Origin of the sequence: Microtetraspora glauca (genome assembly GCF_040656155.1) — a bacterium.
Lineage (GTDB): Bacteria > Actinomycetota > Actinomycetes > Streptosporangiales > Streptosporangiaceae > Microtetraspora > Microtetraspora glauca.
Window position 1 is genome coordinate 171,562 of the sequence record NZ_JBFALK010000003.1, and the last position, 56,758, is coordinate 228,319.

Sequence of the window (56,758 nt, forward strand, 5' to 3'; positions counted from 1 at the left end):
ACTAGTGATTCACAAGGGTCATCCCGGAGCCTCCGTATACGGCGGCGTCAGAATGCCGTCACAAGAATTCACCTGCGGTAAGAGGAAACTTCATAGAAGTCGACGTCAAAGCTCTCGACATGCTCACCCCCACGGATCAAGCCCAGTTGATGCCCTGCTTCGCCACCTGCTACGACTGGACCCGGTGGCGGTCGCCGTGTCACAGCACGAGGTACACGTTCCCCGCCTGGACGTCGGGGGTCACCAATACCCGGAGCCGCTCGTCGAGGACATGCTCGGGAAGGTCGTACAGCGCCAGACGCGAGCCGGGGTCGCGCGGGTCCTCGATCTCGGCGACGAGGGGCAACCCCGATTCCCTGATGTAGCGCTCCCAGCCGAAGGACTCGATCGCGCACCTGCGGATCTCCGGGTCGTCCTCATCCCTGATCGCCTCCCGTGTCGGGCCCTTGACCACCCACTCGGGCACCGGGGTTCCATGCCACGCGTGGAGCGCGTATCCGTCGCGCCAGGACAGGGCGGGCCCGGTCGCGCAGTGAAGGCGCTCCAGCTCGTCCCGGCGCAGGACGGTGGGCCGCTCGGACAGGATGACGCCGTCCCCCGACGGGATCCACCAGCCGAGCCGGCGAGTGGCGTCGACGAGTGTCTCAAGCCGCCCGTCTCGCATTTTCGCGATCTGGAGGGCGCAGGTGTACAGCGCCATCCAGTGCGCGTCCCGCCAGATGTCCTGGACCCCGCCCAGGTGACCGCACAGCACGGACGGCTGGGCGCTGAGCCGGCTCAGGACATGACCGCGCAGGCGCACTCTGAGCCGGTTCCACAGCGGTTCCCGAATCCGGGAGCCGATCTGGGTTCTGAGCTCGTCCCACAGTTCGGCGCCGAGCTCGTCATGGAGCCGGCGTGCCAGCTGGTCCTCCAGCTCTCTCCAGGGGTTGCTCCGGTACCTACGCCGCAGTTCGCGACGGAGTCCGGACACGAGCTCGGGTGACGGCGTCTCCGCGAGCCGGGGTCGGCCGAGGGTGTCGTCGTCGAGGCAGGCCCGCAGGCAACCGGCCGGAGAACCGGCCCACACGATTCTGCCCGGCGGCTCGAGCCGCGACGCCGTATACGCCTCCCGTACGGCCTGCTCCGCCGCGCGCCGGTCGACCGGCTCCGTCGACAGGCCGCTCTCCGTCCACTCGTCGCAGACCCCGGCGACGAGTGTTTCGTGTTCCTCGGTGAAGACTCCTGTGAACGTTCGAGCATCCATCCGGTCTCCAGTGGGAGCGAGATTGGGGCTGCACGGCACGTGCCTCGCGTCTGCGGAACCCGGCCGGCCCCCGGGCTCAGGCTCACTCAGAGTCCTAGTGAGACGCTTGGTCGCTCTCACCGCATCGCTTAACGGACCTAAATCCGCGACAGAGGACGGGACGACGGCAGGCAGGCGACGCGGGGGTGGTGGCCCCGGTATCAGCCGGGGCCACCCTCCTTCATCAGGAAGAGGTCTTGACGTAGACGTAGGTCCACATCCCGGCCGGGTTGGCGGCGCAGCTCAGGGTTCCCTGGAACTTTCCGACGTTGTAGCAGGAGTCGACATAGTCGTCGTTGTCCGTCGTCCAGTCGGACGGCAGCGCACCGATGATCTTGTCGGCGACGGGGGTGTACTGGCCGTAACCGGTGACGGTAAGCGCTCCATCCACGACAGCCTTGACCAGGGGGCCCAGGTCGACGCTGTCATCGTGCTCCATCCAGACCACGTCCACGTTGGTCCACAGGAAGCTGCCCCACTCGATCAGTGTCTGGTTCGGGAAGTAGTTCTTACCCTGCTGCTGGATGTAGGGCATCCAGATCTGGTCGACCCGTGCCTTTCCGTCCGTGCCGGCGCCGGCGACGAAGGCGTAGATTTCGGGGCCGCCCTTGTACCAGGGCTCATGGGAGTTCAGGTTCTCGATGGCGACGATGTCGGTGGTCTGCCGGACCGCCGCCGCGCCCTGCTGGAGCGCCTCAGTGCCCGTCTGGACCCCCGCGTTCTGCTGAATCTGCTCAGCGCGCGCACGGTCCCCCTCGTTCTGCTGGAGCTGCTCAGGTCCCGACCGGTCGGTCCCCCCGATACCGGCCGCGGTCAAGCCCTGCCGGACCGCCCGCTGCGCCAGTTCGGCGTCCTTGTGCTCGTCGAGGCCGACGATCAGCACCGGGCGGTTGGGCGCCTTGAACGCGTCGAGCTGCTGGCTGCGGCCCTTGGAGTCGAAGGCGACGACGGTGCGGACCGCCTTCTCGTCACCCGACGGGGTGGCCATCACCAGGGTCTCGCCCGCGGAGATGCGCTTGACCTGCTTCGGGTCGATCCGGATCTGCAGCAGCGACTCCTCGGCCTGAAGGCCCTTCAGCTTGAGGATCTCGCTGTTGGCGTTGCGGGCATAGTCGGCCAGGTCCCGGGCGCCCGGCGCCGAGCCGAGCAGCGCGGCCAGGTCGGCCTCGCCGTCGTCGGCCAGCTCGCGGGTGAGGGCGTCCCGGAACTGCCGCTCGCCCAGCCGGCGGGCCACCTCCTCGGCGAGGTGGCGCTTGAAGCCGTCCATGGTGCCAGCCCGGACGTCGGCGGCCGAGGCGTTCAACGTCTGCGGGGCCGGGCTCGGTGCGGCGGTCGCGGCGGGTGCGGAGGAGAGGCCGCCGATGGTGACGGCCAGGGCGAGTGCGGCGAATGTTGCGACTTTCTTCACGTGAACCTTCCTCACGTACGAGGGAACGGTCTCCCGAGCAACGGCGGCGGGTTCGCGGGACGGCCTCCTCGCGGTGAACGCCTGATCGTCGCTGAATGGGGGCCCGCACCCGGGGTGGTTGGACAACGTCGGCACCGCGGCGGACCGCGGGCGTCCTCGTTGCCGAACCAGCGTCACGCGAGGCCCTTGTGAGCTACTTATGCCTGCATGCCGGATTCGCTCTCTGCTACCGGAAATGACGAAGCGCCTCGCCACCGGCCTTCCGCCCGGCTCCCGGCATGGGCACTCGCATGTCGCCACACGGCACGTGCTCAAGAGAACCAGCGAGCTCTTTTGAGATCAAAAGAAACCTTCATCTGGAATACCGGCCACAGCGTTAGCACTTCGTTAGAACCGGCTCCGGACCCTCCCTTGCGCACAACGGAATGGAGACGCCACCGAAGCCAAAAGGCGAATCGGATGGACACGGCCCCTGGTTCACCGCCTGTGCGGTGGGGTCACGTCAAAGAGGGTGTGACGCGCGCCGGTGACAACTTCCGTAATATGAGGGGGATGAGCGCCCCAGCCGGCAAGCAGCCCTACCATCACGGCGATCTGCGGCGCGCTCTGATCGACGTCACCCTCGAAGCGATCGCCGAGGACGGGCTGGGCGAGCTCAGCCTCCGTGAGCTGGCTCGGCGGGCGAACGTCTCCCACGCCGCTCCCGCCCACCACTTCCGGAGCCGGGCCGGGCTGCTGACCGCGATCGCGGCGGAGGGTTACCACCTGCTGGCGGACGAACTGGAGCGGGTGCGCGGCGATGACGTCACCGAGCAGGCCGTCGCCTACCTGCGGTTCGCCACCGCCCATCCCGCGCACTTCGCGGTGATGCGGGCACCCGAGCTGTGCATCACCCGGGATCCCGAACTTCTCACCGCCCGCGAGCGAGCCGGTGAGCAACTGCTGCGCCCGGACGACCGGACGGTCGCGCTGGCCGCCTGGGCGCTGGCGCACGGACTCGCCAACCTGCTGCTCGAAGGCAACGTGCACCCGGATCCCGGAAGCGACGTCGAATCCCTCGCTCGCGCCCTGCTGCGCCATCTCGCCTGATCCCGTGCGCTCACCCGGGGAGATCTGCCCGGCCGGCCGGCCCTCCTGAACGCCGCTCGCCCGGGTCCCAGCGGCACCGACAAGGAATCACTATCGATTCGCAAGGACCGTGTCGGATTATTTGGTCGGGCTGAACTCGCATGAGAGTGCGGGAATGACAAGCAGGCGAGCCTCATTCTCGGCAGGCAGTCCATAAAAGAATCCGGCGACACATGCTCGCTCTCCCCGTCAGGCAGGGTCAGGCGACCTCGCCTGGCACCGTCCGTCATCGCCGGGCGCGCCGCGAGAGAGACAGCGCTCCCCAGCGACGCCGGAAAGAGCAGACGCATCCTTCTCATGGCATCGCGCCGCGACGCACGAGCGGATGAGACGTCTCGCATGCCCCGTCGGCCCGGCTGTCAGGCCGGCGGTATCGGGCGCCACCCCGGAACCGAGTGGAGGCGCAGACCAAGGAAAGGTGAACCGATGGAACTCGACGTCACTGCCCTCGACATGCTCCCCGCCTCTCAGGAGGTCGGCCTGTATCCCTGCGCCGTAACCTGCTCGGAGAACACGCGCTGCGGCGACCACGGCACCGTCCTTTGATCGCACCGCTACTCCGGCTCGGCGGTCCGGCCTGAGTGAGAGCCGGGCCCCTTCACCGGCCCCTCGCTGACTCCCGGCCCCCGCGGTGAGGCCAGGATCCCGGCGGCCTCCGCCTCACCGCGGGACTCCCCTTCTAAGCCCACCTGATAAGGCACTGGCGACGCCGCCGGATACCGACGAGAGGACGGAACATGGATCGTCCAGGACCCAGCGACGTCATCTGGGACATCACTTATGCGTGCCCGCTGCGATGCGTACATTGCTACTCCGAGTCCGGAAGACGACCGGGCCGGCAACTGAGCCTTGACGACATGCTCAAGGTGGCCGATGCGATCATCTCCCTCGCCCCGCAAGCGGTCGAGTTGGCGGGGGGTGAGCCACTGCTCGTGAAGGGTGTCTACGAGGTCGCCGAGCGTATCTCCCGGGCCGGAATCGCCGTGAATCTCTACACCAGCGGGTGGACGATGACGGCCTCCGTGGCGGAAGAGGCGGCGCGAGTGTTCTCAAGGATCACCGTGAGCGTCGACGGGGCCGACGCCGCGACCCACGATCGGATCCGGGGGCGGTCCGGCTCCTTCGATCGGGCCATGGAAGCGTTGGCCCTCCTCGAGGACGTCTCCCTGCAGCGGACGATGCGCGGCGGCGACCCCGTCCTGTTCGGGCTCGACTGCGTGGTCATGCGCGGCAACTTCCACCAGATGAGCGAGCTGTGCAGGGTGGTCGCGTCTCGCTTCTCGGAAATGCGATTCCTCACCTTCGGCGCCGTGGCCCCGTCGGGTCTCGCCAGCAGGCCCGGGTTCAGTGACCGGGAACTCCTCACGGACGAGCAACTCAAGACGCTCACGAGCACCGAGCACAGGCAGGGCCTGCAGAACCTGGTACCCGCCACAGTCCGGGTGGCGACCACGGACAACTTCATCCTGCAGATGAATCCGGCTGTCGTCGAACGATTCGGATTTCCTTTCATGGAGATCGAGCCCGACGGCCAGGTGCGCGCCATGCCCGTCTACGAGGGCACCGTCGGCAGCCTGCTGGATGAGGATCCGCAGGCGTTGTGGGCACGGGCGGTCGCGCGATGGAGCGACCCTTTCGTCGTCGACGCACTCCGATCCGTACGCACCTGGGCCGACTGGGCGGAGGCGACCCGGCTCATCGATTACCGCTTCGGATCGGACGAGGTCAGGAAGCGGATCGGCCGACGGCCCGAATATCGCGTCCAGGCATCTGACGACGCTCCGGGGGAAGGCCAGAAGGCCGATCGGCGCCCGCGCCCACCGTCGCCGCTGTGAACGCCGACTCGGGACGCCGGCTACCACGCCGACTCGGCATCCCGTTCGGCGCCGTCCTCGTCTGCAGCCGCAGAGAGAATCCGCGCCTGCGTACCGGGCGCCTGAACCGTCGACAGGTTCAGGCGCCCGGTCGGTTCAGCGGACGGCCCGGAAGGCGTCCACGATGCCGTAGCCGTAGAAGCCGTTGCGAAGCCTGTTCCCCTCACAGACGTGCGTGTCGGTGACCGTTTCGCCGCTCGGCAGGTGCCGGACGTAGGTGTACGCGGCGGGAGTGGGGCAGTCCTTCTTGATGGCGGTCGCCTTCAGCATCGCCTCCACCACGGCGGGGTCGAGCGTCTTGCCGCCGCGCTTCGGGTCCCGGTGACCGTACTTGCTCACGATCAGCGCGGCCACTCCGGCGGCGTGCGGCGACGCCATCGACGTGCCCTGGAGGTATTGGTAATAGGCGCAGACGGTGCCCTTGCAGTCGCGGACGACGCGAGCGACGTTGGGCGTGCCGTCGGGGTTCAGCTCGCCGTTCTTCTCGGCGAGCGCCTTGGGGTAGGCCGCCAACACCGCTTTGGTGGTGTCGCGGGTGTTGTCCGGCGTGTCGTAGGTGTCCCCGCCGGGGGCGGCGAGATCGACGGATCCGTTGCCGTAGTTGGATCCGTAGGCCTTGCGCTCGCTGATGCCGGTCCCGGACACCCTGATCACGTGATTGCCCTCGACCGGCATGATTGAGCAGTCCGGCGTGATCGTCCGCGAGTAGGGCGCCTCGCCGGGCACCCTGACGAAGTTGGGGCTGAAGGTGTCGACATAGTCCTTGCTGAGATCGGCGAACTGGTTGCCGATGGCGGTGATCAGGGTCACACCCCTGGAGTGGGCGTAGTCGAGCGCCCGCTGCATGGCCTTGACGATCGTGGCCTGCTCCAGCCGGGCGGCCGGAGAGTCGGCCGGGTTGTCAGCGCAGTTGGACAGCCACGGGTCGATGAAGTAGCTCATGTTGGCCACGTCGATGCCGATGTCGGCGGCGTAGGTCAGCGCGTCGACGCTCGGCTGGAGGAAGAAGTAGCCGACGTCGGAGCCGACCCTCAGGTTCACGATCGAGACCTTTGGCGCCACGCCTGCGACGCCCAGCTGGTTGATCGGCGAGGCCAGCGCGGACGCGACGTGGGTTCCATGACCGTCCTCGTCCACATCCGCCGGGTCGTCGCACGAATGGTCCGGATCCTCCTCGCAGGGGCCGTCCACCTCGTTGCCGTCGGCGTCGTACGGGATGTCCACCGTGAAGTTGCGGCTCAGCGCCCGGTTGAAGTTCGGTGCGATGTCGGGATGGGAGCCGTCCACGCCGGTGTCGAGGATGCCGACCAGCACGTCGGGGTCGCCCTGCTCGTACTTGTACGAACCCTCGACGGTGGCGTGGATCTGCTTCATGTCCCACTGCAGTTCCGAGAGCGGCTCGGCGTCAGGGGCGGGCTTTCCCGGCCTGACGCCGGAGGGCGTGTCGCGCTCCCCTCTCTCCGGTTTCTCGTACGCCTCGGCCTCAAGGGCTTTGCGCACCGCCGCGTCCCTCATGGGGGCGGATTCGGGCACGCTGCCGATGGACCGGTTGCGGGCGATGCCCTCGATCAGGGGGCTGCTCCGTAACACGTCCGTGAAGCCGGTTTCGGTCGTGCTGACGGTGGCGAGACCGACGGCGCCGTTCTCCTTGAGAACCCTTCCTCCCGCGGCATGGATGGCGCCCCTGGCATCGGCGGCGTTGACTCCCTCCTTATAGAGGACCACGTATTCGGTCTCCCGGCCGGGTTCCGCGCCCGGCGGCCCGGCCTTCGCGGGAGCGGCCTGCGTCGTCGCGATCAGAGCGGTGAGCGCGATGATGACAGCGCGTTTCACATATACCTCCGCGTGCGGGAAGCATCGGCCGATCTCGGCCGGAGTCTCCCCGAGTGGAAGGTCCCGCTTCTGGCGGGACCGGTCGATGAGTCTCCGTCGAGGCTGACCGTTCGCGCTTGTGATCCACTAGCGGTCGTCCATGAGGATCGACGGCTCGCGCAGGGGCGGGAGAGCCGCACGCCCGCGGCCGTGTGCCGCCTCGCCCTCCGGCACAGGACCGCTCCGGCCAGCGGGATCTCGTACTGGCCGGAGCGCGCTGACAGAGTCTCGGACTTACTCGGTGCGCCGATCGTCAGTGCAGGATGAAGCCAGGCCAGCGGGACGCACCGGTGATGCCCAGGTCGCCTGGGTAGATGAGCTGGGCGTTGGTGGCGGAGATGCCGGTGGCCGAGCCGCGCAGGACGGCCAGCATGCCGGCGTTGCTGTTCTTGCCGGAGGCGCCGACGATGACTTCGCCCTTGCCGTCACCGGTGACGTCGATGATCGAGACGGCGTCGCCGAAGCTGTCGTTGGTCTGAGATTGCGTGCTGAGGGGATCGGTGACCGGAGCGGTCGGCGTCGGGGTGGAGCCGAGGTGGTCCTGGGTGACGAACTGCGCTCCGGTCAGCACCGGACCACCGGCGGAACCGGGGATCACTGCCACCATGCCGGCGCACACCTTGCCGGAGACCGTCTTCTGCCAGTCGCCGATGGCGATCTCGGCGGCGCCGTCACCGTTGACGTCACCAACGGCCACACGGATATCCACATCGTCTTTCAGCCAGGTCAGGTCACGGGTGGAGAAGCTCGGCGTGGCGGGCAGGCCGGTGGGCGAGCCGTACCAGACCTGCAGGGTCCCGTCGGAACCAGCGGTGACCGTGATCAGGTCGTCGTAGCCGTCGCCGTTGACGTCGCCCATGGCAGGGCGAGTGGTGGCTCGAGCACACCCCGCGGCGGCGCTGCCGCACGACGCCAGGGTGCCGAGGATGGTGCGCCGAAGCGGAGAGGTGTGCGGGGGATATACGACGCTCAGCTCGTAGGTATATCCGTTGTTGTCACCGCTGATGTACGCCAGTTCGGTCTTCCCGTCGCCGTTGACGTCACCGGCAGCGGTGTCATGGGCGTGCACCATCGTGCTCGACCCGTCCTGGTTGTACAGGTATTGGTAGGTGCCCTGCTGGGCCCCGTTGTACCACCCGGCCAGGGTCTCGCTGCCGAACCACTGGTCTTTCCACATGGTTTTGACGATGTCGATGCCGGGCTGGTCGTCGAACTCCCCGGCCTGCATCTTGTCTGTCGTATACACGCCATATCCCCTGTAGCCCGTGTAAGGGAGGCGGCGAGTGTTCTGGGCGATGCCGGTGGATGTCCACGAGTTGACGACCGCGTACCACTGGTGGCGGCGATGAGGTCGGTTCTGCCGTCCTTGTCGACATCGGCTGCGGCCAGATGCAGGCCTAGATCGTTGCACTTGTAGTCGGAGGTCGCACAGTCGGCGGGGGGCTTGAGGAGGACGGTGTTGGTCTTGCTGAGCCCGTTCGGCCCGCCGTACAGGACGCGCGCGCCCTCGAGAGCGACATCGTTGTAGCCGTCGCCGTTGAAGTCGTAGTTCTTCTGTGCCGGCGCGGCCGCCTGCGCGGGGGCGGGGATGACGGCGAGGCCCGCCGCGAGGGCGAGCGACGCCGCCGAACACGAGATCTTTTTAGCGTTCATGAGGAGCAGCGTGCCGAGGAGTGCTTAGCGCTTTCTTATGGGCGCCCGCTGAGACTACAACGGCATTTCGTTGTGTTCGGAGGCGGCGCCGGCGTCGGCCGGCGTGGGGGGACGGGGCTCGACGCGCTGCCACTCATCGCGCACCGGCCGGACGGCGGGGGCGGGTCAGGTATGCCAGGAGACGACGGCCCCCGGCTCCCGTGAAGCCGACCGGACCGCTGCTGACCGCGCGGGCGCGGTGACCGCGAGGTAGGCGTGGGCGAGCATGGCCAGGGTGATGTGGCGGTGCCAGGCGTCGTAGTGCCGCACCTGGTAGTGGTCGAGGCCGGTCTCGTTCTTGGCGCTCCGGAAGCACTCCCCGATCGCCCGGTGGGCCTCGGCCACGCGGGCCAGGTCGTCGATGACGGTTCCGGCGGGGCTGTGGCAGGTCGGCCAGCCAGGACTGCGGCAGGTAGAGTTCGGCGTCGATCAACGCCTCGCCCAGCGGGGACGCGTACGCCAGGAAGATCCCAGCGGGCGTTGCTCAGCAGTCGCTGCATCCGCCCGGGCGTGACGTGCCCTGCCGCCTCGGCCAGTTGCCAGCCGTTCTTGCGCTCCAGCGGAGCCAGTAAGCCGGTCAGGTACGCCCGCGCCTGCCGCCGGGACTCCACTCGCCCGAACCGGCCCGCCACCCGCGCGAACAACACATCCAGCCCGAACTCCTGCGGGCCCTCAGCACTCATACACTCGACATGCTGAAACGCATAAGGTCACGAAACCCGACTGCAGCATTAAGGCCTGTTTAGAGGGACGGGCGCCATGCCCTGTTCCCGAAGACACCGGCGAGTCTTCCGGGGCCCTCCTAAGAATCCACTAGTGAGGCCTTGGGATGCCTTGTCCGGTCGATGCCTTTCACGCCTCAACGGCAACGACGCGGCCGCCACCCTGATCGTACCGACCGGCACGATCAGGGTGGCGAGCTGACGCTAGTTCTCGTCATCCCGGAGGTCCGACCGGCGGATGAACAGCGAGGCGATGACGGAGATGACGGCGCCCGCGGCGGCGTACCAGCCGACCCAGTCCTGGTGCCCGGAACCGGTCATGGACTCGGCGACGAGCGGGAAGGTGCCGCCGAATGACGCGACCGCCAGGGAGGTGGAGACGCCGATGGCCATGGCCCGGATGTGGATGGGGAACAGCCGCCCGCCGAGCACGTTCAGGACCGCCAGCGCCGGAGCCGCGCCGATCACGTAGAGGCAGGCGGCGGGCAGGAAGGGGATCGCTCCCGACAGGAGCGCCGACATCAGCGGCACGGTCGCCACGGCCAGGTAGACCAGTCCGACGCGCGTGAGCGTCAGAGGACCCAGCCGATCGGAGATCTTTCCGAAGACGACCATGGCGATGAACTGGACCAGCACCGCGACCATGATCAGAGTGGACCCCGCCGACGCGGAGACGACCCCCGCACCGATCGCGTACTGGGGAAGGTAGAGGCTTCCGAAGTAGACACTCATCGTGGTGCCGACGGAAATGAAGAACACGGCGAGCAACTTGCGCAGGTTGGCGCGCAGAAGCGGGCCCACCTTGGGACGCTCGCCCGACACGCGCGTCCTGACGAACTCCTCGGGCTCCTCCACCGACCGGCGGATCCACAGGGCCGCCAATCCGAGAACCGCCCCCACCAGGAAGCCGTACCGCCAGGCGCCGTTCTCGAGGCCTTCCTTGCCGAAGCCGACGAGCAGGACGGACAGGACCGCGAAGGACAGCAGCTGTCCGAGGGCGCTGCCCCCGTAGGAGATGGCGCTGTAGAGGAACCGGCGGGACCGCGGCGCCGTCTCGGTCACGAAAGCCGCCGAGCTGGCGAGCTCGCCCGCCACCGACAGCCCCATCGCGAACCGTACGACCACGACGAGGACGGCCCCGGTCACACCTGCCGACGCGTAGGTCGGCGCGAGACCGATGAGGAGGCTGCCGATCGCGATGACCGATACCGACAGGGTCATCATGAAGCGCCGGCCGCGCGTGTCCGCGACGCGGCCCATGACGATGCTGCCGAGCGGCCGGGTGAAAAAGCCGATCGCGAAGCCCATGTAGGCGGCGAGTAGCTTGGTGAGCGAATCGCTTCCGGGGAATATCTGCTGGGCAAAGTATGGGGCGAGCACGCCGTAAAGCGTCCAGTCGAAGAACTCGACGACGCCACCGACGGTGGCGGCGGTGAGTTCCCTGCGTGCGGGACGCTCGGGCGTGGTGACGGTACGCGAGGTTGTGATCACAGATCCTCCCGAAGGCGGAGAGTGGAAAGCCTCCGGCCCGTGTTGCGACAATCGCCAGAATTCGCATCGAGGCTGCGGTGGCATCGGGAAACGAAACCGGCTGCTCCCGCTTTCCCGATGAGGAAAGGCCCTGGGCCATTCTGCGAGGCTCGTCGTGGAGTGAACCGCACCAGGTTCGACGGAGGCCGGGTTACTCGGCTCCGGCGAGGATAGCCGGGTTCAACTACGTGCGATAGAGGGATCCGAATTCCGCCGGCGGAAAGTCCTGGCAGGCGTTGCGCAGCCGGCGTCGGCGCAGGTCCGCGCAGAGCAGCTCCGCGCAGAGCAGATCCGCCGGCTCGCCTCCCGGATGCGTGGATTTCGAGCCGGCCGAGTACATCTTGACAGTGTCACATGAGGCGAGCCTATGATGGCGACCGTCGACCCGATGGTGTTGTCGTGGCATCAAAGGGCGAGCCGTTGCAAGGGCCGGCAGCGGCCATTCACCGCTCGTGATCTCGCATGTCTTTCGCCACGGTTCACCCGCCCGGAACCAATCATGGCGATGACGTTTGGTACGCCGGAGATCGCTCAGGCACAAACCCCGATTCCGCGTCTGCCGGCCCGTGCCGAGCGAGCGGAATCGTTTGAGGGAGTTGAAAGCGATATGCAGGACAACATCTGGACCGATTTCGCCAAGAGTTACGACCAGATTATTCCCCAGCTGAACTGCTACCAGCAGATGCTCACGAAGATCCTGCGCGACACGGAGGGCCGGCGGACCGTGATCGACGCCGGCTGCGGAACCGGACTGGTGAGCCAGGCCCTGATCGACCGCGGTCACCAGGTCGTCGGTTTCGACAACAACTCCGCCATGCTGCAGCTGGCTCATGACAAGAAAGCGGACGCGCCGGACGAAGCCGGCGACCGGTGGACGGTCATGGCGGGACCTGTGGAGCGGTTTCCGTCCCAGGTCGTCTCCGATGCGGACGCGGTCGTGCTCAACAACGTTCTCTTCTACGTCCGAGACGCCGAATCAGCGCTCCGTGAGGTGTTCTCGCACCTCAAACCGGGGGGCGTCGTGGTCGCCACCGGGCCGAAGCGCCGGCCGGACCTGCGGAAGGTCCTGCGGCACTCCATCGCGGAGTGGCAAGCGGAAGGTCGTTACACCGAGGCGCTCCAGGCGGCGGTGGACCATCACACGATCTGCGCCCAGAAACTGACCACCGATCCCAACGAGATGGTGACGTTCTTCGAAGTGGACGAGTTGGTCGACACGTTGCGGCGCCTGGGTTTCTCGCGTCCCCTGGCCGCGGACGGCGACGACTACTACGGCGAAAATTATTACGTCTGCATGCAGAAATGAGGTTTCCGGTGGAAATCGTCGCGGTAAATCCCAGACTGCAGCGCAACCTGGGCATCTTGGACGAAAAGTCGATGCAGAGGGTCGCGGACACCCATGTTCTCGTTGCCGGAGTTGGCGGCGCGGGCGGGCAGTGCGCGGCGGATCTGGCCCGCCTCGGCTTCGGCTGGGTGACACTCGCGGACTTCGACGTCTACGAAGTGCACAATGCCAATCGTCAGATCGGCAGCTTCGACAGCACCCTCGGCCATCCCAAGATCGATGTCGTCCGGAACATGTGCCGGGACATCAACCCGGAGCTGCGGATCCGCAACGTCGCGGAGGGCGTGACGGAAAGCAATATCGATTCCCTGCTCTCGGGCTTCGACGGAAAACCCGTGGATTACGTCGTGGAAGCCATCGACATCGTCGGCGCCAGGGCCAAAGAATGGCTTCATCAGGAGTGCCGGAAGCGGGGGATCGTCATCATGACGGCCCTGATGCTGGGATTCGGGGCCGCTTTGCACGTGTTCCAGCCGGAAGCACCTCTCTACCAAGACCTGTACATCCTTCCGGATGGGCGCATCGATCTCCCCAAGATCATCCCCGGCCTCGGCAGCTATGTGGTGCGGGAGTACTGGGATGCCTGCTTCGCCGGGCGCGGGCACGCTCCCACGTGCATAATCGGCGCCACGACCGCCGCCGGGATGATGGTGAGCGAGATCATGCGCGGCGTCCTCCTGGGGCGGGACCAGATGGTGTCCTACCCCGAATACCTGTACGTGGATTTCTTCGACCACCGTTACATCCGGGGCTCGGTCGCCTCCGCATGAACGCCATGAACATGCTTTTCACCCTGACGCGGCCCGATGAGAACGGCCCGGTCGTGCTGTGGGGCGGGCTGTGTGAATCGGGAAGCCTCAAATACCTGACGTACGAGTTTTACCTTGACGCGGTTCCGGAGGACGTCCGGGGATTCGTCGAGATGTCGGGGGCGTCGACCGCGCTCGCCCTGGACCTGATCGGAAGAAGAGGCGGACTGCCGACGGTCGCCGTCGCGGACGCCGCCGGCCGCGACAACCTCATGAGGCGTGGCTTCCGTGGCGATGTGCGGGTGATCACGAGCATCGAGGAAGGCCGCGAATTGTGCCTTCGGTACGAGCGGGCGGGTTGGTGCTGGCCGAGGCAGTTCACCAACGCGGCCCTCGTGAAATGCGTGGAGCGATGGGCGGCACACCTTCTGCGGGAGATCCGTCAGAACTGGCCTGGAATCCGCTACCTGGTGTGTGGATTCGGTACCGGCGCCACCGTCGCGGGATTGCACCAAGTGTTCGCTCCGCTGGGGTATTCGATCGTGGGATTGCAGGCAAGAGAAGGCGATCCCGTTCCCGGCTGGAGAAACTATGCCCTCCAGAATCTGGGCGATCAGGATCTTTTCCATCGCTACCGGCGAGAAATCCCGATCACAACCGCGGCCGAAGCCGAGAACCTCGGCGAAGGTGCTTTGAGTTCACTTTTGAGGCATGCGAATGCCCACGTTAGTCCGGAACAGGTTCTGGTGATTTCCCACGACGGCCGTCCTCGGCCTCGGGGCTGAATCCTGTTCGGAGCCAGACGCACGGCGGCCTGGTAGCGCAATAGCGAGGTTGCCGCGACAGGCAGGAACCCGCAGCGGCGTTCACGGACGCCACAGGACGGCCATCAAATCATGGGCACAAGCGGTTCGGAGGCTCGAATTTTTCCCGAAAAGATCCTCGAGGCAGGACGTAGGACAACAGCCTCTGCCGCAGTACTGAACGATTTCCTTCGAGAATCCCAAGGCTGGTTCAGCCGGCGGCGACTGACTCTGAGATACGACGAAGACGTCTCGGGCTGGGTGCGTCACATGCGGACAGCGGATCGGGCTGACGGCACGAATCCCACCTTCGATCCAGAGCGCAGTCCCGTTTCCGCGGCCAACAGTTACTGGTTGGACGTCAGGGACCACGACGGGCAAACCGTCGCGTGCCTCGCGGCCCGAGTGATCCATACCGACGACTTCGCCGGGCACTTGAGCTCCATGAGGCTGTGGTACGACCCGCTCCCCACGGAACTGAAAGGGCCGCTGGATCTTATCCTGCCTTCGGAGACTCCGGTCCTCTCCGGCGCTGTGGCGCACTACGGCGGACATTGGGTCCACCCGAGCTGGCGGGGAAAGGGGATACCGGGCGCCATGCTCCCCCTGGCCAAGATCCTGACGATAGAGCTGTTCGGAAACGACTGGGACACGGGAATCGTGCTCTCGAACAGTGCCCGGAAGGGCCGCCTTCTGACCGCATACGGCTTCGCGAATACAGAGATTTGCTACTCCGGTTTCTTCCCTCCGTTGCAGCGCGACGAGACCTTTTTCCTGGTTTACAGCAGCCGGGAGCAGACCTTACGGGCCTTGCCGGCCGTGATCAGGAAATTGTGCGGGGATGGGGAGATGCGTGAGGCGGGTGCCCATACTGCGCAGCGCGTTCTCCCGAGACCGGTGCTCGATCCAGGTGGACGCACTCCACGCGCAGGCCGACACGTACCTCGGCGAGATGCTCGGTGAAGGCATCGAGGTGCCGGCCTCGGAGAGCGGCGGGCGTTGTGCGACGCGTGGGTGAGAAACCAGTGGCTGTTCCGCGACAACGCCCCGGACGGCAGCCTGGTGTATTCGCTGACATCGTCGTCACTGGAAGCTCTCGACCTGATCCAAAACCTGTCACGAGATCGGGCGCTGGTCTCCGAGTCCCGCCTGACGATGATCCTGGACACGGTCCGGCGCTGGGCGACCGAGGCCTCGACAGATCCCCAGGATCGTATCGATCGCCTGAACGCGCAGATCCGCGAGTTGGAGGTCTGCCTCTCGTGAGGGTGCCTTCAGGCGGTGGCGGGATCCGCGTTCGCGGGGCGGCGGGCGTGCGGGACCACCATCGGGGTGAGCGTCCGCGGGTCGGGCACGATGTCGCACGCCAACCCGAAGACGTCCTCGACGAGCTGCGGTGTCAGTACCTCAGCCGGTGGACCTTCGGCGACCGCCTGTCCGCCGCGCATCACGATCAGGTGGGAGGCGAACCGGGCGGCCTGGTTGAGATCGTGGAGCACGGCGACGATGGTCGTGCCCTCGTGGTGCAACTCCCGGCAGAGCTCCAGCAGCTCGTACTGATGAGCGATGTCGAGGAAGGTGGTCGGCTCGTCGAGGAGCAGCAGATCCGTCCGCTGCGCCAGCACCATGGCGATCCACGCGCGCTGCCGCTGACCGCCGGACAGCTCGCTCACCTGCGCCTCCGCGAGATCGGACAGGCCGGTACGGTCGAGCGCGAAGCCGATCGCCACGTCGTCGTCCGGCGACCACTGGCGGAGCAGCGTGTGGTGCGGGTAGCGGCCGCGTCGTACCAGGTCTCCCACGCTGATCCCGTCCGGTGCGATCGGGTTCTGCGGCAGCAGGGCCACGTGGCGGGCGGCCTCCTTCCCCCGGTATGCCCAAAGGTCCCTGCCGTGCAGGAGCACGCGCCCCCCGGCCGGTTTCAGCCCGCGTGCCAGCGCCTTGATCAGGGTCGACTTGCCGCACCCGTTCGGTCCGATGATCATGGTGAACCCGCCGTGCGGGATGTCGAGGCTGACCTCGCGCACGATCGGGGCACCACCGTAGGAGAGCGTCAGCTCCCGTACGGCCAGCCCTTTCCCTCCTGGTTCGACCTGGGTGTTCAAAGGCTTCCCTTTCTCCATTCGCGGGTCAGCAGATAGCCGAGGTAGAGGCCGCCGACGGCCAGCGTGTAGATGCCGACGGGCAGGTTCACGGGGACCGGCGACTGCTGCGCGGCGAGATCCGCCAGTGCCAGCAGCAGCGCGCCGACCAGTGCGGCCAGCGTCAGGTGCGGTCCCGGCCGGCCGGTGATCCGCTTGGCGATCTGCGGGGCGGTCAGCGCGATGAAGGCGACGGGTCCGGCGACGGAGACGGCGCCCGCGGAAAGGACGATCGAGAGGGTGACGGCCCAGGCTCTGGTGGATCTCGGCCCGGCTCCGAGCACGCCCGCGAGCTCGTCGCCCATCTCGCCGATGCGAAGGCGCCCCGCGATGAGCGCGACGAGCGGCACCACGACGAGGAGCACCACCCAGATCGTGACGGCGTGACTCCACGACCGCGCCGCCAGGCTGCCGTTGATGTACGCGGTGAGAACGGCGGCCTTGTCCCGCTCCACGGCGTACACCACGTACTGCGTGAACGCCGTCGCGATCGAGAAGACGCCGATGCCGGCCACGATGAGGCGCCCGGGATTGCGGAATCCGGTCCCGGTCGACAGGTAGACCAGCGCCATCGCGGCCGCGCCGCCGGCCAGGGCGCCGGCGGGCACCGGCAGCACGCCGGGCAGGAACAGCGCGACGACCGCGGCGCCCGCTCCGGCGCCGGCGGCGAGTCCGATCACGTCAGGGCTGCCGAGCGGGTTGCGGGTGACGGTCTGGAACAGCGCGCCGGAAAGCCCGAGTGCCGCTCCGGTGCCGACGGCCACGACCAGGCGCGGCCCGCGCAGCCGCTCCAGCACGAACGCCTGCTTGCCGTCCGCGCCTCCGGTGAGGGCACCGGGCAGATCGGCGACCGGGATGCCGAGCCGGCCGAGCGACAGCGTGGCGACGGCGGTCGCGACGATGAGGACCACCGTGACGACGGCGACGACGACGGACACGCGCGCGACCGGGATCGCCACGGCGCGGCCGATCGTGACGAAGCCGCGCGGGGACGCGGCACGGGTCCGGGTCATGAGGTGCCCTTCATCCTGCGCACCGCGAGCAGCAGCGCCGGAGCTCCGATGAACGCGGTCACGACGCCCACCATCAGTTCCTGCGGCCGCAGGACCAGACGGCCCACCACGTCGGCGAGGAGCAACAGGGCGGGACCGATGACGGCCGAGAAAACGATCTGGACCCGGAAGTCGATGCCGACGAGGGCCCTCACCATGTGCGGTACGGCGAGGCCGACGAAGGCGATGGGGCCGACCGCCGCGGTCGCCGCCGTGCTCAGCAGGACCGCGGCGAGAAGGCCGCCCGAACGCGTCAGGGCCGGATTCGCGCCGAGCGCCGACGCGGACTCGTCGCCGAGCGCGAGCGTGTTGAGGCCCGAGCTCAGCAGCACCGCGAGGACGAGACCGGCCGCGGCCGCCGGGAGCACCGACATGAGGACGCCGACGTCCCTGCCGCCCAGAGCGCCGACCACCCAGTAGCGGTAGCTGTCGAAGACCTGCGGCTTGCTCAGGGCCACCGCCTGCACGTACGCCCCGAGCACCGCCGAGACCACGGCCCCGGCGAGGACGAGTCGTACCAGGCCCGAACCGGAGCCCACCGCCCCGATCACATGGACGACCACCCCGGCGACGAGCGCCCCGGCCAGCGCCCACCACACGGCGGCCCATTGGCCGGTCGCTCCCAGGAAGGCCGTGGCGGTGACGATCCCGGCGGACGCGCCGGCGGTGATGCCGAGCAGCCCGGGGTCGGCGAGGGGGTTTCTGGTCACCCCCTGCATGAGCGTGCCCGCGACGGCGAGGCAGAGACCGGCCAGCAGGCCGAGCGCGGTCCGCGGATAGCGGCTCTCCACGACGGTGGTGATGTCGGGATCCGCGGTCCCGTTCAGTACGGCGACGACCTCGGAGAGCGAGGTGGGATGGCTGCCGAACGCGATGCTCGCCAGCACCGCCAGCCCGAGCACGACGAGTCCGAGGAGCAGGAAGGACGACCGCCGAGCGAGGCCGGCGCGTTTCGCGCCGGCCTCGCTCGGGCGGGGCGGGGTGCCGATGGCCATGGGAGCCGGGCGTCTCAGCGGACTCAGCGGTCGATGGTGGCGACGGCCTTGTCGATCATCGGCAGGTACCGGTCGATCACCCACGGAACGGTGAGCGGGTTGATGATCGACGACGCGGTGACGAACGAGTTGTCGTGGCTGTACACGACACCGCCGCGCTTGACCGCCGGGATCGCCGCGTACAGCTTCTGCGCCTCGATCTCCTTGCGGGTCTTCTCGTCGGTGTAGAACGTGAAGATCAGGTCACTGTCCGCGAGCTTCGGCGCGTTCTCCAGGCCGATCAGGGCGGAGGCGGTGCCCTTGGTCTCCTCGAAGGTGTTCACCACCGGGTCGACCGTGAGTCCCAGCGAGGAGACCATGTCGACCCGCTGCTCCCCCGGCATGAACACGCCGAGCGTGCCAGGACCGGCGGTGTAGATGTAGGAGAAGGTCACGTCCTTGTACTGCGCGCGCGACGCGGCCGCGTCCGCGAGTTGCCGCTTGACCTGCGCGATCAGCTTGTCGCCGTCGGCGGGCTGACCCAGTGCCTTGGCGATGATCTGGATCTGCTCGTCCCACTTCGTCGTCCACGGCTCGCCCGGATAGGCGACGGTGGGCGCGATGTCCTTGAGGATGTCGTACTGCTCCTTCGTGATGCCGGACCAGGGGGCCAGGATCACGTCCGGGTCGAGTTCGACGATCGTGTCGAAGTCGATGTCCTCACCGCCGTCGAACTGCTTCGGCAGCGTGCCGCCGGCCTTGGTCACCGCCTCGTGGATCCACGGCAGGTAGCCAGTCTTGTCGCTGCCCCAGGCGTAGCTCTCGATGCCCACCGGCGTGTAGCCGAGCGCGATCGCGGTCTCGGTCGACCCCTGCCCGAGGGTGACGATCCGCTCGGGCTTCTCGGTGATCGTCGCCTGGCCGAGCGCGCTGTCGATCGTGACCGGGAACGCGGCGCTCGCGGTCGTGGTCGGCGCCGGGGCGGGCTTCTCCTCGGCCGTCTTCTCGGTCGTCGAGCAGGCGCCGAGGGCGAGGACGGTCGTGGCGACGATCGTCGTGAGGGTGAGCGCGCGGCGGCGCACCCGGGTGAGCGAGAACGGCATGGGGGTTCCTCGTTTTTCATGGACTGCGCGGCCGCACGGCGCCACCGGGGACAGGGGTACAGGATCCGAGGACGAGCCCGGGCGGGAGGCTGCGCAGGTCACAACCAGAGCTGCAGTGTTAGGTAAGGCTAACCTATGTAGCGACGGATCCATAATCTACCCTCCCTTTGCCGGCCCATTGCCCGGAGCCCGCTTCGCCGGTCGGGAGCCACGACCGGCCGCCGAAGCGGGACGGGGGCTCGGGGCAGGCTCAGCCGCCGGCGCCGAAATCCGCCCGGTCCAGGAAGACGAGCCTGGCCCGCTTCTCGGGCAGGTCGATCTCGGGCCCGAGGACGAACCCGGTCCGGAGCAGGCGGGCGATCGCCTTGTCGTTGCGGGCGTCGGGTTCGGCCACGATCCGCTTCCGGCCGGGCTCCGCCAGGACGTGGCCGAGGAAGACCGAAAGGAGCGTGCCGGTGAAACCCGGTTCCGGCTCGCCCGCGACCGGTCCGATCATCAGGTGGATGCCGAAGTCGCCCGGCTGGACCTCGTAGCACTCGCCGACCGGATCGAACTCCGGCTCGTACGTCTGGAAGAGCGCGACCGGCCGGTCGTCCCGGTGGACCAAGTAGGCGTGGTGCGTGGTGAGGGTGTCCAGGAAGCTGTACACCTCGAGGACCCGCTCACGGTCGGCGTCCAACATGCCCCAGAACCGGGCCCGTTCCTGGGTGACCCACTCGTAGATCACGTCGATGTCGGCCGGAGGGTCCAGGGGGATGATCCGGACGGTGCCGAAACCGTCGATCACCCGCTCGTGCACGGCCGCGCGGCGGGTGGGGAACTCAGTGGTCATGTCTCTCCTGGTCATGTCTCTCCTCGGTCAGCAGGGTCCAGTCGGTGATCACAGGAACGAGGTCGCCCCGCAGCCAGAGCGGAAGCTGGTCTCGCCGGTGGGCGTCGCCGGGCACGCCGGAGGCCCCGAACGGGACCACCCACAGGCTGTCGTCACGCCGCGCGAGGTCCCACACGTAACGCGCGGCCGGCCCGCGGGCGCTGAGGTCGGTGACGCCGGGCACGCTCGACGTGGACAGTACGCAGTCGTGGTCGCCGGACAGCGCGGGCCACTCCTCGGGCGTCTCGCCGGGCAGCGCCTGCCAGGGCGCGAGCCGGTGCGTCTCCCCCCACGGCGCCGACGTCCGCCCATGCGACGCCACTTCCTCGACGGCCGCTCTGACCATGTCGGCACGGCTCGGCCCGGTCGCGTCCAGCGCGGGGAGCGCGGTGGTGGTCAGCAGGTTCTCCAGCGCGTACGCGACCCGAGGGACCAGCGCGATCCAGGGCAGGAAGATCTCCGGATACGGGATGGGCGCCCCGGACTCCCCCGGCCCCCCGGACTCCCCCGGCCCCCCGGACTCCCCCGGTCTCTTTGACTCCCTTGAGTCCTCGGAGTCGCGTACGGCTCCGGCCGTCCCGGTCGGTCCCGCGAGGGCGGCCAGGGCCGGATGCGCCGCCAGGCGGCGCACCACCGCCGAGCGCAGCGCGGCGTATGACGCGGCGTCCACGCTGCCCGCGTCCATCCGCCGGTCCCAGCGCAGCAACCGGTCGCGGAGCCGTACGGCCTCGGGACCGAGCCCGTCCAGCCCCGCGAGCAGGTCGAGCAGCGGCCCGGCCGAGGCCAGGTGGGTGTCGGTGTGCACGGCCGCCATGTCCTTGGCGGTCCAGGCCGTGGGGACGTCCAGCAGGTGGCGGATCCGGTCCGCGCGGTACGGCGGGGCGAACTCGACACCGAGAGGCTCGGCCAGGTCCCGATGGTTCGCCATCACGGCGAGGCCGTCGACGTCCGCGCGCGGCATCGGGTCCTGCCAGCCGCGCCATTCGTGACCGGGCTCCCACGCCCGCACGACCCGCACGCCGTTGTCCGGATGGCGCAGGGGTACCGCGCCGGCGACGCGGTGGAGCAGCCCGCCGTCCGTGTCCGCGGCCAGCACGACGTTGACCGGCTCCGCCCACATGTCCAAGGCCCGGTCCACGTCGGCGACGGTCTTCGCCCTGAGCAGCGCGGGCAGCGCGCGGAACCCCAGATCGGCGCGGACCCGTGGAGGGCAGCGCAGGCTGATCGCCTCCCAGGCGGCCTCCCCGGAGGGGTCCGCGTCGGGCCTCCCGCCGGGATCCCCGTCCCCGGAGCCGTCTCGACCCGCGGCGGCACCGGAACCGGCCCGGCCCGCCGGGGCACCGATCACGACGGGACCGCGCTCGGTCTCGATCACCTCGACCTCGACCGGTTCGCCGCCGGCCACCTCGATGATCTCGACGTGCGCCGACGCGGGCCGCCAGCCGTCCGGGCCGAGCGCCTCGACCTCCGCTCCGCGGCGGCGGAGCCGTTCCCGGTAGAGGTCCTGGTAGTCGGCCATGGAGTTGGTGATCGCCCAGGCGACCGAGCCGGCGTGCCCGAAATGCGCGATTCCTGGCACGCCCGGGACGGCCAGCCCGACCACGTCGTACTCCGGGCAGGCGAGGTGGATCTGCTGGTAGATCCCGGGGTCCTCGATGAACCGATGCGGATCGCCCGCGACGAGCGCCGCGCCCGTGGTGGTGCGGTCCCCGCCGACGAGCCAGCCGTTGCTTCCCGAGGTGCCGGGGCCGTCGGTGGCGAAGACCTCGATCGCGTGTGTGCCGAGCCTGGTGGCGACCTCCTCACGCCACAGCTTGGCGGGGAATCCCGCGAAGAGGATGTGATGCGACAACCAGATCGCCAGCGGCGTCCACGGCCGCCACCGCCCGGGAGCGAGCCCGGTGGCCGCGAACTCCGGCGCGCGGCGCGCCCCGTCGGCGAGGCCGGCCTCGACACCGTCGACGTAGCTTTCGACCCAGGCCGCGGTGTCCGCGTCGAGCGCCCGGAAGCAGCGCCGGGCCGTGTCCTCGATCCTGGCCTGCCGGGCGAAGCGGTCCCAGCCGACGGAATCGCCGCCGAGGAAGGCGGCGCTGGTGCCCGCCGCCCGGTGCCGTTCCACCTCGATCTGCCAGGCCCGGTCCGTCGCGGCGGCACGCCCCTGGGCGAAGGCGAGCGCGCGGGCGTCGCCCGCGCGCAGATGGGGGATCCCCCACGCGTCGCGGAAAATCTGGATGCTCACACCTCTCCTCACCAAGATTAGGTAAAGCTAACCTAATCTAAACCGGCCATGATCCGGCAGGGCGGTCCGTGAACCCGACGGGGGCGCTTCAAGATTAACTTAGGTTAGGCTAACCTAAGTTTTACTTTTCCGGCCCGCGACTGTTGAGGACTTGACCATGACTTTTCACGGGTACACCGCCGACCTCCCGTCGGCGGGCGTCCGCCCCGAAGCCGCACGGGCCCGGTCGCACCTTTTCAACGATCGCAACGTGGCCCGCTACCGCAACGCCCTGAGCGCGGGGGCGGAGCGGGTGGCCGCGCGGGTGCTCCGCACCGAGCGTCCGTTCAGCGGGATCTCGCCGTCCCGGCTCGCTCCCGAGGTCTCCGGCATCGACCTCGAACTGCCGTTGCACGACCCGTCGGCCGCCCTCGACGAGCTGGACGACGTCTACCTGCGTGACGCCGTCTATTTCCACCACCCCCGCTACCTGGCGCATCTCAACTGCCCGGTGGTGATCCCCGCACTGCTCGGCGAGGCGGTGCTCAGCGCCGTCAACTCCTCCCTCGACACCTGGGACCAGAGCGCGGGCGCCACCCTGATCGAGCGCCGCCTGATCGACTGGACGGCCGGCCGTATCGGCCTCGGCCCCGGCGCCGACGGTGTGTTCACCAGCGGCGGCACCCAGTCGAACTTCCAGGCCCTGCTGCTCAGCAGGGAGGAGGCGTGCGCCGCCGCCATGGCGCGCTCCCCGCTGTCCCGGCACGACGTCCTCTCCCGGCTGCGCGTCCTCACCTCCGAGGCCGGACACTTCAGCGTGCGGAAATCGGCCAAACTTCTCGGCCTCGCCCCGGACGCCGTCATCTCCGTGGAGACCGACCCCGACCGGCGCATGCGGCCCGCCGCGCTCGCCCGCGAGCTGGAGCGCTGCCGACGCGAGGACCTGCCGGTCATGGCCGTCGTCGCCACCGCCGGGACCACCGACTTCGGCTCCATCGACCCGCTGCCCGAGATCGCCGACCTGTGCGAGCGGGCCGGGGTGTGGCTGCACGTCGACGCCGCGTACGGGTGCGGGCTCCTGGTGTCCCGCACCCGGCGCGACCTGCTCGACGGCATCGAGCGCGCCGACTCGGTGACCGTGGACTTCCACAAGTCGTTCTTCCAGCCGGTGAGCTCCAGCGCCCTCCTGGTACGCGACGCGGCCGTGCTGCGGCACGCGACCTACCACGCCGACTACCTCAACCCGGCCCGCATGGTCGAGCAGCGCATCCCCAACCAGGTCGACAAGAGCATCCAGACCACGCGCCGCTTCGACGCGCTCAAGCTGTGGCTGACCCTGCGCATCATGGGCCCGGACGCGGTCGGCGAACTCTTCGACGAGGTGGTGGACCGGGCCGCCGACGCCTGGGCGCTGCTGGCCGCGGACCCGCGGTTCGAGGTCGTCACCCGATCACAGCTGAGCACCGTCGTCTTCCGCTACCTGCCCCCGGAGGGGCCGGGCCGCACGCTGGCCGACGACGCCAACCTGTACGCGCGCGATGCCCTGAGCGCCTCCGGCGAGGCGGTCGTGGCCGGGACCAAGGTCGACGGCCACCACTACCTGAAGTTCACCCTGCTCAACCCGGAGACGTCGCTGGACGACATCGCGCACGTCCTGGACCTCATCGCGAACCACGCCGGCCGGTACATCGAGGACCGTGCCCCCCTCCAGACCTGCCACCGCGCCGGCTGACCGCCCCCCAACCCACCCCCGCACGGGAGGAACCCATGTCCACCCACGACTTCATCGCGATCGGGCTCGGCCCGTACAACCTGGGCCTCGCCTGCCTGACCGAGCCGATCGGCGAGCTCGACGGCCTGTTCCTGGAGAGCAAGCCGGACTTCGACTGGCACCCGGGGATGCTGCTGGACTTCGCCACGCTGCAGACCCCGTTCATGGCCGACCTCGTCACGCTGGCCGACCCCACCTCGCCGTACTCCTTCCTCAACTACCTGAAGGAGTCCGGCCGGCTGTACCCCTTCTACATCCGGGAGATCTTCTATCCGGTGCGCGCCGAGTACAACGCGTACTGCCGCTGGGCCGCGGCGAAACTCCGCTGCGTCCGCTTCGGCCACGAGGTGACCTCCGTCGAGTACGACGACGCCGACGGCCACTACGTGGTACGCGCGGTCGTCACCGGCACCGGGGAGACCACCGAGCACCGCGCCCGGCGGCTCGTGCTCGGCACCGGCACCCCGCCGTACATCCCCGAGACCTGCGCGGACCTCGGCGGCGACTTCATCCACAACGCGGACTACCTGGACGGCAAGGCGGCGCTGCAGGCCAAGGACAGCATCACCGTCGTCGGCAGCGGCCAGAGCGCGGCGGAGATCTACCACGACCTGCTGGCCGACATCGACACCCACGGATACCGGCTCAACTGGGTGACCAGGTCCCCGCGGTTCTTCCCGCTGGAGTACACCAAGCTCACCCTGGAGATGACCTCCCCGGAGTACGTCGACTACTTCCACGCGCTGCCCGAGGAGACCCGCTACCGGCTGGAGGACGAGCAGAAGGGCCTGTTCAAGGGCATCGACGCGGACCTGATCAACGAGATCTTCGACCTGCTCTACCAGAAGACCGTCACCGGCCCGGTCCCCACCCGGCTGATGACCAACACCACGCTCACCGGCGCCGCGTACGACGAGCCGAGCGGCACGTACACGCTCCGGCTGCGCCACGACGAACAGGGCCGGGACTTCACGCTCACCACGCAGGGGCTCGTCCTGGCCACCGGATACAAGTACCGGATCCCCTCCTTCCTCGACCCGGTTCGCGACCGCATCCGCCAGGACGGCCGCGGCCGCTTCGACGTCGCCAGGAACTACAGCATCGACACGACCGGCCACGAGATCTTCCTGCAGAACGGCGCCACGCACGCGCACAGCGTCACCTCGCCCGACCTGGGCATGGGCCCGTACCGCAACTCGTGGATCATCCGCGAGTTGCTGGGCCGCGAGCACTACCCCATCGAGAAGGCCATCGCCTTCCAGGAGTTCGGCGCGCCGGAGGGCATCGCCTCATGAGTGAGATCGTCTTCACCCGCACCGACGCGCGCCTCGGCGAGTTCGCGGTACGCCCGCTCGACCCGGACGCGGACGCGGAACTGCTGCACGGCTGGGTGACCCACCCCAAGGCGACGTTCTGGATGATGCGGGACGCCGACGTGGCCCGGGTCCGCGAGGAGTACCGCGCGATCACCCGGCATCCGCACCACGACGCGTTCGTCGGGCTGGTGAACGGCCGCCCGTCCTTCCTGGCCGAACGGTACGACCCCGCCCACGTCGAGCTGGCGGGCCTGTACGACGCGGCGGACGGCGACGTCGGCATGCACTTCCTGTGCGCGCCGTCCGACACGCCGGTGCACGGCTTCACGCTGGCCGTGATCACCACCGTGATGGAGATGCTGTTCGCCGATCCGGCGGTCCAGAGGGTCGTGGTCGAACCCGACGTACGCAACACCGCCGTCCACGCGCTCAACGCGGCCGTGGGCTTCGACGTCGTCGGCCCGGTCGAGAAACCGGAGAAGACCGCGCTGCTCAGCTTCTGCGGCCGGGACCGCTTCCTGGCCACCACCCGGGGGGTGTCCGCGTGAACCCCCGCGAGGCCGTCGCCCACCTGACCCCCGGCAACTGGGCCCGCGCCAACCGGCTGCTGGTTCGCAAGGCGCTCGCCGAGTTCTCCCACGAACGGCTGCTCACCCCGGAGCCGCTGCCCGACGGCCGCTACGCCGTCCGCGGCGACGACGGGACGGTCGAGTACCGTTTCGCCGCCCGGCTGCTGTCCCTGGACCACTGGCACATCGACGCCGAGAGCATCACCCGCCATCGCCTGCCCTCCCCCGACGCGGCCGACGCGGAGGAGCTGCCGCTCGACGCCATCGGTTTCTGCGTCGAGATGCGTGCCACGCTGGGCCTGTCCGACGAGATCCTTCCGGTCTACCTGGAGGAGATCGGCTCCACGCTCGCCGGAACCGCCTACAAGCTCACCAAGCCGCCGGTCACCGCCGCCAAGCTCGCCAAGGCCGACTTCCAGGCGATCGAGTCCGGCATGACCGAGGGCCATCCCTGCTTCGTCGCCAACAACGGGCGGCTCGGCTACGGCATCCGCGAGTACCACACCTACGCGCCCGAGGTCGCGAACCCGATCCGGCTGATCTGGCTGGCGGCGCACCGCGACCACTCCACCTTCACCTGCTCGGCGGACATCGACTACGACCGGCTGATCCGGGGCGAGCTCGGCGACGCGGTGCTGGACCGGTTCGCCGCCACGCTCGCCGACCTCGGCCTCGACCTCGCCGACTACCAGCTGATCCCGGTCCATCCCTGGCAGTGGTGGAACAAGCTGTCGGTGACCTTCGCCGGCGAGGTCGCGGAGCGGCGCCTGGTCTGCCTCGGCACGGGCGACGACGAGTACCTCGCCCAGCAGTCGATCCGTACGTTCTTCAACGTCAGCGCCCCGTCCAAGCACTACGTGAAGACCGCGCTGTCCGTGCTGAACATGGGCTTCATGCGTGGGCTGTCGGCGGCGTACATGGAGGCCACTCCGGCGATCAACGACTGGCTGGCCGACCTGATCGCGAACGACCCGGTCTTCCGGGCGACCGGCCTGACGATCATCCGGGAGCGGGCGGCCATCGGCTACCGCCACCGGCAGTACGAGGCGGCGACCGACAGGTACTCCCCGTACCGGAAGATGCTCGCGGCGCTGTGGCGGGAGAGCCCCATGCCCTCCCTGGAGCCGGGCCGGAGGCCGGCCACCATGGCGTCGCTGCTGCACACCGACCACGAGGGCCGCTCCCTCGCCGCGGCGCTGATCGACCAGTCGGGGCTCGCGCCCGAGGTGTGGCTGCGCCGCTACCTGGACGCGTACCTGACCCCACTGCTGCACAGCTTCTACGCCCACGACCTGGCGTTCATGCCGCACGGCGAGAACGTCATCCTGGTCCTCGACGGCGGCGTGGTCGAGCGGGTGATCTTCAAGGACATCGCCGAGGAGATCGTCGTGATGGACCCGGAGGCGCCGCTGCCGCCGGAGGTCCGGCGGGTCCGCGCCGAGGTGCCCGAGCACATGAAGCTGCTCTCGATCTTCACGGACGTCTTCGACTGCTTCTTCCGCTTCCTGAACGCGGTGCTGACCACCGAGGGGGTGCTCGACGAGGAGACCTTCTGGCGGACCGTCGCCGAGTGCGCGGCCGACTACCGGGACTCGGTCCCGCACCTGGCCGACAGGTTCCGGCGGTACGACCTGTTCGCCGGGGACTTCGCGCTGTCCTGCCTCAACCGGCTGCAGCTGCGCGACAACCGCCAGATGGTCGACCTGGCCGACCCGTCGGCCGCGCTCCAGCTGGTCGGCGACCTGACGAACCCGATCGCCCGATTCGCCGTGAGACCGTGACCACGGGCGCGGACCTCACCACCGGTACGGGGGCCGGGACCCGGCTCCCCACCCGGTGGCCGATCCTGATGGTGATCTGCCTCGCCCAGCTCGCCGTACTGCTCGACAACACCGTCCTGAACGTGGCGATCCCCTCGCTCGGGACGGAGCTCGGCGCGTCCACCGCCGACGGGCAGTGGATGATCAACGCGTACTCGCTGGTGCTGTGCGGTCTGCTGCTCGCCTCGGGCAGCGCCGCCGACCGCTACGGCCGTAAGCGGCTGCTGCTCGCCGGGCTCGGACTGTTCGGCGCCGGGTCGCTGGCGGCCGCGTTCTCCCAGTCCGCCGGGCAGCTGATCGCCGCGCGCGCGGGCATGGGCGTCGGCGGGGCGCTGCTGATGACCACGACCCTCGCCGTGGTCATGCAGATCTTCGACGCGGATGAACGCCCCCGCGCGATCGGCGTCTGGAGCGCGGCGAACGCTCTGGGCTTCGCGGCCGGACCGCCGATCGGCGGGATGATGCTCGCCCACTTCTGGTGGGGCGCGATCTTCCTGATCAACGTCCCCGTCGTGCTGCTCGGAGTCGTCGCGGTCAAGGTCCTGGTGCCGGAGTCGAAGAACCCCGGCTCGGGGCCGCCCGACCTCCTCGGCGCGCTGCTGTCCACGGCCGGGATGACCGGAGTGGTCTACGCGATCATCTCGGGTCCCGATCACGGCTGGGGCTCGGCCCGGGTGCTGGTCCCGGCGGTGGCGGGCGTGCTCCTGCTCGGCGCCTTCGCCGCCTGGGAGCTGCGCACCCCGCATCCCATGCTGGACCTGCGCTTCTTCCGGAACCGCCGGTTCATGGGGGCGATCTCCGGCGTGGTCCTGATCACGTTCGGCAGCGGCGGCGTGCTGTTCCTGCTCACCCAGCAGCTGCAGTTCGTCCGCGGTTACACGGCGTTGGAGACGGGCTTGCGCATGGCGCCGTTCGCGCTCAGCGTCGTGGCACTCAACTTCACCGGGATCTCGGCGTGGCTGATCCGGCGCCTCGGGCTGCCGCTCTCCATCGCCGTCGGGATGGGTCTCCTGTCGGGCGGGTTCGTGGTCGTCGCGGCCTTCGCGGCGGACGGCTACGGCGTGCTGCTGGCCGGGCTGGTGCTCATGGGCGCGGGCTGCGCGCTCGCCAACCCGGCCATCGCGGAGGCCGTCATGGGCGCGATCCCGCTGGAGGCGGCCGGGGCGGGCGCCGGGATCGACGGCACCATGACCGAGGTCGGGACCAGCCTGGGCGTCGCCGTGCTCGGCGCCGTCATGAACTCCCGCTTCATCGCGCTGCTGCCCGCCGCCGCGGCCGGTGCGGGCTCGTTCCCCGCCGCCCTGGCCGCCACGCGTACGGAGGCGGAGCGGGACGCCGTCCTCAACGCCTTCGCCGCCGGGATCGAGACCAGCCAGTTGGTGGGCGCGGCCGCGGTCCTGGCCGGCGGATGCGTCGCCGCGCTGCTCCTGCACCGCGCCGGCGCGGCGGCCCGGGAGATTCGGGGTCGTTGAGCCGATCGCGGCGGCCCCGCGGAAATGTCCCGGGCCGGGATGCCGGGCGCTCGAGAGGAGAGGTCGATCCACCCGTAAGATACGGGATTATGCTCATTCATCCGTGGGACGCGGCGGATGAGGATGCGTCGCTCGACTTCGTCAGATCCAACGAGTTCGGCCATCTGATCGCCGCCGGCCGGGGGCGGGACGTCCCCGTCGTCGTGCCGACGCAGTTCCACCTGACCGAGGACCGCCGCGCCCTGCTCCACCTGGCCCGGCCGAACCCGATCTGGACGGCGATCGACGAGAACCCGATGGTGCTGCTCTCCGTCGCGGGTGACTGGGCCTACATCCCCGGAGCCTGGAAGATACTTCCCGGCGAGGGCGACCCGGCCATGGGCGTCCCGACGACGTACTACGCGGCGGTCCAGCTCGTCTGCCGGGCCCGGGTCGTCACCGACGCCGAGGGCAAGGCGGCGATCCTCCGTCGGCAGATCGAACGCCTCGACCACGATCTCGTGGATCCCGTACGGCACGAGCGGCGCTTTCCGGGCATCCGTGGCCTGGAGCTGACGATCGAGAAGATCGACGGGAAGTTCAAGTACGGCGGGAACGCCGACGCCGCCCATCGCGAGCACATCTCCCGGCTCCTCCGGGAGCGGAACGCCCCCGGGGACGCGGCCGCCCGTGAGCGTCTGGCTCGCGGGCTGCACCAGGCCGACCCTCTGTAACCTCCGCGGGCTTCACCAAGGCCGGTCGCTGCAACGCCCGCCGGCCTCACCGGGCGGAGCCGCTGCGGCGAGGCGGCGAAGCCCCGCCGGGACGGCTCAGCCGTTCCCGCGGCGCAGGTGCGGGTCCTCCTCGCGCAGGTGGACACGCGGGTCCTCCTCGCGCACGTGGACATGAGGTTCGACGACGGTCGGTTCGGCGGTGTACACGGTGTCGGGCTCGACCACCTCGACCACCTCCTCGGAGCGTGGCCGGCGCGTGTACAGCCCGGTCAGCAGCGCCCCGACCGCACCGACGGCGATGAGGATCCAGCCGATCACGTGCAGGTCGATGCCTGGGACGTCCCACGTGACGGCGAAGGCGAGAACCGCGCCGACCGCGATGAACGCGAGGCTTGCTCCGAATCCCATTGTTACCTCCTCTTGCCGGTGAACGTCCGGGCTACCCGGCAAACCTGGGATTACGCGTCCTTTACGGTCGCTTTCCGCGACAGGCGCCACGGCGCCCGACCGCCGCTTTCGGCCTTGCGTGCGCTTGAAGGGCCGCGTCCGGGGCAGTGCGAGACGACAACGCACTCATCTCTGGAGGCAGATATGACGCCCGTCGCATGGCTGGTCGTGGCCATTGCCATCGTGGTGGTGATCCTGGCGGTGGGTTACATCACGATGACCAACCTCAACCGCCGACGCCGCCTGCAGGACCGCTTCGGCCCCGAGTACGACCGTACGGTGCGGGAGCGGGACAGCCGGAAGGAGGCCGAGGAGGAGCTGCTCGCCCGCGAGGAGCGGCACACCCGGCTCGACATCCGCCCGCTCGACCAGGAGACGCGGGACTCCTACGCGAGGAAGTGGAGCGAGGTCCAGGAACGCTTCGTCGACGCCCCCGGCTTCGCGGTGACCGAGGCGGACACGCTGGTCACATCGGTGATGGGCGATCGCGGCTACCCCACGGAGGGCTTCGAGCAGCGCCTCAGCGACCTGTCGGTCACCCACGCCTCGACGCTCGACCACTACCGCCGGGCGCACGACATCAGCGGGCGCGCGGCCAGGCAGGACGCCACTACCGAGGAGCTCCGGCAGGCCATGGTGCACTACCGCGCGCTCTTCCAGGAGCTGCTCGACGAAGTACACGCAGGACACGACGGCCACCGCGCCGTACGTACCGACACCTCGGAGGCTGACCGCTGATGGAGAGGAACCCCTACGACCCCGGGCACGGCATCGCGCCCGCCGGGGACGAACCGCTCGACGACCGGCAGGCGATCCGGCCCGAGTACGAGGAGCGGCACAGCCGGTTCGAGGGCCCCGGGCCCGTCTACTCCCCCGAGGAAGCGGAAGAGACCCGGGAGAACGGCCGGGCCGGCGAGGACGCCGTCCGCGACGCGCCGGCGGCGCCCGAGGGAAGGGCCGCGGACACCGCCCAGGAGCCCCGGGACGTCGACATCGACGTCGACATCGACATGGACCAGCGGTGGCGCGACATCAAGGCCGCGTTCGTCGACGATCCGCGCGGATCGGTCGAGCAGGCGGACGCCCTCGTCGAGGAGGCGGTCTCCGCCGTCGACGACCGGCGGCGCAGTCTGGCCGACCGCTGGCGGGACCCCGACACCAAGGACACCGAGGAGCTGCGGCTCGCGCTGCGCGAGTACCGGACGCTGCTCACCCGACTGACCGGAAAGTGAGAAACGCATGTTAGCCGTCGTCGCGGCGATCGTCTTCGGGATCGCCTTCCTGCTCGATCTCTTCGATGCCGGTATCGGCATCGGCATGACCGCGCTCATCGCGCTCGGCCTGTGCCTGCTGGCACTGCACCAGGCCGGGATCGGTACGGCGAGCGCCTGGCGCGGGAGCTGGCGCTCCAGGGCGCGCCGCTGATCCTCGGGGAGCCGCCCCGACCGTGCCGATCTCGGACCGACCTCAGGCGGATCTCAGGGCGGTCCCCGGTGCGCCTCTCGCCGGAGCCGCACGCCTGGCGCCTTCAGGCCCCCGAGAGCCCGAAGCCGCCAGGCGCGGGGATCAGGCCGGGTGTCCGCACGCCCACCGGAGAGCCGCGGCACCCGGCGACAAGCGCAAGTACGGAAGGGGAGGATCGACATGACACAGAAGGCACGCGACGTCATGACTCCGCAGCCCGTGATGCTGCCAGAGGACACCCCGGTGGTACGGGCCGCCAAGCTGATGCGCGACCAGGCGATCGGCGACGTCCTCGTGACCAGGGGCGACCGGCTTCGCGGCGTGGTGACCGACCGCGACATCGTGGTCCGGGCGGTCGCCGAGACCCGCGACGTGAGCGTGACCCCGATCGGCGCCCTGTGCTCGACGCACGTCGTCACGGTCGGCCCGGACGAGGACGCCGACGCCGTGGTCCGGTTGATGCGCGAGAAGGCGATCCGGCGCGTCCCGGTCGTGGAGAAGGGGCACGCGATCGGCATCGTCTCCCTCGGCGATCTGGCCGTGGAGCGCGACCCCACCTCGGCGCTGTCCGACATCAGCGCCGCCCCGCCGAACGACTAGACCCGGCCGAACGACGAGTCCGACCCGTCGTGGCCACCGGTCGTGAGGAAGGCTCGGGAGCTGGATACCAGCGGGCCCGCTGGGGCCTACCTGGATTCGAACCAGGTGAGAAGGAAGCCCTCGAATGGCCTCACGACCGGACCATGAGGAAAGCGGGAGAACTAGATCATTCCAAGATTGAGAAGGAAGCTCCCCCATGGCCTCACGGCGCCCCCACGGTATCAGGCGGGGATCAACTCGTGCAGCGTTCCGGGCGTGTACACCCGCGCCCCCCGCGGCAGGTCAGCCGGAGCCTCCAACCCGCTGTAGGTCGTGTGCTCGGCCGAGGACGCCCTCGCGCGCAGCAGGTCGACCAGATAGCGGACCCGAAGGTGGTCGCGCTCCACGATCGAGCGCACCAGCAGGGAGGCGGTGACCCGGTTGCCCTCCACCTGGTTGAAGCCGGGATGCCCCTTCAGGTAGAGATGCAGCCATTTCACTCGCCATCCGCCGTCGTCACCACGGAGGAAGACGAGCGGCAGGGCGACCCGGCCGGAGCCGCGCAGGTCGGACTTCATCCGTACGGTGCGCGGCTCGAACGGCCGGCCTTTCTGCGCGGCGTCCCTGGTCATGTACCCGAAGAACGCCTCGGCGGCCTCGTCGAACCGCTCACCGTCGTAGACGTTGACCTGGGGAACGATGATCGGCTGCGTCGCCTTGCCGAGACGGATGTCGATGAACTCCGTAGCGCCGTGGGGTCCGGGCGCCTCGGTGAGGTCACCGGAGTAATGGGCGGAGCCGTTGGTCGGAGGTACGGCCCGTCGACAGGGCGGCCTCGACGCCGCCAGATCCTCGGCGGCCGGCGGCACCTCGGAGCCCGCCAGCGAGAAGTAGAGCTCGCGCGCCTCGGACTCAAGGCTCCCGCCCAGCTCCAGCACGGTCACCCGGTCCCCGGCCAGCGGGATCAGCTCGGCGTGCGCGGCCAGCAGGTCGGCGTAGGCGTGCCGGTAGCGGCCGTAGCCCGGCAGCTTCAGCAGGTCGATCGTCGGCGGCAGGACGCGCGCGGCGGCGACCGGGTCGAGCAGCGCCTCGCGCAGCAGGACGGCCCAGAACTCCAGCGTGTCGGGCACGTTGGCCGGAAAGTCGATGAAGTAGGCGTTGTGCTGGACGTGGTCGCCGACCAACCGGCGGACGGCGGCCAGGATCCGTACGCCGAGATCGACAGTGTTTGATCATCAAGCGTTCACGGCGCTCGGGAACACCCCATCATCCTGGTGCGGCCCCCGGCGAAGCGCCTACGCGGTGTACTCCGGCCCGTACGGCTACTCCTCAACGGCGGCACATGTCACTACGCTTTCCGGAAGTTTCGTCTGTTGCCCGGTTGGAGAACTTCATGTCTTTCGCTGGACCCCCGGCCGCCTCGGAAGCTGCGGGGGACGTCGCCCTCGCCCGCAGACAGTCGCTCGCCGACCTGCTGCGCCGCTCCGCCAGACGCCACCCCGACCGGCTCGCCGTCTCGGACGGGAGGACCAGCCGTACCTTCGCCGAGCTGGACGAGGACGCCTCGCGGGTGGCCGGCGCGCTGATCGCGCGGGGCGTGCGGCCGGGTGAGCGGGTCGCGGTGCTCTCGCGCAACAGCGTGGAATACGTGCAGACGATCTTCGGGGTCGCCCGTGCCGGAGCGGTCCTCGTACCGATCAACTTCATGCTCGGGGCCGACGAGGTCGGCTACGTGCTCGCGCACTCGTCCGCCGTCGCGCTGATCGCGCAGGACACACTCCTCCCCGTGGCGCGGGACGCGGTCAAGGCGGCCGACCGGCTCAAGATCCGCGTCGTGTACGGGGACGCCGACGAGTGGGAGCCGTTCGCCGCGTTGCTCGCTCACGAGGGCGCCGAGACTCCCGCTCTCCATATCGGCGCCGACGACCCCGTCCAGGTCCTCTACACCTCCGGCACGGAATCACGCCCGAAGGGCGCGGTGCTGTCCCACGCCGCACTGATCGCGCAGTACAGCAGTTGCGTCATCGACGGCGGCATGGATCGCCACGATGTCGAGTTGCACGCCATGCCGCTGTTCCACTGCGCGCAGCAGCACTGTTTCCTGGTGCCGGACATCCAGCTCGGGGCGGTCAGCCACATCCTGCCCGGCCCCGACCCCGCCGCCGTGCTTGAGGCGATGGAGCGCCACCGGGTGACGAAGTTCTTCGCTCCGCCGACCGTGTGGATCTCCCTTCTACGCCACCCGGACTTCGACCGGCGCGACCTCTCCTCCCTCAGGAAGGGCTACTACGGCGCGGCGATCATGCCGGTCGAGGTGCTCAGGGAGATCGGCGAGCGGCTGCCCGGCGTGCGCCTGTGGAACTTCTACGGTCAGACCGAGATGGCCCCGGTCGCGGTCATGCTCCAGCCGGAGGACCAGATCCGCAAGGCGGGGTCGGCCGGCCAGGCCGCCCTCAACGTCGAGACCCGGGTCGTGGACGCCGACGGCGACGACGTGCCCCCGGGAGAGATCGGGGAGATCGTCCACCGGAGCCCGCATGCCATCCTCGGCTACCTGGACGACCCGGAGAAGACGGCCGAGGCCTTCCGCGGCGGCTGGTTCCACTCCGGGGACCTGGGGGTGATGGACGACGAGGGGTACCTCACGGTCGTCGACCGGATCAAGGACATGATCAAGACCGGTGGTGAGAACGTCGCCAGCCGGGAGGTCGAGGAGGTCATCTACGAGCACCCCGCCGTCGCCGAGGTCGCGGCCGTGGGGGTCAGCCACCCCAGCTGGATCGAGGCGGTTGTCGCGATCGTGGTGACCAAGCCGGGCACAGCCGTCACCGAGGAGGAGCTGCGGACCCACACGCGGTCGCGGCTGGCCGCCTTCAAGGTGCCCAAGGCGATCGCCTTCGTCGACGCGCTCCCGAAGAATCCGAGCGGCAAGGTCCTGAAGCGCGAGCTGCGGGACCTGTACGCCGGCCTCGCGGACCGGATCCCGGGCGCCGGCCGCTGACTCGGGCCGTACCGGTCACAGGCTCACGGGCTCACGGGCTCACGGGCGGGCGTCGGGGGCGTGGTCCTGGCGGCGAGCTCGAACTCCTCGCGCGGCCGCTGCAGCGCGCCGAGCGAGACGATCTCCCTGGGGAAGAACAGGGCGAGCGTCCAGTCCGCCAGGATGCGGGACTTCCGGTTGATCGTCGGCACCCGGGACAGGTGGTAGGTGCGGTGCATCAGCCACGCGACCATGCCGCGCAGCTCCCGGCCGTAGATCTGGGCGACGCCCTTGCGCAGGCCCAGCGCGGCCACCGCCCCCGCGTTCCTGTGCCGGTACGGCTTGCACGGCCGGCTCCTGATCGTCGCCAGCACGTTGTCGGCCAGCCGCCGTGCCTGCCGTACGGCGTGCTGGGCGTTGGGCGGGCACAGCTCACCCGGGCGGGTGAGGTCGGGAATGGCGGCGGCGTCCCCCGCGGTGAAGGCGAACCGGGTGCCCTGGATCTGCAGGAACTCGTTCGCCAGGACCCGATCCCTGGAGTCGAGCGGGAGGTCGCCCGACCTGACCAGCGGGTGCGGCTTGACCCCGGCGGTCCACACCAGGGTCTCGGCTTCGAACTGCTCGCCGTCGTCCAGGACGATGCGCCCGCCCTCCGCGGACAGCAGCCGGGTGCGCAGCCGTACGTCGATGCCGCGCATGCGGAGCTGCTCGGCGGTCCAGCGCCCCATGTCGAGGCCGACCTCGGGCAGGATCCGGTCGGTGGCCTCGATGAGGAACCAGCGCATGTCCTGCCGGCGCAGGCCGTGGAAGTACTTGATGGCGTCGCTGACCATGTCCTCCAGCTCGCCGAGCGCCTCGATTCCCGCGAATCCGGCGCCGACGAAGACGAACGTCAGCGCGCGGCGGCGGAGCCGCTCGTCGGAGCTGGACGCGGCGACGTCGAGCTTGCCGAGGACGTGGTTGCGCAGGTGGATGGCCTCTTCCACGGTCTTGAACCCGATCCCCCGCTCGGCGAGGCCGGGGATCGGCAGCACGCGCGAGATCGACCCCGGAGAGAACACCAGGTAGTCGAAGCCGAGCACCCGTTCCCGCCCCTCGTGCGGCCGGAACTCGGCGACCTTGTCGGCCAGGCTCACCCGCAGGATGGTGCCGTTGAGGATCTCGCATCGGGAGAGCACCCGGCGCAGCGGCACGACGACGTGCCTGGGCTCGATGCTCCCCGCCGCCGCCTCGGGCAGGAAGGGCTGGTACGTCATGTAGGAGTCGTAGTTGACGACCGTGATGCGCGCCTCCGCCCGGCGGAGTCTGCGCTGCAGCCGCAGCGCCGCGTACATGCCGACGTAGCCGCCGCCGACGACGAGTATGCGCGGAACAGTCATGCTGGGCTACTACCCCTGTCAGACGCTGAAACGCATCGTGACGGTAGTCCCGTTGCTCCCTGTTTCGACATAGATGTCGGTACTGAGCCGGCGGGCCACCCACAGGCCCATGCCGCTGGTGGCGTTCTCCGGCGGGGCGACCCGCCCGGGCGGGGACTCGGGCCTCCACACCCTGCCTTCGTCGTGGACGTCCACGACCAGCCCGTCCCGATCGCCCCACAGGCGCAGCCGCGCCTCGGAGGCACCGTGGGTCACGGCGTTCGTCGCCACCTCGTTGAGCGCGACGACGAAATCGCCGACGGCGTCCTCCCGCATTCCCTGGCTGCGCGCCTGGACCGCGGCGAACTCCCGCACGTCGGGCAGGTCGTCCAGGGAGAACGTGAGCTCCTTGGCCGCGCCGGGCCCGGACGGTGGGACGCCCTCCTCGTTCACCCGGAAACGCCTCCCACAGGACATGTCAGGACCGTCCGCCGCGACGGGCCGGAAGTCGAACATACCCCGGGACGACGGCGCACCGACGCCACCGCCCCTCGGATGGCAGATCACCCCGCCACGAGTTCCGAACGGAGCTGGTCGAGCACCTTGCGCAGGATTCTCGAGACGTGCATCTGCGATATGTGGAACTCTGCCGCGATCTCGGCCTGGGTCAGGTTGCCGTAGAACCGGAGCAGCAGGATGTTCTTCTCCCGCTCCGGAAGCTCGTCGATCAGCGGCTTCACGGCCTCCCTGTCCACGAGGGTCGCCAGCGCGTCGTCCTCCTCGGGAAGCACGTCGCCGAGCGCGGCCGCGTCGTCGTCCGCGCCCAGGGGCGCGTCCAGGGACAGCGTGCTGTACGCCGCCGAGGCGTCCATCGTGAGGAGCATGTCCTCCTCGGAGATGCGCATCTTCTTCGCGAGCTCGGCGACCGTGGGGAACCGGCCGAGCTCCTGGGTCATGTCCGCGACGAGCCGGTTCAGCTCGGAGCGCCGTTCCTGGTAGAGCCGGGGGACGCGGACGGCCCAGGTGCGGTCCCGGAAGTGCCGCTTCACCTCGCCGGTCATGGTCACCATGGCGTAGCCGCGGAAGCCGTGCCCGAGGCTGGCGTCGTACCCGTTGATCGCTTTCATGAGCCCCACGTAGGCCGCCTGGAGGAGATCCTCCAGCGGCTCACCGCGGTGGAGGTACCTGCGGGCGACGTCCCTGGCCATGGGCAGGTGCATCTCGACGACCTGTTCCCGCAGCCGTTCGCGGCGCTCCTGGGCCAGGTCCTCACGGGCGAGCTCGGCGAGCAGTTCCTCGGCGGTCGGCTGGCCCTGATCGTGCGGCCGCTCGGCGGGAAGGGCGTGCTTCGCCCGCGACGGCGGCGTGCCCTTGCGCCCGGTCGTCGCTCCGGCCTGCGGGGGGATGGTCGCTACTCGAACCTCGGCAGCCATCGTGGAATCTCCTCGTACTCGCATCGCGAGCGACGCCGAGCCGGGATTCAGCCCACGCAGACGGCGCGCCTCGCTACAACTTCGAGACAGGGCCCTCTGCTGGACCTCTACTCCGATATTCCCCCAAATCCGGAAGTATCACCACCCCCTGGACGCCAGTAAAGTTGCCGGACAGGCCTCGCGCGGCGGGGTCTCTTCCCTTCCTGGAGGCGCGAGGTGCCAAAGCCCGGGACGCTGTCCCTGCAGTCCACGGTGCACGCCACGCCCGCCGGCGTCGCGGTGGTCGTCCACGTCACCGGCATCCTCGACGCCACCACGCGAACGGAGTTCTCCGGCTACCTGGACGCGGCCGCCGACGACCACGGGCCGAGCATGATCCTCGATCTGGCCGGCGTCACGTTCATGGACTCGCGGGCACTCGGGCTCATCGTCCACCACTGGCAGCGCGCCACCGGGGCGGGCGGCGACTTCGCCCTCGTCGCCGTGCAGTACCCCAGTTCCAAGGTGATGTGGGTCACCGGCCTGTCCCAGCGGCTGCCGATGTTCGACACGCTGGAGGAGGCGCTGGCCGCCTTCGGGACCGCCAGGGAAGGGCACTAGAGATCACTCCGTGCGGTTGCCGCCGTGCTTGTTCTGGTGCTCGGTGACCAGCAGCTTGGCCAGGTCGGCGACCTTGATCTGATGGTGCTGGGACACCCGTCTCAGCTCGTCGAACGCGGCCTCGGCCGAGCAGCCACTCGTCGACATGATGATGCCCTTGGCCTGGTCGATGACCGAGCGGCCGGCCATGGCCTCCTGCATCTGCGCGGCCCCCGTGACGACGTCGTCGAACTCCCAGAGGTTGGCCAGCACCACGGTCACCTGCTCGGCGAGCATGGTCATCAGGGAGCCTCCCCCGGCGAAGACGCCGGGTCGCACCGCGTACAGGCCGATGATGACGACGGCGCGCTCCACCTCGATCGGCAGGACCAGCACCGAACGCACGCCGTGCCGTACGGCCGTCGCGGCGTAGCGGGGCCAGCGCGCGTCGCGCATCACGTCCGGGATCACCACCGGCCGCCCGGAGGAGAGCGCCTCCCTCGACGGCCCCTCGCGCAGGTCGCGCTCCCGATCGGTGAGGGCGATGAGCTCGCTGTGGGAGGCGGTCAGCATCACCCGCCCCTCCTGCCACAGCTCGGCGGTGCCCGCCGCGCATCCGGGAACGCCGCGCGCCACCGCCTCGGTGATGCCGCGCAGCACGCTCTCGTACGAAACGCCCTCCGTCACCCTGCCCAGAGCGGCGAGATCGCGGGCGAGACTCGGGGTGGTATCCATGACGGGAACAGTCATTCCCCTACTTTCAGCGTTAATCCGGACCCCGTCGATGCGCGGAATCCGGTGACGTACCGTCGAAACAAGAGAGGGGGCAAATGTTGACCAACCTACCCGAGCTGGAGCGCGAGCTGAGCGGCCTCGCGGCCCGCATCGCCGCACTCCGGGAGACGTCCGCGCCCGGTGCCGCGCTCGACGAGCTCGAGGCGGCGGAGGAACTGCTCCGCTCGGCGCTCGCGGAACTCGGGAGGAGGCGCGGGCGCAGGGAGGGCGGCAACCAGCGCGAGCAGAAGCTGCTGCGCCAGATCTTCCGCGCGCTGCCCGTCCCCGTGGTCGTCATGGACGCCGGGGGCGTGGTCCGGCGGATCAACAACGAGACCGCCCGGCTGCTCGGCAGCCCCGCGGGATACCTGCTCGGGCGGCCGTTCCCGCTGCTGGTCGACGTCTCCGGCCGGGCCGCCTTCCGGTCCCACCTGACGGCCGTACTGCACGGCGAGGAGAGCGCGACCTTCCAGACCCGGCTGGCGCACCAGGGGCGCACGCACACGGTCCGGCTGGTCCTCAGCAGGCTGCGCATGCCGGGCGAGCCCGGGGAGATGGTCGCCGCGGTCGCGCTCCCGACCGACGTGCGACTCCCCGAGGCGTCCGGCCCGGACCGGGCCCCGGACGAGTCCGCCGTCATGGCCGCCGCCCGGCGCCACGACCTGCTCGCGCGGCTCACCCGCCTGCTGCTCGACGAGGAGAGCCTGCGCGAGCCGGTGGCCCTGATCCGCGCGGCGCGGCTGTTCGCCGCCGAGACGGCGGACTGGGTGATCGCCGACGTCTTCCGCGACGACGTCCTCCACCGGGCGGCCGTGATCCCACCGGCCAGCGAGCCGGTCACCCGGCTGCAGCGGGCCGTCGAGGGGCTGGACCCGGCGTGCGCGCCCGTCGTGAGCCAGGTCCTGGAGACGGGTGGCGGGACCGTCCACGAGATGCTGGCCGACGACGGACTGCTCGGTCCCGATGTCCTCCGGGACATCCGGGCCGGGTCGCTGCTGTCCGTGCCCATCGGGACCGGCCAGGAGATCCTCGGCGTGCTCACGCTCGTACGGCTCCGCGACCGGCCGCCGTTCGGGCTCGCGGACCTCGGCCTGCTGGAGGAGGCCGGGGCACAGCTCGGCCTGGCGATGCGGGCCCAGCGCAGCTTCCAGCGCAGGTCGCAGGCGGCCGACACGCTGCAGACCGGGGTGCTCCCCCGGACGCTTCCGGACATCCCGGGATTCGAGACCGCGGCGATCTACCATCCGGGGTCGGAGCCGCGTGCGATCGGCGGCGAGTTCTACGACGTGTTCCCGGTCAGGGACGGCTGGGGGTTCGTCATCGGCAGTGCGGCGGGCCGGGGCGAGGAGGCCGCGTCGGTCACCGCCATGGTGCGCGGCGGCCTGCGCGTGGTCAGCGTGCGTGAGGACGACCCCGGCGCGGCGCTGCGCACGGTCAACGACGCGCTCGTCGCGCAGAACACCGGGTTGTTCGTCATGGCGGCGGCGGGCTTCGTGCACGGACGCCGGGTACGGCTGGCCTCGGCCGGGCACCACCCGGCGGCCCTGCTCCTCCCGGACGGCGGCGTGCGCTTCTCGGAGGGCGGCGGCGTCCCCTTGGGGTTCGAGGAGGGCGCGGTGCCCGCCACGGAGGAGCTGACCCTGACCGCCGGCGAGACCCTGCTGCTCTACTCCGACGGGCTTGTCGGGTCCCGCGACGCGGAAGGTGAGAGCTACGGGGAGGGCCGGCTCACCGAGGTCCTGACCCGGTGCGCCGGCCAGCCTCCGGGCATTGTGGTGAAGGCCATCGAGGAGGACCACCGGGCGTTCTCCGGCGACCACATCCTCGACGAGATCACGATGCTCACCCTCCGGCGGTCCCGCTGACCCCTGAGCCGCTCCTGGCGCGACCCGCCCGGCTTTCCGGCGGGCGGGAAGCGGAGGCGAGCCGGGGCCGGAGGGCGACCGGGTCCCGGGACGAACGCCCAGGTGAGAGCCGGAGTGAGAGGCGGAGTGAGAGGCGTGCCGGGAGCCGGTGGTGCGGGGTCGGCGCGGGGCGGGGAACGAACCAGGCGAAGAACGAGACTGTGGGATTTCCACCGTTTCGGGGGTTTAGCGCGAGTTGGAGCGCGGTAAACTCTGCGGAGTAGTTGGTGCCTAAGACGCAGGCACACCCTTTTCCAAGCACTTTAGGCTTGAGGTGTGCCATGAATATCGCCATTGTTTCCGCGCAGGCCCTGACGTCCGACACTCCCGCGATCGCCCGCGAGCTGGGCCGTGGTCACCGGGTGACGGTTTACACCCGATCCGCCACCGGCCAGCCGTCCAAGGGCGTGTCCATAGAGCAGGTGGCCGCCGGGCCGGACATTGAGCTGTCCGAGAGCGACCTGCTTCCCTACCTTTCCGACTTCAGCGCCGGTCTCATGCGGCGCTGGCGCAGGGACCGGCCCGACATCATCCACGCGCACTCCTGGGCCGGTGGCCTGGCCGCCATCGCGGGCTCAGAAGGGCTCGGCGTGCCGGTCACCCAGACGTTCCACGGGCACTTCCACGGCGGGCAGACGCCGGTACGGCGGCTGGAGTGCGCCATCGGCCGTCACGCCCGCGCGGTCATCGCGTCCTGCGCCGACGAGGAGTCCGAGCTGATCAGGATGGGCGTGCCGCGCCGCAACATCGCCGTCGTCCCGAGCGGGATCGACGTCGAGCGGTTCCGCCGCCAGGGCCCGGCCTTCCCGCGCGGCGAGCGGCCGCGCCTGCTCCACGTCGGGCTGGGCAGCGACCCCGGCGAGATCGCCGCGAGCGGCGCGGCGACCGCGATCGGCGCGCTGGCGGCGATCCCCGAGGCCGAGCTCGTGATCGCGGGCGGGGACGACCTCAGCATCGAGCGGCTGCGTGTGATCGCCAGGGACCACGCGGTCGGCGACCGCGTCGAGCTGCTCGGCCCGGTCCCGCACACCGCCATGCCGAAGCTGATGCGCAGCGCCGACATGGTGCTCTCGCTGGCTCCCACCGTGCCGACCGGCCTCGCCGCCCTCGAGGCAATGGCCTGCGGCATCCCCGTCGTCGCGTCCGCGGTGGGCGCGCACCTCGACTCCGTGGTGGACGGGGTCACCGGCTTCCTGATGCGGCCCGGCCGGCCGGCCGAGACCGCGGTCCGGATCCGCGAGCTCCTCGGAGACGTGACCCTCCGTACGGCCATGGGCTACGCGGCGGCCGACCGCGCCCGGTCCCGTTACTCCCTGGAGCGGATCAGCATGGAACTGCTCCGCGTCTACGAGCGGACCTGCGCCTGACGTCCGATGTGCGGCCCTCCGGGCCACGGAGGGCGCCGGAGGGCGCGGTGTCCGGATGCTCAACCGGCATGATCCTGTTATTGAAGTGAGATCGGTGCTTTGATGCGTGCATGTCACTTCATGGACCTGGTTTAGCCGTGGCGGCGGCGATGGTGATCGCCGCCGCCACCGCGTGTTCGAGCGCGGAACCCGTGTCGGTCCTGACCGCCGCCGGCGAATCCGCCACCGAAGTGTCCGCCACCCCGTCCGCGGCCGCCCGGCAGGGGAAACCCGCCGCGGCACCGGCTCGTACGGCCTCCGGGGCGGCGTCCTCCTCCACGGGGCCGCGCGCGGCCGCCGTCGCCCACCATCCCCGACCGGCGCGCGAGCGCCGCGCGGCGAACCTGCTGCCGCCCGCAGCGTCCGGAAGGGGTGCCGCGACCAGGCATACCGGCGCGTCCCCGGACGGCACCTTCTCGTATCCGGACGACCGGGTCACCGTCTACCCGGAGGGCACCTTCCCGGACGGCACCGCCGCGGAGGGCGCCTATCCGGACGGGACCTTCGCCTACCCGGACGGCTCCTCGGGGTACCCGGAGGGCTCCTCCGGCTACCGGGACGGCTCCTCCGGCTACCCGGACGGCTCCTCCGGCTACCGGGACGACCGCGGTGACCGTCCGGAGACCGGATACCCGGATGTGTACACGGGCGGCGACGGGTCCGGACGTTCCGGCGCGTCCCCGCTCCCCCTCGGCCAGGCGGACAGCTCGTCCGTGATCCACCCCGCTCCGGGGACCGGCACCGGCGGTACGAGCGCAGGCGTGGGCGGCACCTCCACCGGCGGCACGGGCGCTGGCACTGGCGGAACGGGCACCGGAACCGGCACGGCCGGCGTCGCGGGTGGCACGGGTGGCACAGGTGACACGGCGACCGGTTCGGGCCAGTCCACGACCGGGGCGGAGTGGGGCGCGCCGATCCTCGTCGAGGACTTCAACGGGACGAGGATCGACGAGAGCAGGTGGGGCGTCTACGACTCGCCGAACGCCCGGACGAACCCCCGTACCTCGCGGGCGACGAGCGTCTCCGGCGGCATGCTGCGCATGACCGGCGGGATCTACGGAGGCAAGGACCTGTCCGGAGGCGTCGCGAGCCTGCTGCTCCAGCAGTACGGCCGGTGGGAGGTGCGCCTCCGGTCGGAGGCCGGCGCCGGATACTCCGCGGTGGCGCTGCTGATGCCCGAGCAGGTGAGCGCGAACAACTACGCGGAGGTCGACTTCGTCGAGGTCGGCGACATCCCCCGGCAGCTCAGCGGCATCTTCGTGCACGGGAGCGGCGGGCAGCGGGCGGCGAGCTCGATGCGCGCCGACTTCACCCAGTGGCACACGGCCGCCGTCGACTGGCTGCCCGACCGGCTGACCTTCTGGCTGGACGGCAGGATGGTCTGGAACTACACGGGCCCGCTGGTCCCCAAGGGGCGGACGATGGGGCTGGCCCTCCAGAACGACGTGGTCTGCGACGGCGCCCTGTGCCGCAACGCGTCCACACCCGCGACGGTCACGATGTACGTCGACTGGGTGCGTATCTACCGGGCTCCCCAGTGAGGGCGGCCGCCTTCAGCGACAGGTGGAGCAGCAGGCGGTCCCGGCCGTCGGCGAGGTCGAGCCCGGTGAGCTGCCCGGCCCGTCCCAGCCGGTAGTACAGCGTCTGGCGGTGCACGCCGAGCGCGGCCGCCGTCTCCTGGACCTGGCCGGCCCGGTCGAGGTAGCTCTCGACCGTGCCCGCCAGGTCGCCCAGCGGCGCGGACTCGGCGGCCAGCTCGGCGAGCTCGCTCCTGGGCAGCCGGGCAAGGAAGCGGTAGACGCCCAGGTCGGCCCAGCTCGCGACCGGCCCGAGCCGCTGGACGTGCTCGGCGATCCGGAGCGCGAGCACGGCCTCGGCCCAGCTCTCCCACGCGTCGCCCGCGTCCTCGCGGACTCCTCCGATGCCGGCGGCCGTGCCGTACGTCGTCTGGAGGGTGCCGGCGACGCGGGGGGCCTGTGACGCGGGCGCGAGGACGGCGGTGAGCGGCTCCGGACCGTCGCCGGGCTCCGCGAGCACGCCACGAGGGAGCCGCCACAGCGCCGCCGCGCGATCCGGTGCGGTCCGTACGGCGATCGCCGCGACGGGGCCGGTGACGTGGAGCGCGGCGGCGGCCCTGGTGGCCGGGTCGGCGGAGAAGAAGTCCCACAGGCGGGCCCTGCCGGTGCGCGCCTCATGCGCCAGGACGGCCGCGGCGCGCTCGACCAGCGGGGTGACGGCCGCCAGGCGGGCGTCGGTCAGCGCGCCGGAGTCGAGGAGCCACAGGTAGCCGTAGGTCACGCCGCCGTGCCGCAATGGCACGCACACGCGGTCCAGCAGCCCGGGAAGTCCGGGGATGCCGGGAATGCGGACCGGGACGGTGGACGTGGCGATGCCGTACGCCTCGAAATGGGCCCGGACCTCGTCGCTCGCCCTCCGGCGCAGGATCGACTCCTGGCGCACGGTGTCGATGTCGCCGCTCTGCGCGCCGTACGCCAGGAGGTGGAAGGAGCGGTCCTCGATCGTGACCGACGCGTCCAGCAACCGGGCTATCTCATCGACGATTTCCTGCATGCCGACATTATTGTGCATTTGTCTGAAAATGCTGTGACGCCTGTCCGTGGACCGGTTCTGAACTGCGGATCTACGCTTGAGCCATGCTCGGTTCCCTGCTTCTCGCGGCCTCGCGGAACGCGCTCGCGCGGCGCGTCGTGTCCGGCCTGCCGCCGACCCGCCGCGTCGTCGACCGTTTCGTCGCGGGCGAGTCCGCCTCGGACGCGGTCGCCACCGTGGAACGGTTGGCGGCGTCCGGCCTCACGGTCACGATCGACCACCTCGGCGAGGAGATCCGCGACGCGGAGGCGGCGGCCCTGACGGCCAAGGCGTACGTCACCGTGCTCGACGCGCTCGCTCCGCTCGGGCTCGGGCGCCGCGCGGAGGTGTCGGTGAAGCTGTCGGCCGTCGGGCAGGCGCTCGACGAGACCATGGCGCTGGAGCACGCGCGGCGGATCTGCGCCGCCGCCCAGGACTGCGGGACCACGGTCACGCTGGACATGGAGGACCACACCACGGTCGACTCCACGCTCTCGATCCTGCGCGCGCTGCGCGCGGACTTCCCCGACACCGGGGTGGCGATCCAGGCGTACCTCTTCCGGAGCGAGGAGGACTGCCGCGACCTCGCCGGGTCCCGTGTCCGCCTGGTCAAGGGCGCCTACCGGGAGCCCGCCTCGGTCGCGCACCAGAGCAAGACCGACGTGGACCGGGCGTACGTGCGGTGCCTGCGCATCCTCATGGCGGGTACGGGATATCCCATGGTGGGCACGCACGACGACCGGCTCATCGCGATCACCGAGATGCTGGCCGACCGCTACGGGCGAGGCCAGGACAGTTACGAGTATCAGATGTTGTACGGGATCCGGACGGACAAGCAGGAGGCGCTCGCGGGCGCCGGAGCCACGGTCCGGGTCTACGTGCCGTACGGCGACGACTGGTACGGCTACTTCATGCGCCGCCTGGCGGAGCGCCCGGCCAACGTCGCCTTCTTCCTGCGGTCTCTGAGGGGTAAGTGATGGACGCGATCAGCAATGTTCCGGTTCCGGCCAACGAGCCGATCTACGGCTACGCGCCGGGCAGCGCGGAGCGGGCCTCCCTGGAGGACCGGATCAAGGAGCTGAGCGGCGCGCCGCTCGAACTCACCATGACGATCGGCGGCGAGCGCCGGCTGGGCGGCGGTTCGCCCATCGACGTGGTGCAGCCGCACAACCACGCCTCCGTGCTCGGGCGGACGTCCGAGGCGACGGCCTCCGACGTCCGGGCGGCGATCGACGCCGCGCGGGCGGCCGCCCCCGCCTGGCGGGCGCTGTCGTTCGACGAGCGGGCGGCGGTGTTCCTGAAGGCCGCCGACCTGCTGAGCGGTCCGTGGCGGGCGACGCTCAACGCCGCCACGATCCTCGGCCAGTCCAAGTCGGCGCAGCAGGCCGAGATCGACTCCGCCTGCGAGCTGATCGACTTCCTGCGGTTCAACGTGGCGTACGCGCGACAGTTGCTGGCCGAGCAGCCGGTGTCGTCGCCCGGCGTGTGGAACCGGCTGGAGTACCGGCCGCTCGAGGGCTTCGTCCTCGCGATCACGCCGTTCAACTTCACCGCCATCGCCGGAAATCTGCCGACTTCTGCGGCTTTGATGGGCAATGTCGTGGTCTGGAAGCCGTCGCCGACGCAGCAGCTCGCGGCGCACTTCACGATGCGACTGCTGGAGGCGGCGGGGCTGCCTCCGGGCGTCATCAACATGGTCACCGGCAACGGCACCGCCGTCTCCGAGGTCGCCCTCAGGCACCCGGACCTCGCCGGGATCCACTTCACCGGCTCGACCGGGACGTTCCAGCACCTGTGGCGCACCGTCGGCGAGAACATCCCGGGCTATCGGAGCTACCCGAGGCTCGTCGGCGAGACCGGCGGCAAGGACTTCGTCCTCGCCCACCCGTCGGCGTCGCCCGAGGTGCTCTCCACCGCGCTGATCCGGGGCGCCTTCGAGTACCAGGGGCAGAAGTGCTCCGCGGCCTCGCGGGCGTACGTGCCGCGGTCGGTGTGGTCGCGGATCCGGGACGACTTCGTCGCCACCGCCGAGTCGCTGACGATCGGTGACGTGGCGGGCGACCTGTCCACGTTCATGGGCGCCGTCATCGACGGACGGGCCTTCGCCAAGCACCGGGACGCGATCGACCGGGCCAGGTCGGTGGACTCGATCGACGTCCTTACCGGTTCGTACGACGACTCGACCGGATATTTCGTGAAGCCGACCATCCTGGAGTGCTCCGACCCCACGGACGAGATCTTCGTGAAGGAGTACTTCGGCCCGATCCTCGCGGTCCACGTCTACGAGGACTCCACGTTCGATTCGGTGCTCGACCAGATGGAGAGCGTCTCGCCGTACGCGCTGACCGGGTCGGTCATCGCCCAGGACCGGTACGCCATCGCGTCCGCGTCCGAGCGACTGCGGTTCGCGGCCGGCAACTTCTATGTCAACGACAAGCCCACCGGCGCGGTCGTCGGCCAGCAGCCCTTCGGCGGCGCCCGCTCCTCGGGCACCAACGACAAGGCCGGCTCGATCTTCAACCTGATCCGCTGGGTGAACGCCCGCACGATCAAGGAGACCTTCGTGCCGCCGACCGACCATCGTTATCCCCACATGGGCTGACCGGCGAGCACGCACCGCGAAGGGCCGGCCCTCGGGAGCCCCCGCCTCGACACACGGCGGCGACCGGGCCGGCCCTCAGACCGACGGCGGCGGGTAGCGGTGGATCTCCGCCCGATGGCCCGTGGAACCGGCGAACTTGGCGTCATCGGTCAGCAACGGCACACCCAGCAGCTCGGCCAGCGCGACATACATGCCGTCGTACGCGGTGAGGCTGTTCCCGAGCTGCAGCACGCGGGACCGCAGCGGCGCCATCGGATGCCGGACGATCCTGAGTTCGGCATAGCGCCGCAGCATGATCTGGGCCCGCTCCTCGGAGATGTGGACCTCGGGCTTGCTGGTGATCACATGCCCGCGCACGACCGAGGTGATCTCGACATCGATCAACGCGGGGGCGTGCACCTTGCGGGCGAGCCGCCGGCGGAGAAGGTCGTCGCCCTTGACGTTCGCCAGCAGGCGGAAAACGATCGAGGCGTCGACGACCAGGCTCACCGGCGCCCCTCGCGCAGGGTCTCGCGCACGAAGTCGGGGTCGTACGGAACGGGCTCATCGGCCTCGATCCTGGACATCACCTCGTCCAGCGCCGGAGTGGCCGCCTCGTAGCATGCAGACTGCATGCAGCTGTGCGTGAATCTCGATCCACCAGCGCTCTGGCCGGGCCGTCGCCGTAGTCGAGGCGGGAAGGGGCGGCCGGTCTTCACGCGCCGCCCCCTTCTCACGCCCGTCCGCCCCCGCGGAACCGGGGTGTCAGCCGCGCTCGGGCACGGCCATCTCGCCGAGGAGGGACCAGTCGTCCTGCGGCACCGTCGTGTTGACGATCCGGGGCGTCTCGGCGAGATGCCGCGGCAGGGTCCGCTGCGCCTCCCGGAAGTGCTCGGACTGGACGTGCGCCGCCCCTGCCGCGTCGTCGCGGAACGCCTCGACCAGGACGTACTCGGTCGGGTCGTCGAGGCTGCGCGACCAGTCGAACCACAGGCAGCCGGGTTCGGCGCGAGTCGCCCGGGTGAACTCACCGGCGATCTCGGGCCACTGGTCGGCGTACTCGGGCAGGACGCGGAACTTCGCGGTAATAAAGATCATTTCATCTGTCTCAACAGGTAGGCGTACCGGACGCGAGCCGGTCCGGCCGGGTGACGATATCAGCGGCGCCTGCGCGGGGTCGTCTCCCGCGGTCCGGCCCGCCGAGGCGGCGGCGTTCAGCGCGAAATTGCCCAGTCCGGCACCCAGGTCCCGGCGGCGCCGTGGCCGGCCGCCGCGGCGGCGAGGTGGGCGCGGAGGGTGGCCAGCGCGGGGTGGGGGTTGTCGCGGCGCCACAGGAGCGAGTGCGGGTAGACGGGCATGGGGTCGGTCACCGGGATGCGGCGCAGACCGTGACCGGCGGGCCAGACGAGGCGGGTCTGCCCGCCCATGAAAGTGGCCAGGGCCGGGGTGTCGGCGATGGTGTCGAGGAGCGCGTCGGAGCCGAAGTTGGGACCGGTCGCCTCGATGGTGAGGCCGAACTCGGCGACGAGATCGTCGTAGTAGGCGGTCCACTCGGTTCCGGGGACGAGGCCGGGCATCCAGATCCGGTGCCCGGCGAGCTGAGCGACCGTCACCGACCGGGCGCCGGCCAGCGCGTGGGCGGGGCCGATGAGGAGCTGGAGCGGCTCGTCGAGCACCCGGACTGACTCGATGTCCTCAGGAAGGGGCCGGCCGGGCATGGCGACGGCGCGGAAGGACGCGTCGATCGCACCGGACCGAATGGCGGCGACGGCCTTCTCGATGTCGAACAGCATCACCACGTCGAGGTCGATCTCGGGGTGCGCGCGGTGGAAGCCGCGCATCAGGCCCGACGCCGCGCTGCGCGAGGCGATCATGTCGACGCGCAGCGGACGGCGGCCGGTGCGCACGGACGCGACCGCGCGCTCGGCGACGCGCAGCAGCTCCCGGGCGTGGGGCAGGAACGCCTGCCCGTCGATGGTGAGCTCGGCGCCGCGCGGCGTGCGGGTGAACAGCCGCACGCCGACGTCGCGCTCCAGCGCGGCGATGCGCTTGGAGACGGCCTGCTGGGTGACCGCCAGCTCGGCGGCGGCCTCCTGGAATTGCCCCGCGTCGGCGGCGGCGACGAAGGTCCGGACGGTGTCGAGGTCCATCCGGACACCCTATGGATACAACCGCTGGTTGTGGCCGGGCGGCCCTGCGGTTGTTTGATCCTCGGGCATGGTGCTCGCTTTGATGCTTCCGATCGCGGATCGGTTGTGCAAGTGAGTGACGAGGAGCGTCGGGCATGCGGAACGGGCACCGGTTGGGGCGGCGGTTCGGGTGGCTCTGGGGAGCGTACGGGACCAGCGCGCTCGGCACGTGGCTCGCCTTCGGCGCGTTCCCGCTGATCGCGATCCAGGTGCTGCACGCCGGGCCGGCGGAGGTCGCGGCGTTGTCCTCCGTGGGGGCTTTGGTGGGCGCGGCCGTGGCGGTGCCGCTGGGCCCGTGGGTGGAGTTCCGCCGCAAGCGGCCGGTGCTGATCGGGATGGACCTGGTGCGGTTCGCGGCGCTGCTGACGATCCCCGTCGCGTTCGCGCTCGGCGTGCTCTCCTTCGTCCAGCTCCTGCTGGTCTCGGTCGTCGTCGCGGCGGCCGACATCACCTTCCGCGCCGCCTCCGGCGCGTACCTGAAGACGCTGCTGCCGGCCGAGCACCTGCTCGTCGCCAACACCCGATTCGAGTCAACGACCTGGACGACCACGATCATCGGACCGCCGCTGGGCGGTGCCGCGATCGGGATCCTCGGTCCGGTGGCGACGGTGGTGGCCGACGCGGTCAGCTACCTGCTCTCGGCCCTGGGCATCCGCGCGATGGGCGGCCGGGAGCCGGGGCCCGAGCGCCGGGAGGCCGCGCGCATGCGGGCCGGGGACCTGCTCGACGGTTGGCGGTACATCCTCGCCGACGCGACGCTGCGTCCGCTGTTCTTCAACACCGCCTTGTTCAACGGCCTGGTGATGGCCACCGACGCGCTGCTGGCCGTCCTGATGCTCGGCCGGCTCGGGTTCTCGCCGTGGCAGTACGGCCTCGCCTTCGCCGCGCCCGCGATCGGCGGGCTGATCGGTTCGCGGCTGGCCCGACCGCTCGTCACCCGGTTCGGGCAGCACCGGGTCCTGGTCGTGGCCGGGGTGCTGCGCGCGATCTGGCCCGTCGGGCTGGCCTTCGTGGGGCCGGGGACCGGAGGGCTGCTGCTGGTGATGGGCGTCGAGCTCGGGCTGATCCTCTGCTGCGGGGTCTTCAACCCCGTCTACGCCACCTACCGCCTCGAGCGCACCGCGACCGACCGGGTCGCCCGCACGCTGTCCGCCTGGTCGGTGACGACCAAGGCCTCGACCGCGCTCCTGACGGCCGTCTGGGGCGTGCTGGGCGGCCTGCTCGGCCCGCGCACGGCCATCGGCCTGGCCGGCGTGCTCCTGCTGGCGACCCCGCTGCTGCTCCCCCGACGCGCCGCGGCGCCCCTCGCCGAGCCGGAGCCGGCACCGAGTCGCGCCTGAAGGCTCACATGCCCAATGTGTAGTCGGCCCCGGCGCGCGATCTCGCGTGTCAGGGCGCCCTCATCACCCAAGGAGAGAAAATGACCGTCACGACCCCGGCGCTGGACCCCCGGACGGCCGCCCTGCTCGTCATGGATTACCAGCAGGGAATCCTGGCCTCGCTCCCTGGCCCGGCAGACCCGGAAGCGCTGCTGTCACGAGTGGCCGGCGCCATCGCCGACATGCGCGCGCACGGCGCCGCCATCGCCTACGTGCGAGTCGGATTCACCGAAGCCGACTGGGCGGCGATCCCGCCGGCCAACAAGACGTTCTCCCTCCTCGGCCGGCAGCGCCTCATGCACCACGCGGATCCCGCCACGGACTTTCACCATCAGCTCGCTCCCGAGCCCGGCGACATCACCGTACGCAAGACCCGCTACGGCGCGCTGTCCACGACAGACCTGGACCGGCGACTGCGGGATCGCGGCATCACCACCCTGGTCATCGCCGGTATCACCACCAGCGGCGTCGTGCTGTCCACCGTCACTGACGCCGCCGACCGCGACTACCGGCTCTACGTCCTCTCCGACGGCGTCACCGACCCGGACCCGCACGCCCACCAGACCCTGATGACCAGCGTTTTCCCGAGACTGGCCCACGTCATCGACACCGCCGAACTGCGCTCGCTCCTGCACGAGAGCCATCCCGATCGGGCGAAGACCGGCCGGGCATGATCGTCAATGACGATCGGCGACCGTCAGGGTGATCGCCGTCAGCGGCCAGACGTCGGTTCTGGCCACTGACGGATCATGTGACTACCTCGCTCCCAGAGCGCTCTCCGGCTCATGGGGTCGTGCTCGCAGAGATGAGTAGTTCTGAGAGACCGGAGGCCCTCACTGGACCGCGCCCGCCGCGGGTGCGGCTGCTACTTCGCCCCTGGGGGCAGAACTGGGAGTTCGGGCCCGTTGCGTGGATAAATCTGGACATGTAATATCCAGGATCATGCGGATGAGCGAGGGCGTGGAGTGGGCGCTGCACACCTGCCTGAACCTGAGTTGGGCCGAGCCGGGCGAGGCCGTCTCGGCGGCCAGGCTGGCGGCCTTCTACCGGCTGCCCGCGGCGTACCTGAACAAGCAGATGCAGGCGCTGGCCCGGGCCGGCATCGTCTCCTCCACACCGGGGCCCCGGGGCGGCTTCCGGCTGGCCCGCGCCCCGGAGGACATCACACTGCTCGACGTGGTTACCGCGATCGAGGGCCCGGAGGAAGCGTTCCGCTGCGCGGGGATCCTGCGGGAGGGTCCCGGCGGAGAGCCGGACGTCGACTATCGGGAGGTGTGCGTGATCTCCCAGTCCATGCGCAAGGCGGAGCTCTCCTGGAGGCGCGAGCTGGCCGGGCAGACCCTCGCCGGCATCAGGGCCACCGTGGAGCGGCGCCATCCCCACACTCCCGGGAACACCCGCAACCGGTTCGCCAACGTGAAGATCTGAAATCCCGCCCCTCTCCAGAGGGGCTTTTCCAAGAGGTAATTCTGGATGCTGAATATCCAGATTCACCCGATGTCAGAAGGAGAGCATCTTGATCACGACGCCCGGCCACTCCCTGGTGCTGGTGCGCGCGGCCGAGGCCGACGTCCTCGCCGACGGCCCCACCAGCATCATCACCCTCCTCGCCGACTCGGATGTCACGGGCGGCGCGCTGACGGTCAACCGCGCCACCCTGCACAGGGGCTCCGAGGGCGCCCCGCCGCACTATCACCGGCGTGCCGGCGAGCTGTTCTTCGTCCTCGACGGCTCCTTGCAGGTGCTTGCCGGCGAACTGGTCCACACCCTGGAGCGCGGAGACCTTCTGATCGTGCCCCCGCTCCTGCCGCACGCCTTCGCCCCCACGCGCGGCGAGGAGGCCGACCTGCTCGTCGTCTTCACTCCCGGCATGGACCGGTTCGACTACTACCGGCTGCTGGAACGGGTGTACCGGGGCGAGGCGGAGCCGAAGGAGATCCGCGAGACCTCCGAACGCTTCGACAACCACTACGTCGACAGCCCGGCATGGACGCACGCCCGCCACACCGAGTGATGCAGCAGGACCGAATCCGGTTCAGCATGGGCGATATATAACGCAAGAAGCAGCAACATCAGCTTTTAACAGGAAACGTCGCAAAAGCCGGTTGAATGTCGCGTTGACGGCGATCCGCTGCCGATCAAGACTTCTTCCACTCGCGTGCTCCCGCCGGGCTGACCCCCTACCCGGCCGGGCACGCCGGAACAGGAGTCTCTGATGAGGAGTTCTCTGGACGGCAGGAGGGCGCGCCGTGTCGCGGCCGCGCTCGCCCTGCCGCTGGCACTCACCCTGAGCGCGCTCCCGGCGCTCGCCGAACCGTCCCCCTCGCCCGGCGATGTCGTCCCCGACCGGCAGTCCACGACGGCCCAGAACGGCGTCGCCCTGATGCGGATCGTCGTCCCCGACCAGGCCGACGTGGACCGGCTGAACGCCATGGGCGTCGACCTCGCGGAGTACAAGAAGCCCCTTGACAACGGCATCGAGGTCCACGCGGTACTGAGCCCCGAGGAGGCCCAGAGCCTCCGCGACCAGGGATTCGACGTCCAGGGCGCCATCTCCGACCAGACCGACTACGCCGAGAACCAGGTCGAGCGATCCCAGGCGATGCGGTCGGCGGCCGCGGCGACGGCCGAGACGGACACGCTGACCCCGCTGCGCGCCGAATGGTTCACCAGCCTCGACGACCAGCGGTTCCTGTCCGTCGAGGTGAAGTCGAGCGCCACGGACGCGCAGACCGTGCTCACCGTCACCTGGGACAGCGGCCCGGGCACCGCACCGGACTCCGGCGGCACGGCCGCGATGTCGCGCTTCACCGACGCCGGGCAGTACATGTACCACCGGTTCAACTCGCCGCTCTCGGTCACGCAGGCGCCGACCAAGGTGACCGTCACCAGCAACCGCGGCGGTTCCGTCACGATCCCGGTCACCAAGTGGCTGGGCGCGGCGCGCAAGGCGCCGGGCAAGCACTACGTCGCCGACTTCGTCGACCACTACATGGATCCGACCGAGGTCACCGACCGGATCTCCTCGCTGGCCCGGGAGTTCCCGAAGATCTCCGAGATCGTGGACCTGCCGTACAAGACGAACGGCTACCGCCGGGCGGCGCAGGCGCAGTTCGGCACGGTCGCGGCGAGCACGTTCTATGTCAGCTCCAAGGCGTACGGGCACGAGGGCGGCAACGACATCAGCGTGGCCCTGACGAAGCCGGAGGCCGCGTCCTCCGCGCTCGGCGTCACGGTCACCGGCAAGGACGTCGTGGTCGCCCTGGCCACGGACGCGTCGGGGGCGGTCACCAGCACCGCCCGGCAGGTCGTGGACGCGCTCAACGGCGACGCCGCGGCGTCCGCGCTGCTGGCCGCCGGCACCTACCGGGGCAACGCGGGCACGGGGCAGGTGGCCGCCACGCCGGCGACGAGGCTGACCGACAACCTGAAGGCACCGGCCACCGTCTCGCGTGAGCCCTTCCAGATGAAGGCGCTGCGCGTCGGCAAGCGGCGGGACGGCTCGAAGGCCGGAGTGTTCCTCTACTGCCAGGAGCACGCCCGCGAGTGGGTGACCCCGCTGACCTGTGTGGAGACCGCCGAACGGCTGCTGCGCAACTATGCCAGGGACGCGGACACCCGCAAACTGGTGGACGACCTCGACATCTTCATCGTCCCGACGGTGAACCCCGACGGCGCGCACTACTCGTTCTACGACTACAACATGCAGCGCAGGAACATGACGAACCACTGCGCGGTCAACCTGGCGGACCCGGCGGCGCGCAACTCCTGGGGCGTCGACCTGAACCGCAACTTCTCCGTCGGCTCGGTCTTCGACGGATACAGCGGCGCCTCGACGAGTTGCACCAGCGACACGTTCGCCGGCCCCTCGGAGCTCTCCGAGCCCGAGGCGAAGAACGAGGTGTGGCTGACCGAGAAGTATCCGAACATCAAGTTCGCGATGAACACGCACTCCTACGGCGGCTACTTCATGTGGCCTCCGGGGGCGTACAAGGCGGCCGGGCGCGAGCTGCTGCCGCGGGTGGACTACGGCACGGAGAGCTTCTTCTGGAGCGCCTCCAGCCACATCCTCTCCGCTGTGCAGACCTGGCGGGGCACGGCCATCTGGCCGGGACGCACCGGCCCGGTCCCGGACGTGCTGTACTCGGCGGCCGGCAACAGCGCCGACGAGCACTGGTACAACAAGGGCATCATCGGCTGGGACTTCGAGGTCGGCGCGGACGTCTACAACCCGGAGACCAAGCGGTTCCAGGCCGTGGGCTTCCAGCCGGCCTTCACCGAGGGGCACGAGGAGGCGATGGAGTTCTCCGCCGGCCAGATCGCCATCCTCGAGGTCGCCCGGGCGTTCTCCAGCGACAGGAACGCGCCCAAGTCGGAGCTGAAGGTCACCGCGCGGACCGCCGGGTCCACCTCGTTCACGTTCACGATCGACGAGCCGGCCAACGTGTACTACACGCTGGACGGCAGCCGGCCGACGCTCTCCTCCCCCAAGCTGACCGCGGCGGGGATGCGCGAGGGAGCGCAGCAGATCACGATCGACGCGACGACCGAGGTGCACTGGTTCGCGGCGGACATCGCCGGAAACAACGAGAAGAACTACAAGCCGGACGGCAACGGCAAGAACTACAACAAGGCCAGGGTCGTGGTCGGCGACGCCCGCTGACCCCG

General features: G+C 69.9%; 52 protein-coding genes and 1 pseudogene. 30 read left to right on the forward strand and 23 right to left on the reverse strand.

The annotated features are described in order from the left end of the window. Positions 1-199: 199 nt before the first annotated feature. Together AB0I59_RS07000 and AB0I59_RS07005 are read right to left on the reverse strand one after the other, a co-directional pair. The gene (locus tag AB0I59_RS07000) at positions 200-1,246 is read right to left on the reverse strand and encodes a DUF6745 domain-containing protein (RefSeq protein ID WP_358130957.1); all 1,047 of its coding nucleotides are present in this window, start codon (positions 1,244-1,246) and stop codon (positions 200-202) included. 223 nt (positions 1,247-1,469) lie between these two features. Then, a complete protein-coding gene (locus AB0I59_RS07005; RefSeq protein ID WP_358130960.1) occupies positions 1,470-2,693 on the reverse strand; it encodes a DUF3103 family protein in 1,224 nt (407 codons plus the stop codon). Between the two features lie 552 nt (positions 2,694-3,245). On the opposite strand from AB0I59_RS07005, the gene AB0I59_RS07010 reads away from it, so the two are divergent. The 3 genes from AB0I59_RS07010 (at position 3,246) to AB0I59_RS07020 (ending at position 5,656) form a co-directional block, all read left to right on the forward strand. Next, a complete protein-coding gene (locus AB0I59_RS07010; RefSeq protein ID WP_061252503.1) occupies positions 3,246-3,782 on the forward strand; it encodes a TetR/AcrR family transcriptional regulator in 537 nt (178 codons plus the stop codon). A gap of 465 nt (positions 3,783-4,247) precedes the next feature. Further along, positions 4,248-4,367 (forward strand): ALQxL family class IV lanthipeptide, encoded by a 120-nt coding sequence (locus tag AB0I59_RS07015; RefSeq protein ID WP_358130963.1) that lies wholly within the window; start codon positions 4,248-4,250, stop codon positions 4,365-4,367. A gap of 191 nt (positions 4,368-4,558) precedes the next feature. Next, positions 4,559-5,656 carry a radical SAM protein gene (locus tag AB0I59_RS07020; RefSeq protein ID WP_358130966.1) on the forward strand — a complete coding sequence of 366 codons (1,098 nt, stop codon included), beginning with the start codon at positions 4,559-4,561 and terminating at the stop codon, positions 5,654-5,656. Positions 5,657-5,791: 135 nt separating this feature from the next. Here the strand turns inward: AB0I59_RS07020 and AB0I59_RS07025 are convergent, their stop codons facing one another. The 4 genes and pseudogenes from AB0I59_RS07025 to AB0I59_RS07040 form a co-directional block, all read right to left on the reverse strand. Then, positions 5,792-7,528 carry a S8 family serine peptidase gene (locus AB0I59_RS07025; protein WP_358130969.1) on the reverse strand — a complete coding sequence of 579 codons (1,737 nt, stop codon included), beginning with the start codon at positions 7,526-7,528 and terminating at the stop codon, positions 5,792-5,794. Between the two features lie 292 nt (positions 7,529-7,820). Continuing rightward, the gene (locus tag AB0I59_RS07030) at positions 7,821-8,813 is read right to left on the reverse strand and encodes an FG-GAP repeat domain-containing protein (RefSeq protein ID WP_358130972.1); all 993 of its coding nucleotides are present in this window, start codon (positions 8,811-8,813) and stop codon (positions 7,821-7,823) included. A gap of 572 nt (positions 8,814-9,385) precedes the next feature. Continuing rightward, positions 9,386-9,942 (reverse strand): annotated as a pseudogene (locus AB0I59_RS07035) (transposase). 243 nt (positions 9,943-10,185) lie between these two features. Continuing rightward, complete coding sequence (locus AB0I59_RS07040; protein ID WP_061252499.1) at positions 10,186-11,472, reverse strand: MFS transporter; 1,287 nt, start codon at positions 11,470-11,472, stop codon at positions 10,186-10,188. A gap of 406 nt (positions 11,473-11,878) precedes the next feature. Here AB0I59_RS07040 and AB0I59_RS07045 point away from each other — a divergent pair, with 406 nt between their 5' ends. The 5 genes from AB0I59_RS07045 (at position 11,879) to AB0I59_RS07065 (ending at position 15,674) form a co-directional block, all read left to right on the forward strand. Beyond that, entirely contained in the window at positions 11,879-12,817 is a 939-nt protein-coding gene (locus AB0I59_RS07045; protein ID WP_358130975.1) for a class I SAM-dependent methyltransferase, read from the forward strand. 8 nt (positions 12,818-12,825) lie between these two features. Beyond that, positions 12,826-13,626, forward strand: coding sequence for a ThiF family adenylyltransferase (locus AB0I59_RS07050; protein WP_358130978.1), 801 nt, complete (start codon positions 12,826-12,828; stop codon positions 13,624-13,626). Beyond that, a complete protein-coding gene (locus tag AB0I59_RS07055) occupies positions 13,623-14,390 on the forward strand; it encodes a pyridoxal-phosphate dependent enzyme (protein ID WP_358130981.1) in 768 nt (255 codons plus the stop codon). Before AB0I59_RS07050 ends, AB0I59_RS07055 begins: the two co-directional genes overlap by 4 nt. Before the next feature lie 871 nt (positions 14,391-15,261). Further along, positions 15,262-15,426 (forward strand): hypothetical protein, encoded by a 165-nt coding sequence (locus AB0I59_RS07060; RefSeq protein WP_358130984.1) that lies wholly within the window; start codon positions 15,262-15,264, stop codon positions 15,424-15,426. Beyond that, on the forward strand, positions 15,423-15,674 hold the full coding sequence (locus tag AB0I59_RS07065) for a DUF3375 family protein (RefSeq protein WP_358130987.1): 252 nt from the start codon (positions 15,423-15,425) through the stop codon (positions 15,672-15,674). The genes AB0I59_RS07060 and AB0I59_RS07065 overlap by 4 nt, the downstream gene beginning before the upstream one ends. 8 nt (positions 15,675-15,682) lie before the next feature. On the opposite strand, the gene AB0I59_RS07070 is transcribed toward AB0I59_RS07065, so the two are convergent. The 6 genes from AB0I59_RS07070 to AB0I59_RS07095 form a co-directional block, all read right to left on the reverse strand. Continuing rightward, on the reverse strand, positions 15,683-16,531 hold the full coding sequence (locus tag AB0I59_RS07070) for an ABC transporter ATP-binding protein (RefSeq protein ID WP_061252494.1): 849 nt from the start codon (positions 16,529-16,531) through the stop codon (positions 15,683-15,685). After that, positions 16,510-17,562, reverse strand: a complete 1,053-nt coding sequence (locus AB0I59_RS07075) for a FecCD family ABC transporter permease (protein WP_061252493.1) — start codon at positions 17,560-17,562, stop codon at positions 16,510-16,512. Before AB0I59_RS07075 ends, AB0I59_RS07070 begins: the two co-directional genes overlap by 22 nt. Continuing rightward, positions 17,559-18,596, reverse strand: a complete 1,038-nt coding sequence (locus tag AB0I59_RS07080; RefSeq protein ID WP_358130990.1) for a FecCD family ABC transporter permease — start codon at positions 18,594-18,596, stop codon at positions 17,559-17,561. The genes AB0I59_RS07075 and AB0I59_RS07080 overlap by 4 nt, the downstream gene beginning before the upstream one ends. A 23-nt stretch (positions 18,597-18,619) precedes the next feature. Continuing rightward, positions 18,620-19,678: an iron-siderophore ABC transporter substrate-binding protein gene (locus AB0I59_RS07085; RefSeq protein ID WP_061252491.1), complete on the reverse strand. Its 1,059-nt coding sequence runs from the start codon at positions 19,676-19,678 to the stop codon at positions 18,620-18,622. Between the two features lie 250 nt (positions 19,679-19,928). Then, positions 19,929-20,510: a GNAT family N-acetyltransferase gene (locus AB0I59_RS07090; protein ID WP_358130993.1), complete on the reverse strand. Its 582-nt coding sequence runs from the start codon at positions 20,508-20,510 to the stop codon at positions 19,929-19,931. Beyond that, a complete protein-coding gene (locus AB0I59_RS07095) occupies positions 20,500-22,788 on the reverse strand; it encodes a penicillin acylase family protein (RefSeq protein ID WP_358130996.1) in 2,289 nt (762 codons plus the stop codon). The genes AB0I59_RS07090 and AB0I59_RS07095 overlap by 11 nt, the downstream gene beginning before the upstream one ends. Positions 22,789-22,945: 157 nt before the next feature. Here AB0I59_RS07095 and AB0I59_RS07100 point away from each other — a divergent pair, with 157 nt between their 5' ends. The 6 genes from AB0I59_RS07100 to AB0I59_RS07125 all read left to right on the forward strand — a co-directional run bounded on the left by AB0I59_RS07100 (position 22,946) and on the right by AB0I59_RS07125 (position 30,428). Next, a complete protein-coding gene (locus AB0I59_RS07100; protein WP_358130999.1) occupies positions 22,946-24,499 on the forward strand; it encodes a pyridoxal phosphate-dependent decarboxylase family protein in 1,554 nt (517 codons plus the stop codon). A gap of 35 nt (positions 24,500-24,534) precedes the next feature. Further along, positions 24,535-25,833: a lysine N(6)-hydroxylase/L-ornithine N(5)-oxygenase family protein gene (locus tag AB0I59_RS07105; protein ID WP_061252488.1), complete on the forward strand. Its 1,299-nt coding sequence runs from the start codon at positions 24,535-24,537 to the stop codon at positions 25,831-25,833. Next, a complete protein-coding gene (locus AB0I59_RS07110; protein WP_358131002.1) occupies positions 25,830-26,402 on the forward strand; it encodes a GNAT family N-acetyltransferase in 573 nt (190 codons plus the stop codon). The genes AB0I59_RS07105 and AB0I59_RS07110 overlap by 4 nt, the downstream gene beginning before the upstream one ends. After that, entirely contained in the window at positions 26,399-28,204 is a 1,806-nt protein-coding gene (locus AB0I59_RS07115) for an IucA/IucC family protein (RefSeq protein ID WP_358131004.1), read from the forward strand. Before AB0I59_RS07110 ends, AB0I59_RS07115 begins: the two co-directional genes overlap by 4 nt. Continuing rightward, a complete protein-coding gene (locus AB0I59_RS07120) occupies positions 28,201-29,715 on the forward strand; it encodes an MFS transporter (protein ID WP_358131006.1) in 1,515 nt (504 codons plus the stop codon). The genes AB0I59_RS07115 and AB0I59_RS07120 overlap by 4 nt, the downstream gene beginning before the upstream one ends. 89 nt (positions 29,716-29,804) lie before the next feature. Then, positions 29,805-30,428, forward strand: a complete 624-nt coding sequence (locus AB0I59_RS07125) for an FMN-binding negative transcriptional regulator (protein ID WP_358131009.1) — start codon at positions 29,805-29,807, stop codon at positions 30,426-30,428. 96 nt (positions 30,429-30,524) lie between these two features. Here the strand turns inward: AB0I59_RS07125 and AB0I59_RS07130 are convergent, their stop codons facing one another. After that, a complete protein-coding gene (locus AB0I59_RS07130; RefSeq protein WP_061252483.1) occupies positions 30,525-30,836 on the reverse strand; it encodes a DUF6458 family protein in 312 nt (103 codons plus the stop codon). A gap of 183 nt (positions 30,837-31,019) precedes the next feature. Between AB0I59_RS07130 and AB0I59_RS07135 the strand changes: the two genes are divergently transcribed. From AB0I59_RS07135 to AB0I59_RS07150, 4 genes are all read left to right on the forward strand, one after another. Next, positions 31,020-31,613, forward strand: a complete 594-nt coding sequence (locus tag AB0I59_RS07135) for a hypothetical protein (RefSeq protein WP_358131012.1) — start codon at positions 31,020-31,022, stop codon at positions 31,611-31,613. After that, complete coding sequence (locus AB0I59_RS07140) at positions 31,613-32,107, forward strand: hypothetical protein (protein WP_358131015.1); 495 nt, start codon at positions 31,613-31,615, stop codon at positions 32,105-32,107. The genes AB0I59_RS07135 and AB0I59_RS07140 overlap by 1 nt, the downstream gene beginning before the upstream one ends. Before the next feature lie 7 nt (positions 32,108-32,114). Then, on the forward strand, positions 32,115-32,300 hold the full coding sequence (locus tag AB0I59_RS07145; protein ID WP_358131018.1) for a hypothetical protein: 186 nt from the start codon (positions 32,115-32,117) through the stop codon (positions 32,298-32,300). A 219-nt stretch (positions 32,301-32,519) separates the two neighbouring features. Beyond that, positions 32,520-32,939 carry a CBS domain-containing protein gene (locus AB0I59_RS07150; RefSeq protein ID WP_061252479.1) on the forward strand — a complete coding sequence of 140 codons (420 nt, stop codon included), beginning with the start codon at positions 32,520-32,522 and terminating at the stop codon, positions 32,937-32,939. A 221-nt stretch (positions 32,940-33,160) separates the two neighbouring features. Here AB0I59_RS07150 and AB0I59_RS07155 read toward each other — a convergent pair whose 3' ends face one another. Continuing rightward, entirely contained in the window at positions 33,161-34,102 is a 942-nt protein-coding gene (locus AB0I59_RS07155; protein WP_358131022.1) for a hypothetical protein, read from the reverse strand. A gap of 209 nt (positions 34,103-34,311) precedes the next feature. Here AB0I59_RS07155 and AB0I59_RS07160 point away from each other — a divergent pair, with 209 nt between their 5' ends. After that, complete coding sequence (locus AB0I59_RS07160; RefSeq protein ID WP_358131025.1) at positions 34,312-35,919, forward strand: fatty acyl-CoA synthetase; 1,608 nt, start codon at positions 34,312-34,314, stop codon at positions 35,917-35,919. A 23-nt stretch (positions 35,920-35,942) separates the two neighbouring features. Here the strand turns inward: AB0I59_RS07160 and AB0I59_RS07165 are convergent, their stop codons facing one another. The 3 genes from AB0I59_RS07165 to AB0I59_RS07175 form a co-directional block, all read right to left on the reverse strand. Next, a complete protein-coding gene (locus AB0I59_RS07165) occupies positions 35,943-37,277 on the reverse strand; it encodes an NAD(P)/FAD-dependent oxidoreductase (protein ID WP_061252475.1) in 1,335 nt (444 codons plus the stop codon). An 18-nt stretch (positions 37,278-37,295) separates the two neighbouring features. After that, positions 37,296-37,733 carry an ATP-binding protein gene (locus tag AB0I59_RS07170; protein WP_358131028.1) on the reverse strand — a complete coding sequence of 146 codons (438 nt, stop codon included), beginning with the start codon at positions 37,731-37,733 and terminating at the stop codon, positions 37,296-37,298. Between the two features lie 86 nt (positions 37,734-37,819). Then, positions 37,820-38,689 carry a SigB/SigF/SigG family RNA polymerase sigma factor gene (locus tag AB0I59_RS07175; protein WP_082776423.1) on the reverse strand — a complete coding sequence of 290 codons (870 nt, stop codon included), beginning with the start codon at positions 38,687-38,689 and terminating at the stop codon, positions 37,820-37,822. Positions 38,690-38,905: 216 nt separating this feature from the next. Here AB0I59_RS07175 and AB0I59_RS07180 point away from each other — a divergent pair, with 216 nt between their 5' ends. After that, complete coding sequence (locus AB0I59_RS07180) at positions 38,906-39,289, forward strand: STAS domain-containing protein (RefSeq protein ID WP_061252473.1); 384 nt, start codon at positions 38,906-38,908, stop codon at positions 39,287-39,289. A gap of 3 nt (positions 39,290-39,292) precedes the next feature. On the opposite strand, the gene AB0I59_RS07185 is transcribed toward AB0I59_RS07180, so the two are convergent. After that, positions 39,293-40,003, reverse strand: a complete 711-nt coding sequence (locus AB0I59_RS07185) for a GAF and ANTAR domain-containing protein (RefSeq protein ID WP_358131032.1) — start codon at positions 40,001-40,003, stop codon at positions 39,293-39,295. A gap of 95 nt (positions 40,004-40,098) precedes the next feature. On the opposite strand from AB0I59_RS07185, the gene AB0I59_RS07190 reads away from it, so the two are divergent. From AB0I59_RS07190 to AB0I59_RS07200, 3 genes are all read left to right on the forward strand, one after another. Further along, entirely contained in the window at positions 40,099-41,907 is a 1,809-nt protein-coding gene (locus AB0I59_RS07190; RefSeq protein WP_358131035.1) for a SpoIIE family protein phosphatase, read from the forward strand. 320 nt (positions 41,908-42,227) lie between these two features. Next, on the forward strand, positions 42,228-43,313 hold the full coding sequence (locus tag AB0I59_RS07195; RefSeq protein ID WP_358131037.1) for a glycosyltransferase: 1,086 nt from the start codon (positions 42,228-42,230) through the stop codon (positions 43,311-43,313). 137 nt (positions 43,314-43,450) lie between these two features. Beyond that, on the forward strand, positions 43,451-44,893 hold the full coding sequence (locus tag AB0I59_RS07200) for a family 16 glycosylhydrolase (RefSeq protein ID WP_358131040.1): 1,443 nt from the start codon (positions 43,451-43,453) through the stop codon (positions 44,891-44,893). Here the strand turns inward: AB0I59_RS07200 and AB0I59_RS07205 are convergent. Further along, complete coding sequence (locus AB0I59_RS07205) at positions 44,847-45,923, reverse strand: PucR family transcriptional regulator (RefSeq protein WP_358131042.1); 1,077 nt, start codon at positions 45,921-45,923, stop codon at positions 44,847-44,849. The two genes, AB0I59_RS07200 and AB0I59_RS07205, sit on opposite strands and share 47 nt — an antisense overlap. A gap of 83 nt (positions 45,924-46,006) precedes the next feature. On the opposite strand from AB0I59_RS07205, the gene AB0I59_RS07210 reads away from it, so the two are divergent. Next, positions 46,007-46,918: a proline dehydrogenase family protein gene (locus AB0I59_RS07210; protein ID WP_228646270.1), complete on the forward strand. Its 912-nt coding sequence runs from the start codon at positions 46,007-46,009 to the stop codon at positions 46,916-46,918. Further along, positions 46,918-48,543: an L-glutamate gamma-semialdehyde dehydrogenase gene (pruA, locus tag AB0I59_RS07215; protein ID WP_358131045.1), complete on the forward strand. Its 1,626-nt coding sequence runs from the start codon at positions 46,918-46,920 to the stop codon at positions 48,541-48,543. Before AB0I59_RS07210 ends, pruA begins: the two co-directional genes overlap by 1 nt. Before the next feature lie 75 nt (positions 48,544-48,618). Here pruA and AB0I59_RS07220 read toward each other — a convergent pair whose 3' ends face one another. The 4 genes from AB0I59_RS07220 to AB0I59_RS07235 form a co-directional block, all read right to left on the reverse strand. Then, complete coding sequence (locus AB0I59_RS07220; protein ID WP_358131048.1) at positions 48,619-49,032, reverse strand: type II toxin-antitoxin system VapC family toxin; 414 nt, start codon at positions 49,030-49,032, stop codon at positions 48,619-48,621. After that, positions 49,029-49,157 (reverse strand): hypothetical protein, encoded by a 129-nt coding sequence (locus AB0I59_RS07225; RefSeq protein ID WP_358131051.1) that lies wholly within the window; start codon positions 49,155-49,157, stop codon positions 49,029-49,031. The genes AB0I59_RS07220 and AB0I59_RS07225 overlap by 4 nt, the downstream gene beginning before the upstream one ends. A 130-nt stretch (positions 49,158-49,287) precedes the next feature. After that, positions 49,288-49,620 carry a putative quinol monooxygenase gene (locus AB0I59_RS07230; RefSeq protein ID WP_061252465.1) on the reverse strand — a complete coding sequence of 111 codons (333 nt, stop codon included), beginning with the start codon at positions 49,618-49,620 and terminating at the stop codon, positions 49,288-49,290. Between the two features lie 116 nt (positions 49,621-49,736). Continuing rightward, positions 49,737-50,672, reverse strand: a complete 936-nt coding sequence (locus AB0I59_RS07235; protein WP_358131054.1) for a LysR family transcriptional regulator — start codon at positions 50,670-50,672, stop codon at positions 49,737-49,739. Positions 50,673-50,806: 134 nt separating this feature from the next. On the opposite strand from AB0I59_RS07235, the gene AB0I59_RS07240 reads away from it, so the two are divergent. The 5 genes from AB0I59_RS07240 (at position 50,807) to AB0I59_RS07260 (ending at position 56,753) form a co-directional block, all read left to right on the forward strand. Further along, on the forward strand, positions 50,807-52,051 hold the full coding sequence (locus tag AB0I59_RS07240; RefSeq protein ID WP_358131057.1) for an MFS transporter: 1,245 nt from the start codon (positions 50,807-50,809) through the stop codon (positions 52,049-52,051). Positions 52,052-52,131: 80 nt separating this feature from the next. Then, positions 52,132-52,764: a cysteine hydrolase family protein gene (locus AB0I59_RS07245; RefSeq protein WP_358131060.1), complete on the forward strand. Its 633-nt coding sequence runs from the start codon at positions 52,132-52,134 to the stop codon at positions 52,762-52,764. A gap of 274 nt (positions 52,765-53,038) precedes the next feature. Further along, a complete protein-coding gene (locus AB0I59_RS07250) occupies positions 53,039-53,518 on the forward strand; it encodes an RrF2 family transcriptional regulator (protein WP_358131062.1) in 480 nt (159 codons plus the stop codon). An 88-nt stretch (positions 53,519-53,606) separates the two neighbouring features. Beyond that, positions 53,607-54,104, forward strand: a complete 498-nt coding sequence (locus AB0I59_RS07255) for a cupin domain-containing protein (protein ID WP_358131064.1) — start codon at positions 53,607-53,609, stop codon at positions 54,102-54,104. A 201-nt stretch (positions 54,105-54,305) separates the two neighbouring features. After that, entirely contained in the window at positions 54,306-56,753 is a 2,448-nt protein-coding gene (locus tag AB0I59_RS07260; RefSeq protein ID WP_358131067.1) for a M14 family metallopeptidase, read from the forward strand. Positions 56,754-56,758 lie beyond the last annotated feature (5 nt).

What these genes read in the sequence shown, in the direction of transcription:
- AB0I59_RS07000 (WP_358130957.1), bottom strand. Translation starts at nt 1,246, where the DNA reads ATGGATGCTCGAACGTTCACAGGAGTCTTCACCGAGGAACACGAAACA.
- AB0I59_RS07010 (WP_061252503.1), top strand. Translation starts at nt 3,246, where the DNA reads ATGAGCGCCCCAGCCGGCAAGCAGCCCTACCATCACGGCGATCTGCGG.
- AB0I59_RS07015 (WP_358130963.1), top strand. Translation starts at nt 4,248, where the DNA reads ATGGAACTCGACGTCACTGCCCTCGACATGCTCCCCGCCTCTCAGGAG.
- AB0I59_RS07020 (WP_358130966.1), top strand. Translation starts at nt 4,559, where the DNA reads ATGGATCGTCCAGGACCCAGCGACGTCATCTGGGACATCACTTATGCG.
- AB0I59_RS07045 (WP_358130975.1), top strand. Translation starts at nt 11,879, where the DNA reads ATGATGGCGACCGTCGACCCGATGGTGTTGTCGTGGCATCAAAGGGCG.
- AB0I59_RS07055 (WP_358130981.1), top strand. Translation starts at nt 13,623, where the DNA reads ATGAACGCCATGAACATGCTTTTCACCCTGACGCGGCCCGATGAGAAC.
- AB0I59_RS07070 (WP_061252494.1), bottom strand. Translation starts at nt 16,531, where the DNA reads ATGGAGAAAGGGAAGCCTTTGAACACCCAGGTCGAACCAGGAGGGAAA.
- AB0I59_RS07075 (WP_061252493.1), bottom strand. Translation starts at nt 17,562, where the DNA reads ATGACCCGGACCCGTGCCGCGTCCCCGCGCGGCTTCGTCACGATCGGC.
- AB0I59_RS07080 (WP_358130990.1), bottom strand. Translation starts at nt 18,596, where the DNA reads ATGGCCATCGGCACCCCGCCCCGCCCGAGCGAGGCCGGCGCGAAACGC.
- AB0I59_RS07085 (WP_061252491.1), bottom strand. Translation starts at nt 19,678, where the DNA reads ATGCCGTTCTCGCTCACCCGGGTGCGCCGCCGCGCGCTCACCCTCACG.
- AB0I59_RS07090 (WP_358130993.1), bottom strand. Translation starts at nt 20,510, where the DNA reads ATGACCACTGAGTTCCCCACCCGCCGCGCGGCCGTGCACGAGCGGGTG.
- AB0I59_RS07100 (WP_358130999.1), top strand. Translation starts at nt 22,946, where the DNA reads ATGACTTTTCACGGGTACACCGCCGACCTCCCGTCGGCGGGCGTCCGC.
- AB0I59_RS07105 (WP_061252488.1), top strand. Translation starts at nt 24,535, where the DNA reads ATGTCCACCCACGACTTCATCGCGATCGGGCTCGGCCCGTACAACCTG.
- AB0I59_RS07110 (WP_358131002.1), top strand. Translation starts at nt 25,830, where the DNA reads ATGAGTGAGATCGTCTTCACCCGCACCGACGCGCGCCTCGGCGAGTTC.
- AB0I59_RS07125 (WP_358131009.1), top strand. Translation starts at nt 29,805, where the DNA reads ATGCTCATTCATCCGTGGGACGCGGCGGATGAGGATGCGTCGCTCGAC.
- AB0I59_RS07130 (WP_061252483.1), bottom strand. Translation starts at nt 30,836, where the DNA reads ATGGGATTCGGAGCAAGCCTCGCGTTCATCGCGGTCGGCGCGGTTCTC.
- AB0I59_RS07135 (WP_358131012.1), top strand. Translation starts at nt 31,020, where the DNA reads ATGACGCCCGTCGCATGGCTGGTCGTGGCCATTGCCATCGTGGTGGTG.
- AB0I59_RS07140 (WP_358131015.1), top strand. Translation starts at nt 31,613, where the DNA reads ATGGAGAGGAACCCCTACGACCCCGGGCACGGCATCGCGCCCGCCGGG.
- AB0I59_RS07145 (WP_358131018.1), top strand. Translation starts at nt 32,115, where the DNA reads ATGTTAGCCGTCGTCGCGGCGATCGTCTTCGGGATCGCCTTCCTGCTC.
- AB0I59_RS07150 (WP_061252479.1), top strand. Translation starts at nt 32,520, where the DNA reads ATGACACAGAAGGCACGCGACGTCATGACTCCGCAGCCCGTGATGCTG.
- AB0I59_RS07160 (WP_358131025.1), top strand. Translation starts at nt 34,312, where the DNA reads ATGTCTTTCGCTGGACCCCCGGCCGCCTCGGAAGCTGCGGGGGACGTC.
- AB0I59_RS07165 (WP_061252475.1), bottom strand. Translation starts at nt 37,277, where the DNA reads ATGACTGTTCCGCGCATACTCGTCGTCGGCGGCGGCTACGTCGGCATG.
- AB0I59_RS07170 (WP_358131028.1), bottom strand. Translation starts at nt 37,733, where the DNA reads ATGTCCTGTGGGAGGCGTTTCCGGGTGAACGAGGAGGGCGTCCCACCG.
- AB0I59_RS07175 (WP_082776423.1), bottom strand. Translation starts at nt 38,689, where the DNA reads ATGGCTGCCGAGGTTCGAGTAGCGACCATCCCCCCGCAGGCCGGAGCG.
- AB0I59_RS07185 (WP_358131032.1), bottom strand. Translation starts at nt 40,003, where the DNA reads ATGGATACCACCCCGAGTCTCGCCCGCGATCTCGCCGCTCTGGGCAGG.
- AB0I59_RS07190 (WP_358131035.1), top strand. Translation starts at nt 40,099, where the DNA reads ATGTTGACCAACCTACCCGAGCTGGAGCGCGAGCTGAGCGGCCTCGCG.
- AB0I59_RS07195 (WP_358131037.1), top strand. Translation starts at nt 42,228, where the DNA reads ATGAATATCGCCATTGTTTCCGCGCAGGCCCTGACGTCCGACACTCCC.
- AB0I59_RS07205 (WP_358131042.1), bottom strand. Translation starts at nt 45,923, where the DNA reads ATGCAGGAAATCGTCGATGAGATAGCCCGGTTGCTGGACGCGTCGGTC.
- AB0I59_RS07210 (WP_228646270.1), top strand. Translation starts at nt 46,007, where the DNA reads ATGCTCGGTTCCCTGCTTCTCGCGGCCTCGCGGAACGCGCTCGCGCGG.
- pruA (WP_358131045.1), top strand. Translation starts at nt 46,918, where the DNA reads ATGGACGCGATCAGCAATGTTCCGGTTCCGGCCAACGAGCCGATCTAC.
- AB0I59_RS07225 (WP_358131051.1), bottom strand. Translation starts at nt 49,157, where the DNA reads ATGCAGTCTGCATGCTACGAGGCGGCCACTCCGGCGCTGGACGAGGTG.
- AB0I59_RS07230 (WP_061252465.1), bottom strand. Translation starts at nt 49,620, where the DNA reads ATGATCTTTATTACCGCGAAGTTCCGCGTCCTGCCCGAGTACGCCGAC.
- AB0I59_RS07235 (WP_358131054.1), bottom strand. Translation starts at nt 50,672, where the DNA reads ATGGACCTCGACACCGTCCGGACCTTCGTCGCCGCCGCCGACGCGGGG.
- AB0I59_RS07240 (WP_358131057.1), top strand. Translation starts at nt 50,807, where the DNA reads ATGCGGAACGGGCACCGGTTGGGGCGGCGGTTCGGGTGGCTCTGGGGA.
- AB0I59_RS07245 (WP_358131060.1), top strand. Translation starts at nt 52,132, where the DNA reads ATGACCGTCACGACCCCGGCGCTGGACCCCCGGACGGCCGCCCTGCTC.
- AB0I59_RS07250 (WP_358131062.1), top strand. Translation starts at nt 53,039, where the DNA reads ATGAGCGAGGGCGTGGAGTGGGCGCTGCACACCTGCCTGAACCTGAGT.
- AB0I59_RS07260 (WP_358131067.1), top strand. Translation starts at nt 54,306, where the DNA reads ATGAGGAGTTCTCTGGACGGCAGGAGGGCGCGCCGTGTCGCGGCCGCG.